40 protein-coding genes and 3 pseudogenes are annotated in these 41552 nt (G+C 59.4%); 24 read left to right on the forward strand and 19 right to left on the reverse strand.

Going from position 1 to position 41552, the window contains the following annotated elements; genetic code table 11:
* Positions 1–298, forward strand: a 298-nt coding sequence (locus QZ994_RS03595) for an efflux RND transporter permease subunit (protein ID WP_290868369.1), incomplete at its 5' end; no start/stop codon positions are given.
* 14 nt (positions 299–312) lie between these two features.
* On the opposite strand, the gene QZ994_RS03600 is transcribed toward QZ994_RS03595, so the two are convergent.
* Positions 313–567 carry a heavy-metal-associated domain-containing protein gene (locus QZ994_RS03600; protein WP_125244032.1) on the reverse strand — a complete coding sequence of 85 codons (255 nt, stop codon included), beginning with the start codon at positions 565–567 and terminating at the stop codon, positions 313–315.
* A 177-nt stretch (positions 568–744) separates the two neighbouring features.
* Between QZ994_RS03600 and QZ994_RS03605 the strand changes: the two genes are divergently transcribed.
* Together QZ994_RS03605 and cueR are read left to right on the forward strand one after the other, a co-directional pair.
* On the forward strand, positions 745–3204 hold the full coding sequence (locus QZ994_RS03605) for a heavy metal translocating P-type ATPase (protein ID WP_290868378.1): 2460 nt from the start codon (positions 745–747) through the stop codon (positions 3202–3204).
* A gap of 8 nt (positions 3205–3212) precedes the next feature.
* Positions 3213–3659, forward strand: a complete 447-nt coding sequence (gene cueR, locus QZ994_RS03610) for a Cu(I)-responsive transcriptional regulator (protein ID WP_125244136.1) — start codon at positions 3213–3215, stop codon at positions 3657–3659.
* Positions 3660–3693: 34 nt separating this feature from the next.
* Here cueR and QZ994_RS03615 read toward each other — a convergent pair whose 3' ends face one another.
* The 8 genes from QZ994_RS03615 to QZ994_RS03650 all read right to left on the reverse strand — a co-directional run bounded on the left by QZ994_RS03615 (position 3694) and on the right by QZ994_RS03650 (position 9720).
* Positions 3694–3984, reverse strand: coding sequence for a CopK family periplasmic copper-binding protein (locus QZ994_RS03615; RefSeq protein ID WP_137839884.1), 291 nt, complete (start codon positions 3982–3984; stop codon positions 3694–3696).
* A gap of 109 nt (positions 3985–4093) precedes the next feature.
* Positions 4094–4945 carry a hypothetical protein gene (locus QZ994_RS03620; RefSeq protein WP_137839883.1) on the reverse strand — a complete coding sequence of 284 codons (852 nt, stop codon included), beginning with the start codon at positions 4943–4945 and terminating at the stop codon, positions 4094–4096.
* Between the two features lie 219 nt (positions 4946–5164).
* The gene (locus tag QZ994_RS03625) at positions 5165–5506 is read right to left on the reverse strand and encodes a copper-binding protein (RefSeq protein ID WP_290868384.1); all 342 of its coding nucleotides are present in this window, start codon (positions 5504–5506) and stop codon (positions 5165–5167) included.
* Between the two features lie 8 nt (positions 5507–5514).
* Positions 5515–6003 carry a DUF411 domain-containing protein gene (locus QZ994_RS03630; RefSeq protein ID WP_137839881.1) on the reverse strand — a complete coding sequence of 163 codons (489 nt, stop codon included), beginning with the start codon at positions 6001–6003 and terminating at the stop codon, positions 5515–5517.
* Positions 6004–6005: 2 nt separating this feature from the next.
* Positions 6006–6506: a cupredoxin family protein gene (locus tag QZ994_RS03635; protein ID WP_133611132.1), complete on the reverse strand. Its 501-nt coding sequence runs from the start codon at positions 6504–6506 to the stop codon at positions 6006–6008.
* Positions 6507–6536: 30 nt separating this feature from the next.
* Positions 6537–7949, reverse strand: a complete 1413-nt coding sequence (locus QZ994_RS03640) for a copper oxidase (RefSeq protein ID WP_137839880.1) — start codon at positions 7947–7949, stop codon at positions 6537–6539.
* 14 nt (positions 7950–7963) lie between these two features.
* On the reverse strand, positions 7964–9394 hold the full coding sequence (locus QZ994_RS03645) for a TolC family protein (RefSeq protein ID WP_290868391.1): 1431 nt from the start codon (positions 9392–9394) through the stop codon (positions 7964–7966).
* Positions 9391–9720 (reverse strand): hypothetical protein, encoded by a 330-nt coding sequence (locus QZ994_RS03650; protein WP_133611065.1) that lies wholly within the window; start codon positions 9718–9720, stop codon positions 9391–9393. The genes QZ994_RS03645 and QZ994_RS03650 overlap by 4 nt, the downstream gene beginning before the upstream one ends.
* A gap of 150 nt (positions 9721–9870) precedes the next feature.
* On the opposite strand from QZ994_RS03650, the gene QZ994_RS03655 reads away from it, so the two are divergent.
* The 6 genes and pseudogenes from QZ994_RS03655 (at position 9871) to QZ994_RS03680 (ending at position 15595) form a co-directional block, all read left to right on the forward strand.
* Positions 9871–10560, forward strand: a complete 690-nt coding sequence (locus QZ994_RS03655) for a heavy metal response regulator transcription factor (protein ID WP_058089017.1) — start codon at positions 9871–9873, stop codon at positions 10558–10560.
* The gene (locus QZ994_RS03660) at positions 10557–11972 is read left to right on the forward strand and encodes a heavy metal sensor histidine kinase (RefSeq protein WP_290868396.1); all 1416 of its coding nucleotides are present in this window, start codon (positions 10557–10559) and stop codon (positions 11970–11972) included. The genes QZ994_RS03655 and QZ994_RS03660 overlap by 4 nt, the downstream gene beginning before the upstream one ends.
* Positions 11973–12181: 209 nt before the next feature.
* Positions 12182–12538, forward strand: a complete 357-nt coding sequence (locus QZ994_RS03665; RefSeq protein WP_290868399.1) for a hypothetical protein — start codon at positions 12182–12184, stop codon at positions 12536–12538.
* 35 nt (positions 12539–12573) lie between these two features.
* Positions 12574–12849 (forward strand): DUF2933 domain-containing protein, encoded by a 276-nt coding sequence (locus tag QZ994_RS03670; RefSeq protein ID WP_133611063.1) that lies wholly within the window; start codon positions 12574–12576, stop codon positions 12847–12849.
* Between the two features lie 94 nt (positions 12850–12943).
* Positions 12944–15304, forward strand: a complete 2361-nt coding sequence (locus QZ994_RS03675) for a heavy metal translocating P-type ATPase (RefSeq protein WP_290868404.1) — start codon at positions 12944–12946, stop codon at positions 15302–15304.
* Positions 15270–15595 (forward strand): annotated as a pseudogene (locus QZ994_RS03680) (YnfA family protein). Before QZ994_RS03675 ends, QZ994_RS03680 begins: the two are co-directional and overlap by 35 nt.
* 2 nt (positions 15596–15597) lie before the next feature.
* Here QZ994_RS03680 and QZ994_RS03685 read toward each other — a convergent pair.
* The 3 genes and pseudogenes from QZ994_RS03685 to QZ994_RS03695 form a co-directional block, all read right to left on the reverse strand.
* The gene (locus tag QZ994_RS03685) at positions 15598–16662 is read right to left on the reverse strand and encodes a DMT family transporter (protein ID WP_137839877.1); all 1065 of its coding nucleotides are present in this window, start codon (positions 16660–16662) and stop codon (positions 15598–15600) included.
* 62 nt (positions 16663–16724) lie between these two features.
* Entirely contained in the window at positions 16725–17072 is a 348-nt protein-coding gene (locus QZ994_RS03690; RefSeq protein ID WP_133611061.1) for a hypothetical protein, read from the reverse strand.
* 25 nt (positions 17073–17097) lie between these two features.
* A pseudogene (locus tag QZ994_RS03695) lies at positions 17098–18885 on the reverse strand (efflux RND transporter permease subunit); the annotation flags it as partial.
* A 103-nt stretch (positions 18886–18988) separates the two neighbouring features.
* Between QZ994_RS03695 and QZ994_RS03700 the strand changes: the two are divergent.
* Together QZ994_RS03700 and lspA are read left to right on the forward strand one after the other, a co-directional pair.
* Positions 18989–19291: pseudogene (locus QZ994_RS03700) on the forward strand (hypothetical protein); the annotation flags it as partial.
* Entirely contained in the window at positions 19269–19772 is a 504-nt protein-coding gene (gene lspA, locus QZ994_RS03705; protein ID WP_256450025.1) for a signal peptidase II, read from the forward strand. The pseudogene QZ994_RS03700 and the gene lspA, both read left to right, overlap by 23 nt.
* 37 nt (positions 19773–19809) lie before the next feature.
* On the opposite strand, the gene QZ994_RS03710 is transcribed toward lspA, so the two are convergent.
* A complete protein-coding gene (locus QZ994_RS03710) occupies positions 19810–20469 on the reverse strand; it encodes a bifunctional 2-polyprenyl-6-hydroxyphenol methylase/3-demethylubiquinol 3-O-methyltransferase UbiG (RefSeq protein ID WP_290868409.1) in 660 nt (219 codons plus the stop codon).
* A 641-nt stretch (positions 20470–21110) separates the two neighbouring features.
* Between QZ994_RS03710 and QZ994_RS03715 the strand changes: the two genes are divergently transcribed.
* The 6 genes from QZ994_RS03715 to QZ994_RS03740 all read left to right on the forward strand — a co-directional run bounded on the left by QZ994_RS03715 (position 21111) and on the right by QZ994_RS03740 (position 29012).
* A complete protein-coding gene (locus QZ994_RS03715) occupies positions 21111–21818 on the forward strand; it encodes a transglutaminase family protein (RefSeq protein ID WP_137839874.1) in 708 nt (235 codons plus the stop codon).
* A gap of 565 nt (positions 21819–22383) precedes the next feature.
* Positions 22384–23721, forward strand: a complete 1338-nt coding sequence (locus tag QZ994_RS03720; RefSeq protein WP_137839873.1) for a TolC family protein — start codon at positions 22384–22386, stop codon at positions 23719–23721.
* Positions 23722–23752: 31 nt separating this feature from the next.
* A complete protein-coding gene (locus QZ994_RS03725; RefSeq protein WP_137839872.1) occupies positions 23753–24316 on the forward strand; it encodes a hypothetical protein in 564 nt (187 codons plus the stop codon).
* Positions 24313–25446 carry an HlyD family efflux transporter periplasmic adaptor subunit gene (locus QZ994_RS03730; RefSeq protein WP_290868415.1) on the forward strand — a complete coding sequence of 378 codons (1134 nt, stop codon included), beginning with the start codon at positions 24313–24315 and terminating at the stop codon, positions 25444–25446. Before QZ994_RS03725 ends, QZ994_RS03730 begins: the two co-directional genes overlap by 4 nt.
* Positions 25447–25460: 14 nt before the next feature.
* Positions 25461–28580, forward strand: a complete 3120-nt coding sequence (locus QZ994_RS03735; RefSeq protein ID WP_137839871.1) for an efflux RND transporter permease subunit — start codon at positions 25461–25463, stop codon at positions 28578–28580.
* A gap of 30 nt (positions 28581–28610) precedes the next feature.
* Positions 28611–29012: a hypothetical protein gene (locus tag QZ994_RS03740; protein WP_137839870.1), complete on the forward strand. Its 402-nt coding sequence runs from the start codon at positions 28611–28613 to the stop codon at positions 29010–29012.
* A gap of 44 nt (positions 29013–29056) precedes the next feature.
* Here QZ994_RS03740 and QZ994_RS03745 read toward each other — a convergent pair whose 3' ends face one another.
* Positions 29057–29428, reverse strand: a complete 372-nt coding sequence (locus QZ994_RS03745) for a hypothetical protein (protein ID WP_137839869.1) — start codon at positions 29426–29428, stop codon at positions 29057–29059.
* Between the two features lie 513 nt (positions 29429–29941).
* Complete coding sequence (locus QZ994_RS03750) at positions 29942–32056, reverse strand: cation-translocating P-type ATPase (RefSeq protein WP_290868423.1); 2115 nt, start codon at positions 32054–32056, stop codon at positions 29942–29944.
* Positions 32057–32263: 207 nt separating this feature from the next.
* Here QZ994_RS03750 and cadR point away from each other — a divergent pair, with 207 nt between their 5' ends.
* Positions 32264–32716 carry a Cd(II)/Pb(II)-responsive transcriptional regulator gene (gene cadR / locus QZ994_RS03755; protein ID WP_137839868.1) on the forward strand — a complete coding sequence of 151 codons (453 nt, stop codon included), beginning with the start codon at positions 32264–32266 and terminating at the stop codon, positions 32714–32716.
* A 91-nt stretch (positions 32717–32807) separates the two neighbouring features.
* Here cadR and QZ994_RS03760 read toward each other — a convergent pair whose 3' ends face one another.
* The 4 genes from QZ994_RS03760 to QZ994_RS03775 all read right to left on the reverse strand — a co-directional run bounded on the left by QZ994_RS03760 (position 32808) and on the right by QZ994_RS03775 (position 36711).
* The gene (locus tag QZ994_RS03760; RefSeq protein ID WP_290868427.1) at positions 32808–34046 is read right to left on the reverse strand and encodes a DUF1173 family protein; all 1239 of its coding nucleotides are present in this window, start codon (positions 34044–34046) and stop codon (positions 32808–32810) included.
* Positions 34047–34051: 5 nt separating this feature from the next.
* Positions 34052–34993: a site-specific integrase gene (locus QZ994_RS03765; protein ID WP_290868429.1), complete on the reverse strand. Its 942-nt coding sequence runs from the start codon at positions 34991–34993 to the stop codon at positions 34052–34054.
* Between the two features lie 332 nt (positions 34994–35325).
* Complete coding sequence (locus QZ994_RS03770; protein ID WP_109036436.1) at positions 35326–35580, reverse strand: AlpA family transcriptional regulator; 255 nt, start codon at positions 35578–35580, stop codon at positions 35326–35328.
* Positions 35581–35955: 375 nt separating this feature from the next.
* Positions 35956–36711 (reverse strand): DUF1845 domain-containing protein, encoded by a 756-nt coding sequence (locus QZ994_RS03775; RefSeq protein WP_230179385.1) that lies wholly within the window; start codon positions 36709–36711, stop codon positions 35956–35958.
* Between the two features lie 492 nt (positions 36712–37203).
* On the opposite strand from QZ994_RS03775, the gene QZ994_RS03780 reads away from it, so the two are divergent.
* The 6 genes from QZ994_RS03780 to QZ994_RS20000 all read left to right on the forward strand — a co-directional run bounded on the left by QZ994_RS03780 (position 37204) and on the right by QZ994_RS20000 (position 41505).
* A complete protein-coding gene (locus tag QZ994_RS03780; RefSeq protein ID WP_109038287.1) occupies positions 37204–37746 on the forward strand; it encodes a hypothetical protein in 543 nt (180 codons plus the stop codon).
* Between the two features lie 78 nt (positions 37747–37824).
* On the forward strand, positions 37825–38142 hold the full coding sequence (locus QZ994_RS03785; RefSeq protein ID WP_208110799.1) for a hypothetical protein: 318 nt from the start codon (positions 37825–37827) through the stop codon (positions 38140–38142).
* A gap of 47 nt (positions 38143–38189) precedes the next feature.
* A complete protein-coding gene (locus QZ994_RS03790) occupies positions 38190–39200 on the forward strand; it encodes a toprim domain-containing protein (RefSeq protein WP_109036431.1) in 1011 nt (336 codons plus the stop codon).
* Positions 39201–39435: 235 nt separating this feature from the next.
* Positions 39436–40497, forward strand: a complete 1062-nt coding sequence (locus tag QZ994_RS03795) for a DUF932 domain-containing protein (RefSeq protein ID WP_109036429.1) — start codon at positions 39436–39438, stop codon at positions 40495–40497.
* Between the two features lie 291 nt (positions 40498–40788).
* Positions 40789–41109, forward strand: a complete 321-nt coding sequence (locus QZ994_RS03800) for a hypothetical protein (RefSeq protein WP_109036427.1) — start codon at positions 40789–40791, stop codon at positions 41107–41109.
* 15 nt (positions 41110–41124) lie between these two features.
* On the forward strand, positions 41125–41505 hold the full coding sequence (locus QZ994_RS20000) for a FlhC family transcriptional regulator (protein ID WP_367172254.1): 381 nt from the start codon (positions 41125–41127) through the stop codon (positions 41503–41505).
* Positions 41506–41552: the final 47 nt, after the last annotated feature.

A 41552-nucleotide genomic window follows, 5' to 3' on the forward strand; every position in this document is an offset into this window, starting at 1 on the left:
CATCGACAAGGGCCAGGTCAGTGTCGATGACCTGCTGGACGCCATCCGTGACGGTGCCGTGCTGCGCGTGCGCCCCAAGGCCATGACGGTGGCAGTGATCCTCGCGGGCTTGCTGCCGATCATGTGGGGTGCAGGCACGGGCTCCGAGGTCATGCAGCGCATTGCTGCACCCATGGTCGGGGGCATGATCACGGCGCCACTGCTGTCGATGTTCGTGATTCCGGCTGCGTACCTGCTGATTCGCCGCAGCAAAAAGGCAAGGCGCGCCACGCAAGCGCCTCACATGAAACATGCCTGAAGGCTGTCACGCCATCACCCACAACAACAGCCACCTCGACTGGCCTTCTCGGGTTTGAGCGGCCCATTTGTCACCACCACAGGGGTGTAGCCAGCCTCCTGGATTGCGTCGCGAAGTTCATCTGCATCCGCCTCTGTGGGTTCGATCTGGACTTGGTGCGACTGCAACTCGATCCGTACGGTGGCCTCTTTATCGACGGCCCGCACCGCCTTGGTGATGGTGCTGACGCAATGGCCGCAAGTCATGTCCTTGACTTCAAAAGTGATCATCAGAAACTCCGATTGGTTTGGGGTGGATTCACTTTCAAGCTTCCTACAGCAGGAAGGTCAAGCACCTGTTTTCAATAACCCCGCAGTTAACGCATGTAATTGCCACACGGCTTTACATTCCCACGATGGGAAGCTTGAGGATCCACGACAAACATCAACCACCTATACGGGCACACCATGATCTCCCCGCAAAAGCCGCTGGTCACATTCCGAATCGACATCCCCATCTCGGGGATGACTTGCGCTTCTTGTGTGTCCAGGGTAGAAAAATCGCTCAAGGCAACGGCTGGTGTGCAAAGCGCCAACGTCAATTTGGCCACCGAAGTGGCCTCGGTCCAAGCGGACCCATCTGTGAACCTTGAGGTACTCAGCGCAGCCGTCCGCGAGGCCGGCTACGACCTGAAGACCACCGATGTGGCCCTCCATGTCGAGGGCATGACCTGCGCCTCTTGCGTCACCCGGGTGGAAAAAGCCTTGCTCAAGGTTCCCGGCGTCTTGTTGGCCTCCGTCAACCTGGCAACCGAACAGGCCGCCGTGCGTGCACTCTCCACGATCCCACCCGCATCTCTCGTGGCAGCCGTCACCAAGGCAGGCTATGTGACTCAATTGAAGCAGGAAGCCGAGCCCGCAAAGCCCAACACCCTGCCGACATGGGGGCCCGTGGCGATCGCTTCTGTTTTAACCTTGCCACTGGTATTGCCCATGGTGCTGCAGTTGGTGGGGATCGACTGGATGCTCAATGGCTGGCTGCAACTCGCACTGGCCACGCCGGTGCAATTCTGGCTGGGCTGGCGCTTCTACCGGGCAGGATGGCGGGCCGTCAAGGCCAAGGCCGGCAACATGGACCTGCTGGTTGCGCTTGGCACGTCCGCAGCCTTCGGCCTGTCCGTCTACGTTCTGATGCGGCATTCACAGCACGGCATGCCGCACCTCTATTTCGAAGCCTCGGCTGCAGTGATCACGCTCGTTCTCCTGGGCAAGTGGTTGGAAGATCGCGCAAAGCGGCAGACCACGGACGCGATTCGCTCTCTCAACGCCTTGCGGCCGAGCACGGCACTGGTTCGACGCGATGGCGTTGACGTCGAAATGCCCGTGGCCGACGTGAGGGTCGGTGACCTGGTGAGCATACGCCCGGGTGACCGCGTGCCCGTTGATGGCGAAATCATTGAGGGGCGCAGCCATGTGGATGAATCGCTCATCACAGGCGAAAGCCTGCCTGTCGCCAAACAAGTGGGTGATCAGGTGACCGGCGGGGCCATCAACGCCGAGGGCATGTTGATTGTCAAGACGCAGGCCGTCGGTGCCGAAACAACCCTGGCACGCATCATCCGGCTGATCGAGTCGGCCCAGGCGGGCAAGGCACCCATCCAGCGCATCGTGGACCGTGTCAGCGCCGTGTTCGTTCCCGTGGTGTTGGGGGTCGCGCTACTCACCTTTCTGGCTTGGCTTGGCATCAACGGAGACTGGGAGCATGCCTTGATCAACGCCGTGGCCGTGCTGGTGATCGCCTGCCCATGTGCATTGGGCCTGGCCACACCCACGGCGATCATGGTCGGAACAGGTGCCGCCGCACGCCGAGGCATCCTCATCAAGGATGCTCAGGCATTGGAGATCGCGCATTCGGTGACCGTCGTGGCGTTCGACAAAACAGGCACACTGACGGAAGGCAAGCCGACGCTGGTAGCCGTTGTCCCGGCCGAAGGGTCAGGCATTGACGAAGTGGTCGCTCTGGCCGCAGCGTTGCAACAAGCAAGCAGCCATCCGCTGGCACTGGCAGTCACCACCCACGCCCGCGACGCCAGCCTCACCATCCCCTCTGTGCGAGATGCCAAGGCACTGGCGGGCCGGGGCGTCGAGGGCATGGTGAGGGGAGCCAAGTTGATGCTGGGCAACACCAGACTTTTGAATGAACTGGGGGTGGATGCAGGTGCGCTCGGCACGCAAGCCGATGTGTTGGAGCGGCAAGGACGGACCTTGTCATGGCTTGTGCAGCAAAACGCAGGCGGCTTTGAACTGTTGGGGCTGATGGCCTTCGGAGACACCGTCAAGCCCACGGCAACTGCAGCGGTGAGAAACCTGCACCAACTGGGCATCAAAACCCTCATGCTGACCGGCGACAACCAGGGCAGCGCTGATGCGGTCGCGCAGGCCCTGGGTATTCTCGATGTGCGAGCGGAGGTGCTGCCCAGCGACAAAGCGGCCATCGTGCAAGCCTTGCGCGCCAGCGGTGAGGTCGTGGCCTTCGTGGGTGATGGCCTGAACGATGGCCCTGCCCTGGCTGCAGCATCTTGCGGTTTTGCGATGGCCGGAGGTGCTGACGTGGCAACCGAGACCGCAGGCGTCACGCTGATGCGCGGCGACCCCAGGCTGGTGGCCGACGCCCTGGATGTGTCGCGGCGAACCTATGCCAAGATCAAGCAGGGGCTGTTCTGGGCCTTTGCCTATAACGTCCTGGGCATCCCACTGGCGGCACTGGGCATGCTCAACCCCGTCATCGCGGGTGCCGCCATGGCGCTCAGCAGCCTCAGCGTCATCGCCAATGCGCTCTTGCTGCGCCGTTGGCGGGGTGCGATGGAAAACGAGTTGCCACAGCACACCAAGCCTGCCACCGTCAATTCACAAGGAGCCGCTGCATGAGCGAACACATGAACATCGGAGAAGCAGCCAAGGCCTCTGGCGTGTCGGCCAAGATGATCCGGCACTATGAAAGCGTGGGGCTCTTCCCCGGCGCTTTGCGAACCGATGCAGGTTACCGCCAGTACACCGACAAGGAGGTCGGCACCTTGCGCTTCATTCGGCAAGCCAGAGACCTCGGGTTCTCGCTGGATCAGATCCGCGAACTGCTGGGACTATGGCAAGACCGTCGACGCCCAAGCCGCCAAGTGAAGGCGCTGGCCCAGGCCCATCTGCAGGAGTTAAATCAGAAGCTCCAGGAATTGCTTGCCATGAAGGCCACCCTCGAACACCTCGTTCATTGCTGCCATGGTGATGACAGACCGGACTGCCCGATCCTCGATATCCTGGCAACCCCACATGCCCAAAGCGAAACGAAGCCCGCGCGGAGCGGGCTGCGGTCAGGTCGGCAAAGTTGACCTGGACGATGTGGGCAAGCAGCGCATCATCCAATCAATCCAGGTGTCCTTCACTGATCAGGTTGCCAAGCCTTGCCACCTCGTTGCTGCTCGCAACTATCTTCTTCCCGTCGACGGTTTCTAACGTTTCACCTTTTTTCATGTAAACGGCTTTTCCATACTTACTTTCCTTCGCCATTTTTCCATCCTTGAAAATGTAAAGCGTGCCACCATCTTTCAGTTGATGCGTAGCAGCGGCCTGATTTTTAGCCGCATCACCAGCATAAGCAGACCCGACAAATCCAATCAAGGCGACAAGCGTGATCAACGAGGTAGAATTTTTCATGGTGTTTCCTCTTAGAAATTGGCAAAAATGTGGCCTTCGAATAAAATATATAAGGCCACGACATGCAATTTAACCGCTGCCACCTTACATAGACATGACGTCGCGATGACTAATTTGACAGCATCTCGTCAATATTAAAACGTCTTGAAAACTCATCCGTCATTCTTGAAATAATGTACTTGTCATAGACCCTTGCCAATTGCGCATCATTGCCACCCAAACGGATGTTCTTTTTGAACAAGGCCGTACGTCTGGACCCAGGTATATCTGGTCTGCGTGAGGGAGCATTGAAAACTTGCCTGACCCGAAATCCGGAGCGCACAGCACACGCGTTAACCCAAATATCATCCGCATCAGGACACGTCGCCCGGTAACCGAGTCCGACTCGTTTGAGCAGAAGCAGAAAATCAGGTGGGTAAAGTACACCACCCACTCCAGTGGAGAAATTTAGATGGGAGGGGACACTGCTATTGCAAAGCGGCCATGCGATGTAGGGCATCAATGCATCGCCATTCGTTAAGACAGACCGAGCGCGCAAACAATGAATAACGGCCTTATCGCTCAACCAGGCATCAAAAAGATGCTTGAAAGCAAGATGTTCGTAAAAAACATCGTCGTCAATGGTGATCAAAGGTCGAACGAAAGAGGCATTCATCTGCAGATAAGGTTGCAGCTTTTTGTGAGGCCCATCGTTTTCGCAGGTTATCACCTCCAATCCACGATGACACAAACGCGTCAACGATTTCGGCAATCGCCCCGGCCAATCTTCCCGAGACAAGAACAGAATGACTCTTCTGGGCTTAATTCCGCTGCACGCAGATTCGATCGCCAAATGAACCCTGTTGACACGATCTCCGTGTGAAGTGAGGGACACATCAAACGCTGAGCTCTCGTCCACCAATTTTTCTTTCGATAACCAGTTTTTCAATGCATACCGAAGAAAAAGAAGATAGCTCTTCACCACAGCCCCAAAATAAAAAGCACTCCCAAATCAGGCCAAACACCATCTTCAGCAGAGTGGGCACTGAATTGGACTATGGGCGATCCTCTAACCAATCAACCGATCAGATAAATTGCCCAAGCAAAGCCTGATTGAATCGATCTCGGAAAAACACCACCGAGCAAAGACAGTCAACACCAACTCAACAAGCCTGGCGCCTAACGTGATTTAACACTTTCGTCAGGGCGCATTTTTTATTTCCGTCACGATCATCTTCCCACCCTCGCTGAGGACCATGAATTTCACCTGATCACCAGGCCTGAGATTGGACAAGATGCTCTTGTCTTTGGCGGTAAACACCATGGTCATGCCTGGCATGTCCAGGTGCTTGATGTCACCATGCTTGATGGTGACTTTGCCGTTGGTCTGATCAATTTTCTTGATCTCGCCGTCGGTCATTGCGGGAGCCTGCGCGGACTCCATCTTCGAATGGTCCATGGCAGCTTGAGCGAATGAAGCAAGTGGAGAAGCGATGCCGATGGCACAAGCCGATACGGCTAAAAACTTAGCAATGGCGTTCATTGTTGACCTCATGAGTAAGAGTTAAAAACCAGAACCGATCCGTCTTTGCGGATCAGCAGCACTTGGTATGGATCGCGGTGACCATCAAAGTCAGGCCCATCCATCCCAGGAGATCCGACAGGCATGCCAGGCACAGCCAAACCCAGGGCATGTGGCCTGTCTTTGAGCAACCGGCGGATATCGCGCGCAGGGACGTGCCCCTCGATCACATAGCCGGACACCACAGCCGTGTGACAGGATGCCTGCCGCTCCGGCATCCCAAGGGCGGCACGCGCGGCCTTGTTGCCCTCATCCACCACGGTGACGACGAAGCCATTGTGCTCAAGGTGCGAGACCCACAGCTTGCAACAGCCGCAGTTGGGATCTTTCCACACCTTGATTGGTGTTCGCTCCGCAGTCTCTGAGGCCGCCCAAATCGTCGGCGTACATGCCAATGACAAGGCCGCCATCAGCACTTTGCGCCTAGAGCGCAATGGAGACACAGATTGGTCTCGCATGATCATTTCTTCGAAACCTGGACCTTGCCCTTCATGCCCGCCTCGTAGTGACCAGGAACCAAGCACGCGAAATTCACTGTCCCGGCTTTAGTGAACTGCCAGACGATTTCACCTTGCTGCCCAGGCGCAATGGTCACCTTGTTGGGCTCGTCGTGCTCCATGTTCGGGAACTTCTTCATCACCTCCAAATGCTCCAAAAGTTCCTTTTCGGTCCCCAGGTTCATCTCGTGCTTGATCTGGCCTGCGTTTCTGACGACGAAGCGCACTGTTTCGCCCTGCTTGACTTGAATCGATGCAGGTTCAAATCGCATCTTGTCGCTCATCGAAACCTTGATCGTTCTGGTGACTTTCGATGCCCGACCAGGCTTGCCGATGGCGGTTTCTTCAGCGGCCTGGGTTCCTGCACCATGGTCATGCGCATGGTCTCCCCCAGCAAATGCGGAAGCGGACAGCGTCAAGCAAGTTGCAGCAATGAAGTGGGTGGCGAATCGACGTTTGTTCATCATGAAAAATCCGTATCAAGAGGTTGAGAATCAGTGATCGCTGTGAGACGTCGGCTTGCGGGCTCGCACCTCGACAGCCTTGTCAGGCTTCTTGGCCCGGGGCATAGATTGCCCACCTTCAGACTTGAATCTGGCAGGCTCACTCAAGGGGCCGGTATATTCATGTGCCACGGTGCCTGCAGGATGCTTGAACCAACCAGGGTCCTTGTAATCGCCATGCTTTTGGTTCTTGCGAACCTTGAGCACACTGAACATGCCGCCCATCTCGACCGAGCCAAAAGGCCCTTCGCCAGTCATCATGGGTACCGTGTTGTCAGGTATCGGCATTTCCATCTCGGTCATGTCGGCCATCCCACGCTCGCCCATGACCATGTACTCAGGCAAAAGGCCCTTGATCTTTTTGGCAACGCCACGGTGATCCACACCAATCAGATTTGGAACGTCATGCCCCATGGCGTTCATGGTGTGATGGCTCTTGTGGCAGTGAAAAGCCCAGTCCCCCTCCTCATCGGCCAAAAACTCGATCTGCCGCATTTGCCCAACGGCAACGTCGGTGGTCACCTCGTACCAGCGAGTGCTCTTCGGCGTCGGGCCACCATCGGTGCCTGTCACCAAGAATTCATGTCCATGCAAATGGATGGGGTGGTTCGTCATCGTGAGATTGCCAACCCGGATGCGCACTTTGTCGTTGAGTCGAACGTTGAGCGAGTCGACCCCGGGAAAGATGCGGCTGTTCCACGCCCACAGATTGAAGTCAAGCATGGTCATCGTCTTGGGGGTGTAACTGCCCGGATCGATGTCAAAAGCATTGAGCAAGAAGCAGAAGTCTCTGTTGACCTCATCGATCAACGGGTGCTTGTTCTTCGGGTGCGTGACCCAAAACCCCATCATGCCCATGGCCATCTGTGTCATTTCGTCGGCATGGGGGTGATACATGAACGTTCCTGGACGACGTGCCACGAACTCGTAAACGTAGGTCTTCCCCACAGGAATGGCGGGCTGATTCAAACCGGCCACACCGTCCATGCCGTTGGGCAGCCGCTGTCCATGCCAATGGATGCTCGTGTGCTCAGGCAACCGATTGGTGACATAAAGCCGAACACGGTCGCCTTCAACCACCTCGATGGTGGGCCCAGGGCTTTGCCCGTTGTACCCCCACAGGTGCGCCTTGAAGCCTGGCGCCATCTCCCTCACCACGGGCTCGGCAACCAAATGGAACTCCTTGACGCCTTGGTTCATCCGCCAAGGCAAAGTCCAGCCATTCAAGGTCACCACAGGGTTGTAAGCACGCCCTGTTTCAGGAACGAGAGGAGCCATGGTGTCCGAACTGGTCTGAATCACCGGCTCAGGCAACGCGGCCATCGCCACGCGACTGACGGCACTGGCTGCCACGGCGCCACCAGCAATGCCAGCCATCCTGAAAAAATCTCTTCTTGACGACATCTTTGTTCCTTTGATCAATGACCGCCACCGGCGCTGGGAGCTGCGCCGCCGACGGACAAGGTGGTACTGGTGGGGCGCCCGATCAGCGATGCCTGCATCGCGGCGTCGGCCAACCAGAACTGTTGTTCAGCATCGATGGCGGCAATCACAGTTTCCACTTGATCCCGGTAGTCGGCCAGCAACTCGAATACACCGATGAGCATGCCGTTGTAGCGAAGCTGGTTCTCATCCGAGATGACCTTGCGCAAAGGCAGAACCTCGTCTCTGTAATGCCTGGCGACGTCATGAGCAGCTCGATAAGCCGAATAGCTCTCTCGCAGGTTGGAGCCTGCTGAGCGTATGACGGCCTCAAGCTGATTGGCCGCAGCCAAAGTACGCGCATTGAAGGCGTCGCGCTGCATACCGCCCCAGTCAAAAATTGGCAGTCGCAAGGCCAACTCATAACCTCTGGCAGTGGAACTTGTTCCCGCTGCGTTATCAAATTTGGTGTTCCTGCGGGCGGTCAACTCGATGTCGGTAAACGAGTTCACCAGTTCAAGACCCTGAGCCTTGGCATACGCATCGAAATTGCTCTGGGCCAAGCGAATATCCAGTCGAGATTGAGACGCCTGCGCACTGAATGCCTTCGGATTCACCGGTTCCTTGGGTAAGTCGGGGAGACGATCTGGAAGCCTCAGTTGATCGACTTGGGCATCGTTCAAACCAAGCAGACGTACCAACTCCTCTCTGGCCGCCGTGTTCAGATGGCTTACAGAGGCCAACCGGGTTGCTGCGTCGGCATAAAAGGCCTGTTGCCTGGCGCGGGAAACACGGTTGAAGTTGCCGACCGCTTGCATACGCTGCGCCAGCTCTGCGCTTGCTTGCGATGCCTCATAGACTTGTTCGGCGTACTTGAGCGTCTGTTGAGCGGCCACGGCACGGACCCATGCCTGGCGGACCAAGGTCACTTGGTCCACAACGTCTGCAGCCAGCTTTACCTGTGCTTGTTCGATTCGTCGGCTGGCGGCACTCTGTCGCCAAGGTAGAGAGATGAGATCAAGCAAGCCAAAGGACAAAGCGCGCCCCAACTCCAGCTCATCGCCAGCGCGCAAGCGCTCAAAACTGAACACCGGATTGGCGATGCGGCCTGACTGAGCCGTCTGAGCTGCTTCAGCCCAACTCTGCGCCAGCAGGGCTTGCATGGAAGGACTATTGACCAACGCCAACTCCACTGCTTGCGACTGGCTCAAAGGCTTTTCCAACAGAGAGTGGGCTCGTCCGCGGAGTTTTGTCTTTTCAGAATCGTTCGTCGCCAGCGACAGATTCCCCTGCGTGAAGCCCGAGGTTTCGTCGTTGATGCGCTTGACCGATTGACCAATGTCGATGCTCGCACAACCCGAGAGAACACCCAAACCGATCGCAGCGACACCCGCTCTCAGCGGTACTCGATTGAACAGCCTTTTCATCGACGGCTCTCCCCATGACCTGCGTGCGGATCATCGCGTTCAGACTCGCTGCTCGGTTTGATGTTGGGACCACCACGCGACTCTCGTGCGTAAGCTCGCCAACCACCAATGCGACCGACCAAGTCGTTGGACTCTTTCCAGGCCGCGAGAACCGGATCGGAAAAGCCCTGGTAGCTGCCAATAGGGGATCGGTAGGTCACCATGAATTCAGGTGGCGCGATTGGTTCAGCACTGGCAGGCTGCTGGGCTTGGGTCAGCCCCCCCATGGCTAACAGCACCAGACCCAGTGCGGGGCGAACAACATAGGACGATTGGGCCAATAGCATGTCTTCCTCTTGGCAAGCTGTGATTTCAAGCTGCCATTGTGCTCAGGTCAGCCTGTCGAGAACCTGTTTCGCAGATGACAGTTTTGTCATCTGCGAAACGCACGTCAGAATGGCGGCAAACTCAGGCGCTGGCAGGAACTGGAGATCACCGTGCGCATCTTGATCGTAGAAGACGAACCAAAGACCGGGGAGTACCTGCGCCAAGGGCTCAGCGAAGCAGGGTTTGTTGTCGATCTGGCGACCAACGGCCCCGACGGGATTCACCTCGCCAAACACGGTGCGCACGATCTGGTGATCCTGGACGTCATGCTGCCAGGTCTCAACGGGTGGCAAGTGCTGAGCACCTTGCGTCAGCAAGGCCTGGAAATGCCTGTCTTATTTTTGACAGCCCGCGATCAAGTCGAGGATCGTGTCAAAGGGCTGGAGTTGGGCGCCGATGATTACCTCATCAAACCGTTCTCGTTCGCGGAGTTGCTGGCGCGGGTTCGAATCATCCTGCGCAGGGGGCGGCAGCATGGTGACGGCCCAACGTTGTGCGTTGCTGATCTTGAGATGGATCTCTTGCGACGACGCGTGACCAGAGGTGGCGTGAGGATCGACTTGACGGCCAAAGAGTTCGGTCTTCTGGAGCTACTGATGCGGCGACAAGGTGAGGTGCTGCCGCGTTCTCTCATCGCATCGCAAGTGTGGGACATGAACTTCGACAGCGATACCAACGTGATCGAGGTGGCCATTCGACGCCTGAGGGTCAAGATCGACGAAGGCCAAAACATGAAGTTGATTCAAACAGTACGAGGAATGGGGTACGTTCTCGAAGAGCCTGGAAGGTCTGCTCAGTGAAGATCGAACGACTGAAGGCGTTGTCACTGACCGCTCGCTTGACATTGTTCTTCACCTTGACGTCCGTGTGCATTGTGCTGGGCTTGGGCAGCCTGCTTATGTACGCTGCAGACCAGCATTTCATCGATTTGGACCGCTTCACCCTCAGTGACAAGCAACTCCTCATCAAGGACATCCTAACGAAGTCGCGCTCTCAAGATGACGCCCGCAAAAGATTGAGCGAGGCCTTGAATCACCACCACGGCATGTACATCTCTGCCAAAGGCATTGACGGATCAACACTCTACAGTTCAGATCGGTTTTCTCCACCTGGGCAAGTGGCTCCGGGGCTGAGCCAGCCTGACGAGCAGGTGATTCAAAGGTGGCAGAGTCAAGGGCGGGAATACCGGGCGCTTCGCATGCAGCAAAGCCCTGGATACGACCCCACCAACGCCCTTGACGTTGTTGTGGCCATTGACACGAAACACCACGACGAATTCATCGCCCAACTCGGCCGAACCTTAGCGATTTACACGGTACTTGCGATGATCGCCAGCGGCATGTTCAGTTGGTTTGCTGCCCACCAGGGTCTTGCTCCGTTGAGGGCGATGAAATCGCGTGCTGCGACAGTTTCCGGGAGGCAACTTGACGAGCGGATGCCTGTCGGCTCAGTTCCCATTGAGATGGCCGATCTGGCAAAGGAACTCAACAGCATGTTGGACAGGCTGCAAAGTGATTTTCAGCGTTTGTCAGATTTCTCCTCTGATCTGGCGCATGAACTGCGCACACCTATCAGCAACTTGATGACGCAAACACAGGTTGTCCTGTCATCGCAACGTGACACGGAGACCTATCGAGATACCCTGGCATCTAACGTCGAGGAGTTTCAGCGCTTGGCCAGAATGGTGTCAGACATGCTTTTTCTGGCCAAGACTGAACGCAGCTTTGCCATACCTCAAAAGGAGCATTTTCAAGCGTCATCAGAAATCCAGAAACTCGTAGAGTTTTACGATGCCGTCGCGGAAGAAAAATTTATCCGCATCAACGTTGTGGGCGATGACCTGATCACAGGTGACAGGCTGATGTTCAGGAGGGCCGTCAGCAATCTGCTGTCAAATGCCCTTCGCCACACACCGAGCAGCGGAGACGTTTGCATCTCCGTGCGAAAAGCAGAGCCCTATATCGAGGTGGCTGTTGCCAATTCGGGCGAAGACATCGACCCCAAGGTTTTACCAAGGTTGTTCGATCGATTCTTCCGTGCAGACCCCGCTCGGGCTCACCCATCCAGCGACGGCGCAGGGCTGGGACTGTCCATCACGCGCGCCATTGTCGAAGCCCACAGCGGAAAAGTCGCCGTCACCTCAGAGCATGGGCGCACCTGCTTCACGCTGAGTTTCCCGGTGGGCGACAGGTCGAACCCGTCCCATGCCTGACATGCCCCTTCCGTTGTAGGTTGGCATCCACGAGCCCGGCGCCACGCAATGCGCCCCGTCTGCCATTGATCTGGATCAAGCTGGCTGGCGTAAATGACCTCAATGACACCAAGATAACAAACCTGTAATCTCTGGCTCACCTGCATGACAGGTGCTGCCACTAAGCTGAACTCACCACAACCATTCGCCTAGCGAATACTGGAGTCAGCATGATCGTGAACCACCGCAATTTCTCTGCCGCCGCCCTGGTGATTTTGGCATTGAACGGAATGGCCTTTGCACAATCAAAGGCGGAAGATCACTCGGCACATCACCCTGCGGCATCGGCCTCCGCCGCGTCGATGGTGGCCCCAAGCGCAGCGACTTCGCCTGCTATGGGCGCATCAAAGGGCATGCATGCCCACATGGAAAAGCACCACGCCGATATGCAGCGGATCATGAAGATCCGAGACTTCAAGAAGCGCCAGGGCGCCATGAATGAGCACATGAAAGCCATGAAGGAAGGCGACTGTCCAATGATGAAGGACGGCATGGGCATGGGCCCCGCATCCGGCACAAAAAAGTAACTCTCACGTAAACACTCGAAATACACGGAGCGCAAATGACAAACGTACACCACCCTCACCAAAGCAGCACTGGACGCCCATCGTTTCTGAGGTCCCCGGTCGGCGTAGCGTTGATCATGGTTGGCGTCATTTTGGCGTTCTTCGTATTGCGAGAGCACTGGTCGCATGTCGTGGGCAAACTGCCGTATCTGCTGTTATTGGCATGCCCACTGATGCATCTGTTCGGACATGGACATGGCGGTCACGGAGGGCAAAAGCATGGGTCTGGCACGCCACAGGACACGGCAGATTCTGGCAAAGCAACCCGATGAAGGGTATGCAACATGAGCTTGGCCTACAAGGCCCATGCTTCGATCACACCAAAGATCCTGCCGCGCTTTTTGAAATCACAACTGGAGTGCGCCCGTGAACGAAAATCACAGCCATCGCCACTCACCCAGCGATAGCGCCGCATTGCATGGCGACGAAGTCAAGGATCCGGTTTGCGGCATGACGATCAAGCAGCAATCGGCACTGACTGAGAGCTACGCAGGCAAGATGTTCTTCTTCTGTAGCGAACACTGCAAGGCCAAGTTCCTCTCAAGCCCAGCTCGGTTCGCCTTGCCGAACGAGGGGAAGCAGGCTGGAGCAACACCTCCTCAGCTACCCGCCTCAGAGCAGCTCACAGGCGCCACCTATACCTGCCCGATGCACCCGGAGGTTCGTCAAGACCACCCGGGCAACTGCCCCAAGTGCGGCATGACCCTGGAGCCCTTGCTTCCCAGCCTCGATGACGACAACCCCGAGTTGCGTGACTTTCAGCAGCGCTTTTGGTGGACGCTGCCACTGACCGCCATGGTGTTTGTGCTGGCAATGTTCGGACACAACCTGGGGCTGATGGACATGACCGTCCAAAGCTGGGTCGAGTTGGCCCTGGCCACACCCATCGTCCTATGGGGGGGTTGGCCATTCTTCTACCGGGGCTGGCTATCGGTGGTGCATCGCAGCCCCAACATGTGGACATTGATCGGCCTGGGCACCGGTGCGGCGTACTGGTACAGCGTCGTGGCCACCGCGGCGCCGCAGGCCTTTCCTGCTTCTTTCATGGCGATGGGGCGTGTGGCGGTTTACTTTGAAGCCGCTGCCGTGATCATTTCTCTGACGCTGCTTGGACAGGTGCTTGAACTGAAAGCGCGCTCTCAAACGTCAGCTGCCATCAAGTCGCTCCTGGGTTTGGCGCCCAAGACAGCCAGGAGGCTAAAGCCTGACGGAACCGAAGAAGATGTACCGTTGTCCCATGTCCACGTGGGAGACCGCTTGCGCGTAAGGCCCGGAGAGAAGGTTCCTGTGGACGGCGTCGTGGAGGAAGGCACGAGTGCCGTGGACGAATCCATGCTGACTGGTGAGCCCATTCCCGTGAGCAAACGATTAGGCGACAAGGTAATAGGCGCGACGCTCAATACCAACGGTGCGCTGATCATGCGCTCGGAGCGAGTTGGATCGGAGACCATGCTGTCGCAGATCGTGCAATTGGTGGCCCAGGCGCAGCGCTCCAAGGCCCCCATGCAACGCATGGCCGATGTCGTAGCCGGTTACTTCGTGATGGCCGTGATCAGCATTGCCCTCTTGACATTCTTTGGCTGGGGATTCTTCGGGCCTGATCCGAGCTGGGTGTACGGCCTGATCAACGCGGTATCTGTGCTGATCATCGCCTGCCCTTGTGCGCTGGGCTTGGCCACGCCCATGTCCATCATGGTAGCCACCGGAAAGGGAGCCACGCAAGGTGTGTTGTTCAGGGATGCTGCGGCCATCGAACGCATGCGTCAGGTCAATGCATTGATCGTGGACAAGACGGGTACGCTCACAGAAGGCAAGCCAGCCTACGACCGCGCAGTGGCAGCGCCTGGCTGGGACGCCACCGAAGTATTGAGGTTGGCAGCAAGCCTCGATCAAGGTAGCGAGCATCCACTTGCCGATGCCATCGTTCGAGCGGCTCGTGAACAGGGCCTGCTCTTGGACAAGCCGATCAATTTTGAATCTGGCACAGGCATTGGCGTACAAGGGGAGGTAGATGGTCATCGCTTGGCGCTGGGCAACACCACCCTCATGCAACAGATCGGGGCTCCCGTAGAGAAACTTGTGCCGCAGGCAGAAGCGTTGCGCGCGGAGGGCGCCAGCGTCATGTACCTGGCTGTCAATGGCCAGATTGCCGGCTTACTGGCTGTCTCTGACCCCATCAAATCAAGCACTCCTGAGGCACTGACCGTCCTTAGGGAGGCAGGTATCCGAATAGTGATGGCCACAGGCGACGGACAGACCACAGCAAAAGCGGTCGGCGCACGGCTGGGTATCGATGAGGTTCATGGCGAGGTCAAGCCCGCAGACAAACTCTTGCTGGTCGAGCGCCTGCAGAAAGAGGGGTGCGTGGTGGCCATGGCGGGCGACGGCATCAACGATGCACCGGCGCTCGCTCGCGCGGATGTGGGTGTCGCGATGGGAACGGGTACAGATGTGGCCATGAACAGCGCCCAGATCACCCTGGTCAAAGGCGACCTTAGAGGGATTGCCACGGCGCGCATGCTATCCATGGCGACCGTGGCCAACATGAAGCAAAACCTGGCTTTCGCGTTCTTCTACAACGCCTTGGGCATTCCCATCGCAGCGGGTTTGCTGTATCCCCTGACCGGGTGGCTGCTGTCCCCATTGATTGCGGCTCTGGCCATGAGTCTGAGCTCCGTGTCGGTGATTGGCAATGCCCTTCGGCTACAGCGCTTCAAGAAAAAGTGACGCACTTGAAATCCTGGTCTACCTGCCTGCGCTGGTACTCCAGCAGGGCAAGTCCATGTGGCTCCTGCTGCCTGCTGCGACAGCGCTGAGTTTGTTCTCCGTGGCTGCCGACGCTGCACCCCACGGCGGCCGGGCGTACCTACGCGGTCTGTGGTGGTGTCTACATTTTTGGGGCCTTGGCGTGACTGTGGCAAGTGGATGGCATCACCCCAAGCCGCTGGGACAGCGGTCTGGGCCTGCATGGCGCTGGCGGGGAAGGCCTTCATTGCGTTTCAGCCAACGTCGTCCTGACCTCAGTGGCCGTGTCGATGGTGCGCATCCGGGAAATGCGCGTGGCTGTGGCTCATAGGCAAATGGCGATGAACGTGCTTGTGCGGCACACCCAGCACGACAGGGCCAGCGTGCTCATGTTGATGGTGCGCATCGTGAACGTGCTCATGCGCGTGTTCCAGGGCCTCATGCGAATGCTCGTGAGCATGGTCCTCCGACAAGTGCAGCCAGACACCCCAAGCCATCAAGGCCGCAGCGACCAGCAACTGAACCGTGACAGGCTCGTGGAGAAGCAGCACAGACACCAGCGCGCCAAAGAACGGTGCAACGGAGAAGTAGGCCCCTGTGCGCGACGCACCCAGATGCCGCAGCGCCAGAACGAACAAGGTCAGGCTGGCGCCGTAGCTGAGAAACCCGAGTAAGCCCGCAGACAAAGTGGTCTCCCAACCGGGCCACCCCGCGCCCAGCGCCACGGCCAAAACCAGATTGCTGCTGCCTGCGCTCAATCCTTTGGCCATGGCAATGAAGCCGGCGTCGTTCAAGGCGACTTTGCGCGTCAGGTTGTTGTCCACCGCCCAGCCCAAACATGCCCCCAGCACCGCCAAAGATGGCCAGAGTGTCGAAGTGGCTACGTGCTCAGCAGCACCTGGCCAACTCAGCACCAAGGCACCGGCCACGATGGCAGCCATGCCCAGCACGATGCGTCGGTCCACGTTCTCCTTGAACACCACCCAGGCCAGCACGGCAGTCAGCACACTCTCCGCATTGAGCAGCAAGGACGATTGAGACGCGGACATGCCCGCAAGCCCAGTCATCAACAAGACAGGCGCTGCGATGCCGCCCGTCACGATGGCGCCTGCCAACCACCCCCATTCGCGCCAAGCCAGGGTCACCGGAGGTACACGCTGAATGCGACGCACCACCCACAAACCCATTCCGGATCCCAGGTACAACAGCGCCGCCAGCAGCCATGGGCTGGTCTGAGCGAGCAGAACCTTAGCAAGCGGCGCGCTCACACCGAACAACAATGCGGCCAACAACGCGGACATCACGCCGACATGTCGATGAGAGAGCAACTTTTGGATCATGGGTGAGCAGGTTCAGGCAGGAAGGAAGGATGTCGTGACTCAAGGGCCCTTGCTTCCAGAGTTTATTTTCTAAGCGCCAGACGGCAGTCGGTGATGCTGACCTCAACCCAATCGCCCACCTCGACATCGACATCGTTGGGTATCGCCACGATGCGCTTTGCCCTCAGGTTGGGATTGCCGCCATAGCTATAGGAAGCCACGGCAAACCGGGTTTTGCCCGCCTCAGCACCCAATGCCATTCGGCAATCTTCCTTGCTTGATCGCACCGCCAACTGATCCTTTTCGATGGCCACAACCTGCGCTCGCCGCCAACCTTGCGAGTAGGCGTTGCTCGATACCTGCGGCCCCGTCGTGCAGGCGGTGGTCAAGGCCGCAAACACAACGACCAGTGCTATTTTCAGTTTCAGCATGATGAACTCCTTTGGGTTGAGGCAATCAGTTCGCAGGGGAAAAATCATCTGTGCGATGCGTCCATCGGTAGAGCAGCGGCAGCACGAACAGGGTCAATACAGTCGATGACAGGATGCCGCCGATGACCACGGTGGCCAACGGCCGCTGCACCTCGGCGCCCGTGCCAATGGCTACCGCCATAGGCACAAAGCCCAGGCTGGCCACCAGCGCGGTCATGAGCACAGGCCTCAGGCGTGTCAGGGCCCCTTCTCTGATCGCTGGCTCCAGGGTCATGCCGCCTTCGCGCAGACTTCGGATGTAGGCAATCATCACCAAGCCATTGAGCACGGCCACACCCGACAATGCGATGAAACCCAGCCCTGCCGAGATCGACAAGGGAATGTCCCGCAGCCACAGCGCCGCCACACCGCCCGTCAGCGCAAAGGGCACACCGGTGAACACCAGCAAACCATCCTTGACGTTGCCAAACATGGCAAAGAGCAACAGGAAGACCAGCAACAAGGCCACGGGCACCACGATGGCCAGACGGCGCGAGGCCGATTGCAATTGCTCAAAGGTGCCGCCCCAGGTGGTCCAGTAACCGGCTGACACCTTGACCCCAGCTTCGATCTTGGCTTGCGCCTCACCCACAAAGCTGCCGATGTCCCGCCCGCGCACGTTGGCGGTTACGACCACACGTCGTTTGCCTTCTTCGCGGCTGATCTGGTTGGGGCCAGGGGTCAGGTCCATCGTGGCCACATCGCCCAGTCGGGCAAAGCCCTCGTGTTCACCCGCGGCGTTGGCGGGAAGACGAATGGGCAACTGCCCCAAAGCGTCTAGGTCGCTGCGCAGGTTTTCTGGCAGGCGCACCAGGATGTCGAACCGGCGATCCCCCTCGAACACCGCCCCTGCCTCGCGCCCACCCAGTGCCGTGGCCAGCGTGTCCTGAATGTCGCCCACGTTCAAGCCCAGGCGCCCAGCCTTCTCGCGGTCGATCTTCACAGATAGCATGGGCAGGCCGGTGGTTTGTTCTACCTTGACATCTTCGGCCCCAGGCACGGCCTCCAGCACCTTGGAGATCTGCTCCGCGGTTTCGTTGAGCGTGTCCATGTCATCGCCAAACACCTTGACGGCCACATCGCTGCGCACGCCTGATATCAACTCGTTGAAGCGCATCTGGATGGGCTGGGTGAACTCGTAGTTGTTGCCGGGTACCTTCATCACGGCCACCTGCAAGGCCTTGACCAGGTCATCCTTGGGCCGCTTGGGATCGGGCCATTGCTCACGTGGCTTGAGCATCACGAAGGTGTCAGCCACGCTGGGCGGCATCGGGTCGGTGGCGATCTCGGCCGTGCCAAGCTTGGCGAACACCGCCTCGACCTCAGGGAAGGCCTTGATGCTGCGCTCCAGTTGCGCTTGCATCTCGATGGCCTGGCTCAGGCTGGTACCTGGGATGCGCAGCGCGTGCAAAGCGATGTCGTGTTCGTCCAGGCTGGGGATGAACTCGCTGCCCATGCGGGTGGCCATCAACACGGCCAAGGCCACCGACACACCCGTGATGGTCAGCACCAGTGGCTGGCGGGACATGGCCTTGTCCAGCAGAGGCTCATAGCCGCGCTTGGCCCTGCCCATCAGGCGGTTTTCCTTCTCGCTGACCGAGCCCGTCAGGAACAGCGCAACGGCTGCCGGGACGAAGGTCATCGACAAGATCATGGCGCCCAACAAAGCCGCCACCACCGTGAAAGCCATGGGATGGAACATCTTGCCCTCAACACCCGTCAAGGCAAAGATGGGCAGCTAGACAATCATGATGCTCAACCGCCCGAGCAGTAGTCGCAGAATATCCCCCCCTGTGCGCAAGGGATTTTCCAAGGCCTTGACTCTGAACCGGCTACAGGGTTTCAAATGTTGTCAAGGAGCACGCCATGACCATCACGCAGCAGGCACCGACACCGCCATTGAGACTGCTGACGTGGCCCTCATGCAAGACGACCTGCGCAAGTTGCCAGAGTTCATCGCTCTCCCCCATCGGGTAGGCAATGTGCTGAGAGCCAACATCGCCTTTGCCATCGGCACCAAGGCGGTGTCCATGGTCATGACCTTCACGGGACACGCCAGCTTGTGGCTGGCAATCCTGGCTGACATGGATGCGAGCCTGGTCGTGGTGTTCAACGGATTGCGCCTGCTCAGGCCTACAGCGAGAGGGATAAGGTCCAGTGACGATACGCCAAACAATTGATCCACGCGTTGCCCGCGCCTTCCTTGCAGCCGCATTCGTATTCTTGATCGACACCGCAAGCAAAGCTGCGGTGGTAGCTGCGCTCCCGTATGGCTCCAGCGAGCCTTGGCTCCCCGTGCTGAACATCGTTCACTGGCGGAACGAAGGTGCCGCTTTCAGCATCTTGCACGACGCAGGTGGATGGCAGCGCCTCTTCTTCAGCGCAGTGGCGGTGGCCGCCTCGATTGTTTTGGTCGTACTGATTCGGCGGCCTCAAACCGATCGTCCTCAGCGGCTGGCCTTCGGGCTTCTCCTAGGCGGTGCTTTAGGGAACCTGCTCGATCGGCTCGCTCGCGGGGCGGTGGTGGACTGGATTGATGTCAGGTGGCAGTCGTTCTACTGGCCAGCATTCAACGTCGCAGACATCGGCATCACCCTCGGTGCTGCCTTGATCGTCGTCTGTGAGTTGCGGGGAGGGAAAACGGAGACTTGGCCGCGTTGACGGGAGGTATGCCGACGGTCAGTGTCGTCCTGGCGCGCTATCGCACAGTGGCAATGACATTGATCCATACCGGCTGGTGCACCGCATCAGCCGAATTTCGCGACGCCCACAGTTCATTCACCGCCAACCCGGCGGCGTCAAGTGACCTGCGTATGTCGTCTTCTGAGTAGTAGACGTACAAACGGCCGTCCGGAAGAATCGCTTCGCCCTGCCCCTCCTGGACTGCCATGAAGAGTGTGCCGCCTCTTTTGAGGGCCCGGTTCAGGCAACGAAGCGCGGGGCGAAATGCGTCCCGGGGCAAGTGGAGCAATGAAGCACATGCCCATATCCCATCGAACCGATCTTCATAGCTGATGCTTTCGATCCGAGCGACCTCACATGGGGCGCCCGAATGCTGGGCCGCCATTTGCACGAGGGCTGTCGAGGCATCGATCCCCAACGCACAATGACCCCGGGAAAGAAAGAATTTGAGGTCCCGGCCGGAGCCGCAGCCGGCATCAAGGATGGAGGCCTTGGCCGGCAGATGTGACAGGAAGCGATCCAGGACGAACTGCGTCTGGGCACCGAAGGTCCATGAGAAGTATTCGACCGCATGGTCCTCGTAGAATCGGTTTGTCGACGCCACGGCAGCATCATGGCGAACGGATGATAGAACGTCCTCACCATTTGGGCCTTTCAGATTGTCTTCAGACATCATGCTCCTAGCAATCCTTCCGGCAGAGCCAAAGTCAGTTGCTGCCCGCAGAACATAAATGAAGATCCATCGGGGTTAGCCATTAAATGGGGCCACACGACGTGCCCACAGGCGATTGACGCCAGAGTCCGACATGGCTGCGGCAAGCACATCCGCCTGTGCCACGTTGGTTTGAATTGTTGGGATGATGCCAAAGATAGGCAAGTGCACGTTGCCAAGTAGCCAACTTCTTGGAGACCGGAGCCCCTCTATCAGCGAGGCCAATTGCCAAGGCCGCCACGAGGAAGGAAAGTTAGCGTCTTGGCAATCGCGGTAGGGACGCCCATTGCTGGGCGCACCCCACACAGATCCGTACTGCCCAATTGGTCCGACGAACAACTCACAAGCCATTGAGCAGCAATGCAATTTCGACTGAAGTGCTGTGTGACACCCACGCACCGGGACATTGCAGGCGCAGCCCTGGCAATCGCGGGCATGGCAATCATCGCTCTCCAACAAGGCACCCCGTGAAGGCGATGGCAGGCGGGCTGCCAGGGTAGACGTGGCGCAGACGGTGCGGCGGGTGCACTGGCATCTTGACTCTGGAGTCACTACAGGCTTTCAAATCAAGGCATATCGAATCTTGAAAGCCGAAGGCTCACGCCATGCGCCATCACCACCTGACTCAAGCCACCCCGATCCTTGACCACCACGCCCCAGCCATTCGCCAACTGATTCAGCAAAGAAACTGGACTTCATTGGGACTACATGATCGCGTTGGGGCGGCGTATGCCTTCGTGCGTGACGAGATCGCGTTTGGCTACAACACCCAAGACGATCTGCCCGCTTCCCGTGTGCTGGCAGATGGCATCGGCCAGTGCAATACCAAGGGCACCTTGTTGATGGCACTGCTCAGAGCCATGGACGTTCCCTGCCGATTCCATGGCTTCACCATCGACAAGGCCTTGCAAAAAGGTGCCATCACCGGTTTGGCCTATTTGCTCGCCCCCGGGAACATCATCCACAGTTGGGTGGAAGTTGACATGGATGGGCGCTGGATCAACCTTGAGGGGTTCATTCTGGACCGAACCTACCTGAGTGCCCTGCAAAAGCGCTTCTCTCAGCACAACGGGCCGTTTTGCGGATACGGTGCTGCGGTGGACGACCTGCAAAACCCGCCCATCGCTTGGCAAGGTGAAAGCACCTACATCCAGCGCAATGGCATCAACCATGATTTTGGGCTTTTCGACACGCCCGACGACTTTTACACCAGACACGGCACCAACCTCTCGGGCTTCAAGCGGTACTTGTTTCAGCACGTGGTTCGCCACTGGATGAACAAAACCGTGCAATCCATCAGGTCCGGCAAGTGAATCACCACGAGCGCCGTCCGTACCCTGCTACACTTTTCACCATGCGTCGCTGGATCGCCATTTTCTTGCTGTGTTGGTTGCCTTTGCAGTCCCTCTGGGCGGCAGCGGCACCCTATTGCCAGCACGAACATTCGCCCCAGACAACGCATCTGGGGCACCACCAGCATGAGCACAGCGAACTGAGTGGTGGTGACTTCCCGTCACCCGATGGCCAAACATCCAACGCCGACCACGCCGACTGCCATGCTTGCCATGGTCACTGCGCAGCGTTGCCCCAATTCACGAGCCGCAACCAGATTGGCACGCCCAATCGAGGCCTGATGCGCACTGAAGACGCCAGGGTGCCCGCTGCGCCCGTGGCCTTGCCCGACCGCCCCAACTGGTCAAACCTCGCCTGAGCGGCGAGGTGCTGCCCGGGGTTCGCGCCCCACATTCAGCCTGTCTTATCGCGTGTGATTGACGCATCGGTGCCATGCCATTTGTGCGGCCCTTTTCGCCTTCAACGCCGCGACCCTGACCCTCGCCGATTCCTTCCACCTGTGGATTTTTCCCGGAGAAGAATCGGATGCATTTCCGTCATCAAACACTAAGCTCAGCGCTGGCCATGATGGCCTCGCTAGCCTGCCTGTCACCCCTTCAAGCTCAAACAACGGGGGCTCAGGCACCTGTCATCTCACAGAGCGACGCTCAACACCTCACCGCTGCGCCCTCCAAACTGACGCTTTTAACCTTGTTGGAAGCAGCCTGGTCGCGTCAGCCAGAGGCGCAGTCCTACACCGAACGCCTGCGTGCAGCGGAGTCATTGAGGGCCGCCAGCAGCGCGTGGACGGCCGATTCGCCTGCCATGCTGCTGCAAGGCAAGACCGACCGCCCTGGCTCGGGTGCAGGCAGCCGCGAAGTAGAAGTTGGTGTGGCACTGCCCTTGTGGCTGCCCGGCCAGAGTCAACGCGCGACTGCACTCAGCCATGCCCAAATCTTGGCGCTACAAGGCAGTATGAAGGCCCAACGCTTGCAACTCGCTGGCCTTGTTCGTGAAGGCTGGTGGCAAACGCAGCGCACGCAAACCGAGCTGGCCTTGGCCCAAACCAGGGTTGCCAATGCCCAGCAAATTGCCCTTGACGTGGCCCGCCGCGTCAAAGCAGGTGATCTGGCCCGCGCGGATCAGCATCAGGCAGAGGGAGCCGTGGCACAGGCCGAATCGGCCGTTGCTGAAGCGCAAGGCGCCTACGAGGCATCGCTGCATGCACTCAGGGGCCTGACCGGACTGCTGGATTTGTCTCCTGACAACCTCGAAGCGACATCCGAGGGCGACGTTTCGACACCACTGCCCTCAGCGGATGCCCTCGCATCGGATGCCCCATCAGTCGATGAACACCCGTTGTTCGCGGAAGCCATGGCCCAACAGTCCATGGCCAGTGCGCAAGCGGATTTGGCCGCCTCATCGAGGCGCGCCAGTCCAGAGCTCACCGTGTTGACAACACGCAGCCGAGGGCAAACAGGCGATCCGTATCAGCAGAGCATCACAGTTGGTCTGAGGGTTCCGTTTGGCACAGGCGCACGAGCCGATGCCAGGCAGGCCGAAGCCTTGGCCGCAGCCCAGGAAGCGCAAGCCATGACCTTACAAATGCGGGCACGCCTGCAAGCGCAAGCCGCTTCGGCGCTGGCACGACTGCGAAGCGCCCATACGCAATGGCAGGCAACACATCGCCAGGCGCAACTTGCGCAGGAGAGCAAAAACTTCTTCGACAAGTCATTCCGCTTGGGAGAAACCGATCTGCCCACCCGCCTGCGCATTGAACAGGAGGCCGTTCAGGCGCAAAAAGCACTCAGCCGAGCACGCATTGACGTGTCCGCCGCCTGGTCGGCCTGGTGGCAAGCCTTGGGCGAACTGCCCAAGCCATGAACACATCGCCATCGCAAAGGTAAACCCCCACATGACACACATACAAACCATCCGTGCCTGGGCCGCAGCCCTTGGCCTGAGCACCGTGACGGCTTTGGTCATGGCCGGTGAAGGCCATGACCATGGCGAGGCGCCAAGCGCCGCAGCCGAGCCGACTTTGGCCCGCTTCGAAGCAACGTCGGACCAGTTCGAGCTGGTCGGCGTGCTCGACGGCCGCCAGCTGACGCTCTACCTGGATCAAGCGGCAGACAACAGCCCTGTCAAAGGCGCCAGCCTGGAGATCGAATTCGCAGGCAAGGCATTGCCCGTCAAACAAACCGAAGAAGGCACGTTCGAAGCCACCCTGGCCGCTGAACCTGAAGAGGGTGAATACCCTGTGAGCGCCACCGTGGTGGCTGGTCAGGCGTCCGATCTGCTGGCGGCCGAGCTGGATGTGCACGAAGCCGCCCACACCGATGCTGCCGATGCCTCTGGCGGTGGCACATGGCCCATGAGCCGGTGGCTCAAGTGGGCGCTGCCCGGGCTGGTGGTGGTCGCCGGTGGGCTGTTCTTCATTCAGCGCAACAAGCGCACACGCATGGGAGGTGCCGAATGAGCACGACAAAGATTTCTATGGCGCTGGCTTCGTGTCTGGCCTCATGCCTGGTTCTGGGTGCCGCACTCAGCCCCTCACTTGCTCGCGCAGGCGAGGGGCATGACCATGGCGATGCCCCGCCTGCTGCAACGGGCAATGGCCCCAAGCGCCAACCCGATGGCAGTGTGTTCTTGCCCAAGCCTGCCCAAAGGCAGTGGCAACTGCGCACCCTGGCTGTCACTGACGGCGACTTGCCCCGCGCATACGAGCTCTCAGGCAAGGTGTCGATGGACCCCAATGCGGGCGGCAAAGTACAAGCTTCTTTGGCGGGCCGTTTGCAAGCCGGGCCCAAGGGCTTGCCCAGCCTGGGGCAGCAGGTCAAACAAGGCGAGGTCCTGGCCTATGTGGTGCCCACAGCGGGGGCCATCGAGCGCAGCAACCAGGTCGCGCAACAGGCCGAACTGAAAGCGGCCCGGGCATTGGCAGCCAAACGACTGGCACGCCTTCAGGAACTCTCTGACACGGTGCCTGCCAAAGAGATTGAAGCGGCGCAAAGTGAGCTGGCCAGCCTGAGCGAGCGCCTCTCGGCCATCTCGGGTGGTCTGGGGGGGCGCGACACGCTCGTGGCACCGGTATCCGGCGTGATTGCTTCGACACAGGCCGTGGCTGGCCAGGTGGTGGACGCCCGCGAACTGGTCTTCGAGGTCGTTGACCCACAGCGCCTGCGCATCGAGGCGCTGGCCTATGACACGGCTCAGGCCCAGAACGTATCCAGCGCAACAGTGAACATTGGTGGACAAAGGGTGCCGCTCAAGTTCATTGGCGGAGCCAAAAGCCTGCGTGATCAAGCACTGCCATTGGTCTTTTCGGCAACAGGACAGGCGCTGTCTCAACTGGCTGTCGGGCAGCCCCTGAAGGTCTATGTGCAATCTGACCTGAAGGTCAAAGGCCAAGCCGTCCCGTCGGCATCGGTGCTCAAAAACCCATCGAATCAGAACATCGTCTGGGTCAAGCAATCGCCCGAGCGCTTCACGCCACGCGTGATCACCTTCGAGCCGCTGGATGGCGCCTCGGTGGCCGTCACCTCCGGCTTGAAGGCGGGTGAGCGCGTGGTCACGCATGGCGCCAGCTTGCTCAACCAAATTCGCTGAAAGGGCCACGCATCATGTTCAAGTGGCTACTCGAAAGCAGCCTGGCCAACCGGCTGCTCGTTCTCATCGCTGCGGCGGTGCTGATGGCCTACGGGGCCTTCACGCTCACACGCACGCCGGTGGATGTGTTTCCTGATCTCAACAAACCAACCGTCACCATCATGACGGAAGCGGGCGGCATGGCCGCCGAAGAGGTGGAGCAACTGATCACCTTCCCGCTGGAGACCACGATGAATGGCCTGCCGGGGGTGGAGAGCGTGCGCTCGACCTCCAGCGCAGGCCTGTCCTTCATCTACGTCACCTTTGACTGGAGCACCGAGATCTTCCGAGCTCGGCAGATGGTGTCAGAGCGCTTGACCTCCATGGAAGAAGGCTTGCCCGAAGGCATCACGCCCAGGATGGGGCCCATCAGCTCCATCATGGGCGAGATCATGCAGGTCGCCATTCCCATCGATCTCGCAAAGACTTCACCCATGGCGGTGCGCGAATATGCAGATTGGGTGCTCAGGCCTCGGTTGATGGCCATCCCAGGAGTCGCCCAGGTCATCCCAATTGGCGGTGAGGTGCGCCAGTTCCAGGTGCAACCCAACACTGTTCGCATGGCGGAGCTAGACATCACGCACGACCAACTGGAGGGTGCGCTGCGGGGGTTCTCTTCAAACAGTTCGGGCGGGTTCATGGAGCTCAATGGCCGCGAATACCTGATCCGTCATTTGGGCCGCACCTCGCGCCTGGATGACCTGAAGAACCTGGCTCTGACGGCCCGCAATGGACAGGCCATCCGGTTGCGCCAGGTGGCCGATGTGAGCTTTGCGCCTGCGCTCAAGCGTGGTGATGCAGGCTTTGAGGGCAAGCCAGCCGTCATCCTCGGGATTCAGAAGCAGCCGACCGCAGACACCATTGGTTTGACCCGCACCATTGAGGCGGCGCTGGGCGAGATGAAGACCTCCCTGCCTGTCGGCATGGAGGCGCCTCGCGTCACTTTCCGCCAGGCCAGTTTCATCGAAGCCTCGGTGACCACGCTGCAAGGCAAGCTGATCGGTGCGTCCGTTTTCGTGGCGGTCATTTTGTTCGTTTTTCTGGGCACGCTGCGCCCTACCATCATTGCGCTGACCGCCATCCCGGTGTCCATCTTTGTCACGGCACTGGTGTTCCGGTACTTCGGTCTGTCGATCAACACGATGACGCTGGGCGGCCTGGCCATCGCCATCGGCGGCCTGGTTGACGACGCAGTGGTGGACGTCGAGAACGTGTTGCGCCGCCTCAAGCTTGAGCGCCAAAAGCCCGAGGCGGAGCGCATGCCCATGCTGGAGGTGGTCAAGCTGGCCTCGATGGAGGTTCGCTCGGGCATCCTGTACGCAACGGCCATCATCGTCCTGGTGTTCCTGCCCTTGTTTGCGCTGCCCGGCATCGAGGGGCGCTTGTTCGTGCCCCTGGGCATTGCGTTCATCGTCTCGACCATGGCTTCGCTGCTGGTCTCGGTCACTGTGACGCCGGTTCTGGCCTCCTACCTGTTGCCACGCATGAAGAGCCTGGACCACGATGACACCCGCGTGCTGGCCTGGCTGAAAGCGCGTTACCGCAAGGCTTTGCAGGCCGTTTTGAGCGCACCCAGGTCGGCATTGCTGGCCGGTGGACTGGCGGCAGTCTTGTCGGCCGTGGCGGTGCCCTTCTTTGCCACCACCTTTCTGCCGCCATTCAACGAGGGAACGCTGCTGATCGGCTTGCGCTTGAACCCCGGCGTGACCTTGGCCGAATCATCTGCCCTGGCCAGCCAGGCCGAGGTACTGGTGCGAAAGGTGCCTGAAGTCACTCACGTGGGTCGTCGCAGTGGCCGGGCGGAGCTGGATGAACACGCAGAAGGCGTGCACGTCAGTGAATTGGATGTCGGCCTGCTGCCAGCGTCCGAGCTCACGCGCAGCATGGACGAGGTCAAAGCCGACATCCGTTCGCGCCTGTCGATGCTGCCCGCGGCCATTGCCATCGGGCAGCCGATTTCGCACCGCATCGACCACATGCTCTCAGGGGTGCGCTCGCAAATCGCCATCAAGCTGTTCGGTGAAGACCTTGACACCTTGAGGGGGCAGGCCGACGCTTTACGCGGCAAGTTGGCGCAAGTGCCCGGCCTGGCAGACCTGGAGATTGAAAAGCAGGTGCTCGCACCTCAAATCAAGGTGCGGGTGGATTACGACGCAGCGGCGCAGTACGGCGTGCCAACGCCTCAGATCCTGGCGGTGCTCCAAAGCTTGGTGGAGGGGGAAAAGGTCACCCAGGTGGTGGAAGGCAGCCGTCGCTTTGCCCTGGTGGTTCGCCTGCCAGAGCGCGCCCGCACCTTGCAGGGGCTGGGTCAGATCATGCTGGAGACACCGACCGGGCGGATCCCCCTGTCCAAGATCGCCACGATCGAAGACAGCGATGGCCCCAACCAGATCAGCCGCGACGACGGCAAACGCCGCATCGTCTTGTCTGCCAATGCGCAAGGGCGAGCCTTGTCAGACGTGGTGGCCGACATCCGCAAGGTGGTGGCCACCACGCCTTTGCCTGAAGGCTACTTCGTGACCCTGGGCGGGCAGTTTCAGGCACAGGAAGAAGCCAGCCGACTGGTCGGCCTGCTCTCCATGGTGTCGCTGGTGCTGATGTTCGTGGTGCTCTACACCCGCTACAAATCAGCCAACCTGGCTGCGCTGATCATGGCCAACATCCCGCTGGCCCTGGTGGGTGCGGTGCTGGGCTTGTGGCTGGCAGGACAGCCCCTGTCGGTGGCAGCCTTGATCGGCTTCATCACCTTGGCGGGCATCTCGGTGCGCAACGGCATCCTCAAGGTCAGCCACTACCTGAACCTGATGCGACTCGAAGGCGAACGTTTTGACCACGCGATGATCTTGCGCGGCTCGATGGAGCGGCTCAGCCCGGTGTTGATGACCGCTCTGGTGACCGCCTTCGCGCTGGCACCCCTGTTGTTCGAGGCCGAGCGGCCTGGCACCGAGATCCTGCACCCCGTGGCGGTGGTGATCTTCTCAGGCTTGATCAGCTCAACCTTGCTGGACACCTTCCTGACCCCGGCCATGTTCTGGCTGTTTGGCCGACGCGATGCCGAGCGCCTGCTCGGTGACAAGAGCGCCGAAGTTTACTGATTCATTCACCTCAACTGAAAGGACATTCCCATGCGCATTCACCACATCATTGCTTCTTCCCTGCTGGCCTTGGCCTTTGGCGCACAAGCTGGCGACGAGCACAACCACGGCCATGAGCATGGCCATGAGCATCAGTCCCTCCACGGTGGCATCGTCACCGAGGCCAAGGACATGGACTTCGAGTTGGTGGCCAAGCCAGATCAAATTGCCTTGCACGTGAGGGATCACGGCAAACCGGCCAGCGCCAAAGGCGCCACAGCCAAGTTGACCTTGCTCAATGGCGCTGAGAAGACATCGGTGACCTTGTCACCGGCAGGTGACTCTCACCTGCAAGCCATGGGCAACTTTGCGATCAAGAGCGGCACCAAGGTGGTGGCGCTGGTGACGCTGGCAGGCAAAAAACCGATCAACGTCCGGTTCGCGATCAAGTAATGTGGAAATGGCCTGTTGAAAACCTATTCAACAGGCCAGTCTGATCAGTCCAGCATCTTTCTTTGATCGACCCGTTTCAAAGGCTGCTGGCAATCGGTGATGTTGACATACACCCAATCCCCAACGTTCAGATTCATGGCATTCGGAACGGCGACGACACGTTTAGCCCTCAGATTCGGACTGCCTCCGTAGCTGTAGGACGCAACGGCGTAGCGGGCATAGGGTGCATCGGCACCCAACTCTGTTCGGCAGTCTTTGGCGACTCGCTGCATCATGGTTTTGGCTTGACCAATTTCCATGATTTGTGATCGGCGCCATCCTTCCCGGTACCCATAGGGCTCGTAGTCAAGCGTAGAGCACGCGGTTGTCAGCAATGAAATACCTGTGAGCACACAGGTCAGAGTGAATTTGTTCATGATCGGCTCCTGATGAAACACACAACGGGGTGGGTTCGACGAGCCGGAAGCTGAAAGATCTACGCCTGCTGGCGTGTCATCTCAATGACAATTCATCAGAACGGCCCCGTCGAATCAGAGGGAGTCGATCCAGTTGGGGCGCTCGATCCGAGGCGGATCGGATGTTGGATGAAGGTGGGTTTCCAAGGACGAACTGCTGCTCAGTCGTTGAGCTTGACCAAACACAAGACCCACGGGAAGCAGATGGGCGCTGCACAGGTGACCAGAGCAGCCACAATCGTTCTCAGCCTTTTGGGTGATTTTGGTCGGGTGCTTGCCTGTATCCGCGCGGTCTTGGTGTGAATGCACGTGGTGACCAAAATGCTGGGCACCGGGATCTTGCTCATCTTGACAGTACGTGGCCGCCACAGCCCAACTCAATTGGAGTGGCAGCACGATCATCAAAAGAATGGCAATCAACCGGCGCATGGTCCGCAGTATATCGACCAATGTCCGTGACTACGAAGTGTTTTCTCATGGGCTCGTGCGAGCCCGCAACAGGCGCAAGCCATTGGCCACGACCAGCAAACTGGCCCCCATGTCGGCAAACACAGCCATCCACATCGAGGCGTGTCCAAACACCGCCAGCACAAGAAACACCGCCTTGATGCCCAGCGCCAGGGAAATGTTTTGCCACAGCACAGCATGTGTCAGGCGAGACAAGCGAATCAACTCAGGGATGCGGCGCAGGTCATCGTTCATGATGACCACGTCGGCGGCCTCCATGGCCGTGTCGGTGCCCGCGCCGCCCATCGCAATGCCGATGTCCGCCTTCGCCAACGCAGGCGCGTCGTTGATGCCATCGCCAGTCATGGCGCTCAGCCCATGCTCCGCCCGCAATCGCTCGATGGCTTGCAACTTGTCTTCGGGCAGAAGGTTGCCTCGGGCGTCATCAACACCTGCCTGCTTGGCAATTGTTTGAGCGGTTGCGTCGTTGTCGCCCGTGAGCATGACCGGACGCACGCCAAGTGCTTTGAGTTCAGCGACCGCTTGGCGAGACGACTCCTTGATGGTGTCGGCCACTGCGAACAACGCCAATACACCTTGATCACTGGCCAGCAGTGTCACGCTGCGTCCCGCATGCTCTTGGGCCAGAAGTTTGGCCTCCAGTTCGGGGCTGCACTGCCCACGCTCTTCGATCAAGCGGTGGTTGCCCAGCACATAAGTCGTGGCTTCACGTCGCCCCCGTACACCTCGTCCAGGCAGAGCCTCAAAGTTTTCAAACGCCAGGGGCTCTGCCGTCAAGCCTTGGGCTATGGCTTGCGAGACTGGGTGATCTGATCGAGAGGCCAAACCAGATGCCAACTGAGCGATGGCATCTCGATTACCCTGAAGGGCCTCCCACACCACCAACTTCGGCTTTCCTTCTGTGATGGTGCCCGTTTTGTCCAGCGCGATCACACGCAGATTGCGCGCATCCTCCAGATAGGTGCCTCCCTTGATCAAGATCCCTCGGCGCGCTGCGGCTGCCAGTGCGCTGACCACGGTCACAGGCGTTGAAATCACCAAGGCGCAGGGGCATGCGATGACCAGCAGCACCAGCGCCTTGTAGATCGACTGCATCCAACTCCAGCCCATCAGCCAGGGTGTCAACACCGCAACCGCCACGGCAATCACAAACACGGCGGGGGTGTACAAAGCTGCAAAGCGATCAACAAATCGCTGAGTGGGCGCGCGCGTGCCTTGCGCTTCTTCGACCGCATGGATGATGCGTGCCAAGGTCGTGTTCGATGCGGACGCCGTCACCTTGAAGACGATCTCGCCAGTTTCGTTGATGGTTCCGGCAAACACCGGGTCCCCAGCTTCCTTGTCGACCGGGATGCTTTCTCCAGTGACGGGTGCCTGGTTGATCGCGCTGTTGCCCTGAACCACGGTGCCATCCAATGGCACACGCTCGCCTGGGCGAATGCGAACAAGGCTGCCCAGTTCGACCTGATCGACAGGCACCACTGTCCACTGTCCATCTGCCTGTTGCACCATGGCCTGCTGCGGGGCCAGATCCAGCAAGCCTTTGATGGCGTTGCGTGCCCGATCGACCGACCGAGCCTCGATCAACTCAGCGATGGCGTAGAGGGCCATCACCATGGCCGCCTCAGGCCATTGACCAATGACGAAGGCACCGGTAACCGCCACCGTCATCAAGGCATTGATGTTGAGCTTGCCTTGGCGCAAAGCCCACAAGCCTTTGCGGTAGGTGCCCAGGCCAGCCAGCGCGATGGCACCGGCTGCGACCGCAAGACCGATCGCCTTGAACAAAGCAGTATCAGGCGCGAAAAAGCCGATGCACTCCGCTGCGATGGCCAGGCCCAAAGCCCAGATTAGCCTAGACCCACCCTCACTTCCACTGTGCTCATCATGGGCATTGTGTTCGCTTGGTGTTTTGGTCTGCGTTGCAAGCAGAGGTTGGGGATCAAACCCCGCTTTGCGAATGGCTTGCAGTGCCTGGCGCAACGCCTGCTCCGTGGCCTGGATGTCCAGCGTCCGAGCGCTCAGTTGAAACCTCAGTGCCCTGATGCCGGGGATGGCATCCACAGCGCGGCGGATTTCCGCTTCCTCTGAGGAACAGTCCATAGAGGCGATGTGGAACATGGTCCACCCAGCGTCCGGGGGTTTGGGCGAGATCGCCGCCGCAGTGGATGCCCCTGCGCATCCGCAACTGTGATTCTCGCAAGCTGAGGGGCTGGTGTTTTCGGGCGATGTGGTTCGGGGCGTGGTCATGACCGTATTTGAAACCCTGAAGTAGGTACAGAGTCAAGCGGTAATATGGCCGTATCTGCTTGCCAACAGGAACCCGCCATGAAAATAGGTGACTTGTCAGCCCAGTCTGGCACCCCTGTGGAAACGATTCGCTTCTACGAGCGCGAGGGCCTGCTTCCAAAGCCTTCACGCACCATCAGCAACTACCGGATCTATGAAGGGCCCCACGTCGAACGTCTAGCCTTTATTCGCCACTGTCGATCACTGGACATGGCCCTGGATGAAATTCGGGCTCTGCTGGCGCTCCAGGCAGCCCCCAACGAGAGTTGTGAGGCCGTGAACAACGTGCTGGATGAGCACATCGAACACGTGGCCCAACGGATTCGAGAGCTGACCGCCTTGAAAAAACAACTGGTGGCACTGCGGGGGCAATGTGCTCAGGCAAAAGATGTCGCGCATTGCGGCATCTTGAGTGGACTTGGCCAGGGGGAGACTCTTGAGCAGCAGACAGCTCGACAACATGTCTCAGCAAGCCACGGCAAACGCCGTTGATCGACACCCGTTGATCATCTGACCAATGTTAATCTCAACCTTGGAAGGACTCAAGACGGTGGTCATCGGAGCCCATATGGCCGAGGTTCGCTCAATGACTCCTGGAAGTCACTGTCTCTGGCAACGCGGGCATCTCTTCGCCACTCCACCAGAGCCAGGATGAAACACCGGACGTCCGCAAGACGCGTTCTTTTTCCGCCCGATCCTTCGGGGGCATGAATGCGCTGATGACATGCAAAGGCAGCGGCAATGGTCCCGCGTCCAAGAGCAACGCATTGGGAAACGCAGCGGCGCTCCTGGCGTCGTAACGCAGCGGTTTGACAAAGCGCCTGCCCTGAGCCACGAGTTCATGCACCAGAGGCAGTTCATGCACACCCTCCACCGGGATCCAGTGCTCGCTGGTCAACATCAAACTGGCCGCATCAATTTCATAGGTGTGCTCACGGCGAGCGCGGATCAGTACCGCCAGCACCAAACGTACCTTGTATCCGCTGTCGGCGTCACGGGCTTCAAACAATGGCGCGAAGACCCGCTCAATGCGCTCCCAGGTCTTGGTGCCCACCAGCAGGGGGGCATCGGGCATGTGCTTGATCCAAACACGCCGACCCAGGGCCGTTACCTCGCTGACCTTGAACTCTCCGATGACCACCGCCAGAGGGCTTTGCCCTTCATGCGGATGCAAGACCGCCAGCTTGTTGCGACGGCGCTGAGCTACCTCGAATTTGCTGGCTTCGCTGAAGGGCTCGGGCACGTACAAACGCTCGCTCAACCCAGCACCCTTGACCATCACGTCCTCGGCCGCATTCATCAGGTATTTGTGCAGGACACCTTGATTGCGCTTGCCCTCCATGGCCGGGCTCCATCGGTTGAAGCCTGCCCGCTCGAACAGGAAGTGCATCAGGGCATGCAGGCTCATGCGCCGCCTGGGTGCTTCCACCTCGTTCACGTCATGCGTTTCACCTCTTACCAAGCTACGCCCCACCATGCGAACCCACGGAAAGTCCACACGCAGTTGAATCTGCCCAGGCACCATCTCCAGAACAGCCTCGCCCACCAATTCGCCCAGACCTGATTGTTGCCACTCTGGCTCGAAGGATGGGCACGATGGGTGATGTCGACACCCGGTTTCCGGCATGCGCTTGACAACGAACTGACGGTGCCGCGCCACGTACATCTCCACACCACCAGGAACACACAGACATCGGGGACGTTCGGGGGTCTCGTACACGTGTGCCAGCAGATCCTGCATGTCTGGCGCGCTTGCATCCACCACCCGCCCTTTGATGGAAAAGCGCTGACTGTCGCCTTCAGCGCTTTGACGGGTGGGCATGGTGTTCACACCAGCTCATCGAGCAGTTGCTCGATGGTCGGCTTGTGGCGAGCCAGCAGTTCGCGCACCGCACTGCGTTCGCTGATGCCCAGGATCAGGCCGACATCGTCCTCATCAGCGCCACGCTCATAGAGGCGTGCCACGACGGTGCGACGCACAGACAGCGCCGTCACGCCTTTCATCTCGGCATAGCGAAACAGCTTGCGATAGGTCTCCAGGATCGGTCGACACAAGAACCGTCGCTGACCAGGCGCACCATAGGGTGTGATCTTGAACCCCTCTCCTGCTGTAGACAGGAACAAGCGGCTATCTGGATCAAGCCCTCTGTAAGCACCATCCCGTCCCAAGCCCAGCCCGAGCCTCAGGCGCTCTTCCAAGTAGTTTGAAAGCGATTCGTCCAGCCTCGTGCTGGCGAAGTGCAATGGGCGGGCCTTTCCAGTGATGGCCACCTCGGCACGCATTTGAGAGTGGCGCCGAACGCTGCCATCGGAGCTCAGGTAGTCCCTCACTTCGAGGCGGGCGATTTCCAGGGGACGTGCGCCCGTGGCAAACAGGAGATAGAACAGCGACAGGTCATGCCATGGCCGACTGCTGCGCCCCTTGATGCGCTTGCCTGCCTGGATGATTTCGTCCATGGAGACGATGCGGCTGGAACGATGCTCGACGGGCCGTCTCGGATCGAAGTCCACCAGGGCCGTCAGGATGGCATCGCGGTGCAGGCGCAAGCGTCTGACGAATGCTGCGCCATCTTCATTCAAGCCATCGATGTCGGCCACTTGGCTCAACTGCACCGCAATGGCTTTGATGCGCCGCTCAACCGCCGTGCGTGACACGCCAAACCGCGCGGCCACGGTCTCATAGGTGTCGCCATCGATGACCTCCTTGAGCATCCGGATCGATTGGGCAACGGTGCTCCCGTCTGGTTCCAGTTCTGGTGCGCATGACATGACCCTCTCCCTGCTTTGTTTACTTGTCCTCACGCTGCCAAAGCGCCTTCATGCTCAACCCTGGTCGCAATTTTCACCAGTCGAAATCGCCGGTGAAGGCGGGGGGTTTCGGCATCAGGCAGATCTGCTTTGGCGTGGACAAAAGCCACGTGAAAACACCCAGAAGCAAGCAAGTTCCGTGGCACCGCCCCGCATGGGCTGCGGAACACTTCACATGCATTGGCGTGTGCCCAGGCCCCTGCGCGCTCGATATCGGGGCAAGGCATGCCAAGCAAGGTGCATGGCATGAGAGCGGACTTTGCAAGCGTGAACATCGGCTTCAGCAAGGGGCGTCAGGCACGGCTACTCTGTTCAGCGATCCATTGCCTGATGTCCTCCACCCGCCAGACGGTCACGCGCACCGACAGCTTGACGGGTTCAGGAAAGGTGCGCGTCTGCACGCGCCGCCACAGTGTGGACTTGGAGATGGGAACAAATTGCAGAACCTGTGCCTGTCGGAGAAAGCCAACTTGCGGCAATGATGGCGCCGCAACAGCATGGACAGGCGCCGCGGGCACGACAACGGCACCCCGGTTGGGTTTAGGCATGATCTGGCCTCTTCACGGCGAATGCCGATGGAAGACATGACCTGCTCTGTAGCGGCGGCGCTAGGTCAGGGTTTGCGCATGCCGATAGGGACGCACGACTCCGGCATCACATCGGCGGCGTCCCGGTCGCACGGTGTGGTTGTGAGCAACTCCAAGTACATCGTGCCTCGTCAACGGGCTGGCTCAGCGCAACGTGGACAGGCACAGGCAGGCAGGTATCGACTGCGACGGTGGCGCAACATGCGTCCCGATGTCACCTTAGCGGACGACATGGGACGCCTCAAGGCAAGAACGGCTTGTGCTCCTCGAAATCGTCCGTGAAGTTGGCCCCTTGCGCGTGGCGCTTGCCAGCATCAACCAGGTCGCGTTGAGTAGCTACTTGACGACAACAGCAGCAACCACAGGCTCCATGGTGTCCGTGGCTGACGAAACACTTGCATCATCGCCGGTCGCTTCCAGCTCCTGAGCAAGCACACCAGATGCTTGAACATTTGCTGCTGGGGCTGGCACAGACTCGGGACCGCCCTCACCCCGTTCACCCATGGCATTCATGCGGCGCCTCAGGCCAGTGGCCAGATTGCGAGCCCCGTTGGCCACGTCGCGTACCTGACGCTTGAGGCTGGCGCGCTGGATGTCCACCGCCTGCGCAGTGATCACTTCATGGATCTCCAGCGTCTGGAGCAGTGGCATCAACTGGTCCAGCTTACCCAGGACCTCCAGGAAGCGACGCCCAAACGACGACAGCACACTGACGTCCACCGCCAGGGCCACGGTGTCATACGTCGCCACACTGGTGATGCCATGGGCCTTGAACAAGGCCTCTGCGCCATCGATGGCGCTGTTCAGGCTCTCGTTGACCGCGTCAAGCTTCGCCCGAACGCTGGCCTCCACCTTGACGATGTCATCGTGATCCAGCCGCGTGCGTGCGATCACCGAGATGAAGTGCATGTTGAGCTGCAGCGTGTTGAACAAGCGAACAAAGAAGCGCTTGCCCTCTGCGCTGGTGAAGCGCGTGGGCATCTTCACACTGGCCGCTTCGATGCGCCTGAAATCTGCTTTGCTTTCTTTGGCCAGGATCCGGTCGTTGACCCCGCCCTGGTCCATCTTGACGATCTGGTGAATATCAGACATGTCGCGCTCCCGTGACTGGCGTGCTCGCCACCATCTTGCGAACCGCGTTCATGCATCACCACCGGGAATCATCGGCAATTAAAGGCCCTTTCGGCATCAGCCCCCGTTTTGGCATGGAACCATCTTGACCATCCTCATGGCAAGGCACTACCTTGCTGACATGCGGCAGCTGGCCCTGCATTCAAACAAGGCAAGCCCTGGAGTTCACATCAAACCCTTGACGGTCACCACCGTTCCGATGCCATCGAAGCGACTTTCGTGGTGAGTGCACGACCGCACTGACGCGGCATGCGCGCCCTCACCCAGAAAGCCTTCTTCGATCGGTAGCTGGCACACCGATCCGAACGGGCTCACCACCCGATCAAGCCAGCCCTGGAGTCTTTTCATCGCCATCGGCAGTGCGTCATAACACCTTGCCGACTGTTCATCACCCTGTGGGGCATTGCCCCACCCGTGGTGCGCCGTGCCTCCCAATTTCACATGGAGGCCACGATGCTGCACACGAGCACATCCCTGGTTCACCCCCCAGCTGCCTTGAATGGCTTCATGGGGGCGACGCAGTCCGTTTTTCCGGATCAACCGCCAGACCCACAGTCGCTGGACGATCCGACCGAACGCATCGACTGGAGCGAGGAGGACATCGTCTTCTTGCACTGGCGCTTGCTGCAGGAGATCAACCAGTTGTCTGACCCGACCACGCCGTTGGAAGACAAGTTCGACACCCTGCGCTGGGTGTTCACCGAGCGAGAAAAGGACCAACAGCCCTTCTCATTCGTGAACTGCCTGCGTGTTGTGGGCTGCAGCCCGCTGTCGCCCATCGCGTACTGTGGCCTTGTGGATGCGCAAGACATCCGCGACCACATCCGCAACAAGCTCAAAGCCTGGCTGTCTGAATCGCTTGAGCGCTATCCCCAGTGGGTTCGAGATGCCATCGCCAGCAACCCCCATTGGGTTGAAGCGCGCCTGGCCAGGAATCCCCAATGGATCAATGAACAGCTCAAGCAGATGTCCGAGCAGGGCGATCTGTTCACCTGATCCCAACCGCCTCAAAACAGGGCCGAGGCCAGATCTGTCCGATCAGCCCTGGCCCTCAACTCACACATGGAGTGCCATATGCACAAACAAGCCCATGCCCACGGCCACCGCATTCCGATGCTGATGGTCGATGAGCCCCAGGACATCGAGTTCCTGGTCAAGGAAAGTGAAGTCCTGACGGGCCAGGCTGGCCGCATCTTTGTCATCGCCGGTGCCGACTGGCTGACCTACCGCGTGCTGTGGAGCCAGGCAGGTTTCAAGGTCGAACGCCTGGACGACAAAGGCCAGGTCTTGCACACGCAGCACCAACTGCCCTGGGAGTTCGTCGAGCACAGCGTGATCGAAGCACTGCAGGCGGGCCAGTTGTTCACCCCATCGGTTCGCCATCGCGGCTGACCGCTGCTCTATCCCCTGGAGGACATGTCATCAACACGGAGTTAATCATGAACAACCCCGAGTACGAAGCTCGCATTGAAGACGTCAAACGCCGGGCCCACGGTCGCTGGACCGAAATCCTGGGCAGCCTGGGCGTTGGCGAACAGATCCTCAAGAAACGGAACCTGCCTTGCCCGCTTTGTGGCGGCACCGACCGGTTTCAGTACACCGACAAATTCGGTGAAGGCAACTACCACTGTCGCGCCTGTGGCGCGGGAGGTGGCTTCAAGCTGCTGCAGGCCGTCACAGGCCTGGATTTCAACACCGCGCTCAAGGAAGTCGAGCGCGTGGTGGGCACCTCGCGCCCTGCCCCGCATGTGGCGTCACCGGAGCCGTCTGCCGAGCGCATGAAGGCTCTGGCCAAGCGACTCTGGGAGGAAGCCACGCCCGTGACACCCGGTGATGAGGTGGACCGCTACCTGTCCGGTCGGCGGCTCGCCTTGGCCCACTACCCCAAGGTGCTGCGCCTGCATCCAGCGCTGGGCTATTACGAGAAGGATCCGACCTCGGGCAAGTCGCGCAAAGTGGCCGAATACGCCGCCATGCTGGCTTGCATCCAGGGTGCCGATGGTCACGCAGTCACGCTGCACCGCACGTATCTGAAGGATGGCCGCAAGGCCAATGTGAGCGAGGCCAAAAAGGTTCTCTCCTCGGGTATCAATGGTGCTTCCGTGCGCTTGTTCGAACCCGAGCACGAACTGGCCATTGCCGAGGGCATCGAGACCGCCATGGCGGTGCACCTGGCCACCGGCAAACCCGTGTGGGCAGGACTCAACGCCGGGAACCTGGAAAAGCTGTGGCTGCCCGACTCGGTGCAGAGCATCTGCATCTATGCCGATAACGATGCCCAAGCGGACTTTGACGGCCAGATGTTTGCCTTTGCCCTGGCTCGGCGGCTGAAGAAGCAGGAGCACCAGAGCGGCCCCCGGCAAGTGCGGGTGCTCTTGCCCAAGACCCCGGGCACCGACTGGGCCGATGTGTGGCTGGCCAAGGCGGAGCACGCCTCCCGAACCACGTAAGTCATGTATCCCCACTGGTAGCTGTCAAACCAGGCCAAGCCACATGGCAAGGCAAAGACAGCCCTGGCGTTTTGCATGAGTGATTTGTGAATCGGGCGCGATCCCTGGCCAGTGGTCAGTGCGCGCCCTGCGTGGATGGGTCAGAGCCCATCCGTCATCAACCCTGGCGGGGATGTGCATCCCCGCATGTGGGCCATGCCGTCTCCGCCATTTCTTTCCCGAACAGGAGCTTGATATGAGAAGCGGACGTTCCCTGGTGAGCCTGGCCCATGAACTTGAGCGCCAACTGCAATCCAAGAAGGACCTGGTGGTCCCCTCGTCGCTGCTGCGGCACGATACCGACGACACAGGCGAGACCCGTCTCGTCATTGGCGAAGGCGGGGCCTCGACGCCCTATGGCGTCATGCCTCTGGCGCGCCGCCAGTTGGCTGACAAGTTGAAAATTCCCTACGCCTACTTTGAGCGCATGCGCTCCGAACAGCCGGTCTTGCTGGACCGCAACGTGAACACCTGGCTGCAAAGCGACGATGACCGTCGCATGATCCGCACGCTCGATGGCAACGTCCGAGCCGTGCTGTCAGACCGCTACCGTCGCCTGGACAACTACGATCTGGCCGAGAGCGTGCTGCCCATCCTGCAGCAGTTGCCTGATGTGCGCTTCGAATCGGTGGAACTCACCGACACGCGGATGTACATCAAGTGCATCACGCCACAGTTAAAAGTCGAGATGGCGCCTGGCGACGTCGTACAGGCTGGCGTGGTCATCTCCAACTCGGAGGTGGGACAAGGCACGCTGTCGGTTCAGCCCTTGCTGTACCGACTGGTGTGCCGCAATGGCCTGATTGCTTCAGACCGCTCCTTGCGCAAAACCCACGTCGGGCGAGCGCTCGGGTCCGATGAAAGCATCATGGTCTTCAAGGACGACACCTTGCAGGCCGACGACAAAGCCTTCTTCCTGAAGGTTCGCGACGTGGTGCAAGCGGCCGTGTCTGAGGCAACGTTCATGCAGGCTGCGCAGAAGATGCAAAAGACCTTGCAGATCCACCTGGTCGGCAACCCCGTCAAGACGGTGGAAGTGCTGGCTCAGCGCTATACCTTGAACGATGTCGAGCGCGCCGGGGTGCTGCGCCACCTGATCGCCGAAGGTGATCTATCGGGGTATGGCCTGGTGAATGCCGTCACGCACTTCTCCCAGGAAGTTGAGGACTACGACCGTGCCACCGAGTTTGAAGCCCTGGGCGGGAAATTGATCGAACTGTCAGTCAAGGAATGGAAGGAGTTGGCACAAGCCATCTGATCTCGGATCACAGTGATTCACCACCAGGGCCTTGGCTCTGGTGGTTTTTTAATTCCACGCTCAAGTTCCAGGCATGACGCTCATTGAGGGTGACAAATGCGGCAGGCAATGCGGGCTGTTGTCGATGGCAAACACGCCATCCCCCCGCACTCGGGCATTGATTCCATGGCGTGGTCATGAATATGCTGAGCCGACCCGTCACTCCACACACACAACACCAAAGCAGTCATACCTCGCCGCAATACCTGGCCCATCTCGACTCGCATCTGGGCACACCAACAGGAGAAGACCATGAGCAGCATCCAGTTCACCGATGTGCAGTTGACCAATTTGTACCTGTTGCAGGCCATCAGGCTGGGCATTGCGCAAGATCGGGTATCGACATGCTGTAAGTTCGGGTTGGATGCCGCCCAAGCAGATTTCCTTGGTGCAATGAGCCAGGAACAGTTGTGGGCATTCGTCGATCAGATCGGCCAAAGCACCCTCTTCCCTCCACGCCAGGATTTGCTTGCCTTGCTCAAGGCCCCCGCGCCGCTTCAGGCATCGCTGGCTGCTGTTCATGCGCCAAGGCCACGGCAACTCGCGCCCATGGTGCCCGCAAGCACGTCGTGACCGGAGGGGACCATGATGTCAACGCGTGCTGACCGCCAGTTGTGCGCCATACGCCTGGCGCAAGACTGCGCTCAACTGGGTGCCCGGGTGCGCACCATCCATCACCTCACAGGGCTCAACCCTCGGGACGTACAGAGGCTGTTCTTCAACGACCCACAAGCGATCCCACGCGGTCGCCCGCCTAATTCCCTGGAGTGGTATCACGGCGCCAACCTCATCGCGAGGGCAGAATCCTCGATCTTCATGTCGATGTACCGCCGCCTGCGCAACACTGGCTTCGGCGCCGCAGAGACGCTGGTCAGCGCCTACCGCGGATACCAAGCCGTCTGCCAATGCCCGCACCGCTGTTGGCGCCGACCGAAAACTGAGCCACTTATGAGGGGTGTGCCGATCTAAAACTGAGCCAGGTGTTCAACCTACTCTGCTGCTTTTTGATGCAGCGG

It is taken from the genome of Aquabacterium sp., assembly GCF_021768455.1.
GTDB lineage: Bacteria > Pseudomonadota > Gammaproteobacteria > Burkholderiales > Burkholderiaceae_C > Aquabacterium.

Excerpts from the sequence above, each read along its gene's own strand:
- QZ994_RS03800 (WP_109036427.1), top strand. The coding sequence starts at position 40,789 with ATGAGCAGCATCCAGTTCACCGATGTGCAGTTGACCAATTTGTACCTG.
- QZ994_RS03740 (WP_137839870.1), top strand. The coding sequence starts at position 28,611 with ATGCGCATTCACCACATCATTGCTTCTTCCCTGCTGGCCTTGGCCTTT.
- QZ994_RS20000 (WP_367172254.1), top strand. The coding sequence starts at position 41,125 with ATGTCAACGCGTGCTGACCGCCAGTTGTGCGCCATACGCCTGGCGCAA.
- QZ994_RS03615 (WP_137839884.1), bottom strand. The coding sequence starts at position 3,984 with ATGAAAAATTCTACCTCGTTGATCACGCTTGTCGCCTTGATTGGATTT.
- QZ994_RS03795 (WP_109036429.1), top strand. The coding sequence starts at position 39,436 with ATGAGAAGCGGACGTTCCCTGGTGAGCCTGGCCCATGAACTTGAGCGC.
- QZ994_RS03780 (WP_109038287.1), top strand. The coding sequence starts at position 37,204 with ATGCTGCACACGAGCACATCCCTGGTTCACCCCCCAGCTGCCTTGAAT.
- QZ994_RS03640 (WP_137839880.1), bottom strand. The coding sequence starts at position 7,949 with ATGTCGTCAAGAAGAGATTTTTTCAGGATGGCTGGCATTGCTGGTGGC.
- QZ994_RS03730 (WP_290868415.1), top strand. The coding sequence starts at position 24,313 with ATGAGCACGACAAAGATTTCTATGGCGCTGGCTTCGTGTCTGGCCTCA.
- QZ994_RS03645 (WP_290868391.1), bottom strand. The coding sequence starts at position 9,394 with ATGAAAAGGCTGTTCAATCGAGTACCGCTGAGAGCGGGTGTCGCTGCG.
- QZ994_RS03735 (WP_137839871.1), top strand. The coding sequence starts at position 25,461 with ATGTTCAAGTGGCTACTCGAAAGCAGCCTGGCCAACCGGCTGCTCGTT.
- QZ994_RS03765 (WP_290868429.1), bottom strand. The coding sequence starts at position 34,993 with ATGTCATGCGCACCAGAACTGGAACCAGACGGGAGCACCGTTGCCCAA.
- QZ994_RS03775 (WP_230179385.1), bottom strand. The coding sequence starts at position 36,711 with ATGTCTGATATTCACCAGATCGTCAAGATGGACCAGGGCGGGGTCAAC.
- QZ994_RS03750 (WP_290868423.1), bottom strand. The coding sequence starts at position 32,056 with ATGTTCCACATCGCCTCTATGGACTGTTCCTCAGAGGAAGCGGAAATC.
- QZ994_RS03715 (WP_137839874.1), top strand. The coding sequence starts at position 21,111 with ATGCGCCATCACCACCTGACTCAAGCCACCCCGATCCTTGACCACCAC.
- QZ994_RS03635 (WP_133611132.1), bottom strand. The coding sequence starts at position 6,506 with ATGAACAAACGTCGATTCGCCACCCACTTCATTGCTGCAACTTGCTTG.
- QZ994_RS03630 (WP_137839881.1), bottom strand. The coding sequence starts at position 6,003 with ATGCGAGACCAATCTGTGTCTCCATTGCGCTCTAGGCGCAAAGTGCTG.
- QZ994_RS03665 (WP_290868399.1), top strand. The coding sequence starts at position 12,182 with ATGATCGTGAACCACCGCAATTTCTCTGCCGCCGCCCTGGTGATTTTG.
- QZ994_RS03600 (WP_125244032.1), bottom strand. The coding sequence starts at position 567 with ATGATCACTTTTGAAGTCAAGGACATGACTTGCGGCCATTGCGTCAGC.
- QZ994_RS03670 (WP_133611063.1), top strand. The coding sequence starts at position 12,574 with ATGACAAACGTACACCACCCTCACCAAAGCAGCACTGGACGCCCATCG.
- QZ994_RS03625 (WP_290868384.1), bottom strand. The coding sequence starts at position 5,506 with ATGAACGCCATTGCTAAGTTTTTAGCCGTATCGGCTTGTGCCATCGGC.
- cadR (WP_137839868.1), top strand. The coding sequence starts at position 32,264 with ATGAAAATAGGTGACTTGTCAGCCCAGTCTGGCACCCCTGTGGAAACG.
- QZ994_RS03720 (WP_137839873.1), top strand. The coding sequence starts at position 22,384 with ATGCATTTCCGTCATCAAACACTAAGCTCAGCGCTGGCCATGATGGCC.
- QZ994_RS03685 (WP_137839877.1), bottom strand. The coding sequence starts at position 16,662 with ATGATCCAAAAGTTGCTCTCTCATCGACATGTCGGCGTGATGTCCGCG.
- cueR (WP_125244136.1), top strand. The coding sequence starts at position 3,213 with ATGAACATCGGAGAAGCAGCCAAGGCCTCTGGCGTGTCGGCCAAGATG.
- QZ994_RS03650 (WP_133611065.1), bottom strand. The coding sequence starts at position 9,720 with ATGCTATTGGCCCAATCGTCCTATGTTGTTCGCCCCGCACTGGGTCTG.
- QZ994_RS03605 (WP_290868378.1), top strand. The coding sequence starts at position 745 with ATGATCTCCCCGCAAAAGCCGCTGGTCACATTCCGAATCGACATCCCC.
- QZ994_RS03725 (WP_137839872.1), top strand. The coding sequence starts at position 23,753 with ATGACACACATACAAACCATCCGTGCCTGGGCCGCAGCCCTTGGCCTG.
- QZ994_RS03770 (WP_109036436.1), bottom strand. The coding sequence starts at position 35,580 with ATGCCTAAACCCAACCGGGGTGCCGTTGTCGTGCCCGCGGCGCCTGTC.
- QZ994_RS03745 (WP_137839869.1), bottom strand. The coding sequence starts at position 29,428 with ATGAACAAATTCACTCTGACCTGTGTGCTCACAGGTATTTCATTGCTG.
- QZ994_RS03785 (WP_208110799.1), top strand. The coding sequence starts at position 37,825 with ATGCACAAACAAGCCCATGCCCACGGCCACCGCATTCCGATGCTGATG.
- QZ994_RS03790 (WP_109036431.1), top strand. The coding sequence starts at position 38,190 with ATGAACAACCCCGAGTACGAAGCTCGCATTGAAGACGTCAAACGCCGG.
- QZ994_RS03710 (WP_290868409.1), bottom strand. The coding sequence starts at position 20,469 with ATGATGTCTGAAGACAATCTGAAAGGCCCAAATGGTGAGGACGTTCTA.
- QZ994_RS03760 (WP_290868427.1), bottom strand. The coding sequence starts at position 34,046 with ATGCCCACCCGTCAAAGCGCTGAAGGCGACAGTCAGCGCTTTTCCATC.
- QZ994_RS03690 (WP_133611061.1), bottom strand. The coding sequence starts at position 17,072 with ATGCTGAAACTGAAAATAGCACTGGTCGTTGTGTTTGCGGCCTTGACC.